This is a genomic window from Sphingomonas qomolangmaensis (genome assembly GCF_024496245.1).
Lineage (GTDB): Bacteria > Pseudomonadota > Alphaproteobacteria > Sphingomonadales > Sphingomonadaceae > Sphingomonas > Sphingomonas qomolangmaensis.
In genome coordinates this window covers 57,672-111,644 of sequence record NZ_CP101740.1, presented here as the reverse complement: position 1 = coordinate 111,644, position 53,973 = coordinate 57,672, and the positions used below count along the sequence as shown (strand labels likewise).

The window sequence follows — 53,973 nt, the reverse complement described above, 5'->3', positions numbered from 1 at the left end:
TTGATCCCCGACGACAGCCCCAGGCACAGCCCCTCTTCGGCGAGCAGCCGGCGCATCCATTCGAGGCCCTCTTCGTCCGACACGCGGAACTGGGTGTCGATCGGCGCGCCCTCCAGGTTGGCGGTGATCCGCCCCTGCCCGATCCCCTCGGCAACCGACGAACCTTCGGACTTCAATTCGCCATTGGCGTAATATTCGTAGAGCGCGGCGCCGTGCGGATCGGTGAGCGCGATCGTCACCTTGGGATCGCGCTCCTTGAGCCCCAGCCCGACCCCGGCGATCGTGCCGCCGGTGCCCGCGGCGCAGGTGAAGCCGTCGATCCGGCCTTCCATCTGCCCCCAGATCTCGCTCGAGGTGCCGACGATATGCGCGCGGCGGTTGGCGATATTGTCGAACTGGTTGGCCCAAACCGCGCCGGGCGTCTCCTCGGCGATCCGGCGCGAGGTGTGGACGAAATGGCCGGGGTTCGAATAGGGCGCGGCGGGCACCAGCACCAGCTCGGCGCCGAGCGCGCGCAGCGTGTCCATCTTCTCGCGGCTCTGCGTCTCGGGCATCACGATGATCGTGCGATAGCCCTTGGCATTGGCAACCAGCGCCAGCCCGATCCCGGTATTGCCCGCAGTCCCCTCGACGATCGTGCCGCCAGGCTGGAGCAATCCGCGTGCCTCGGCATCCTGGACGATGAACAATGCCGCGCGGTCCTTCACGCTGGCGCCCGGATTGGTGAATTCGCACTTTGCGAAGATCTCGGCCCCGGCAGCCTCGCTCGGCCCCTTGAGGCGGACCAGCGGGGTGTTTCCGATCAAGGCGAGCGTATCGTTGGTTGTCTGCATGGACCAGAGATAGGGATTTGCGGGTGCGCGCGGCAAGCAACACCTGCTGTCAGCCGGTCAACGCCCGGTTGCCACCCCAGCGCGCTCGAGATGCGGCGCCAGCCTGCCGCCCACCGCCAGGAAGAACATGCGAAAGTCGCTGAGCAGCGACCACCAGGGATGGGTAAAGGTCGCCGGCCGGTTCCGCTCGACGCGGAAATGGGCGTACCAGGCAAAGCCATAGCCCGCGACCGGCACCGCCGCCCACCACCACCCGCCCGCGCCGATCGCGACGACAAGCAACGCCAGCGTGAGCGCGGTGCCGATATAATGCAGCCGCCGCGTCTCGGGCCTGGCGTGCTCGCGCAGATAATGCGGCCAGAACAGCGCATAGGTGGCGATGCGGATCATGGGCGCGAGGCTATGCGAGGTCGGGGTGGTTGGGAATGGGCGGTTTTGGCGATTCGGAGCCTCGGAAAGCTACAAAAGCTACACTACGTCCCCCCCGGATTCGCCCTTTCCGCGTCGCGAAACGCGAAGCGGGTGGGGATGAGCGAAACGTGTTCATGTGGCATGGGTACCAAAGCTCGCGCTTGTAGGACAGCGCGGTTCGGTTGGCGGCGGCGTGACCGTGCCAATCTAGCTGGCGGAATTGCTGAAGTGGGTGGAAAGTGGACGGCGTCTCACCGCTTTGGACGATAGCGAAACGCCTCCAATCTCGCCCGCGCTTCCCGATGCAGTCGCTCGGCATTCCTTGCGTGGCGGACATTAAAACGAAGCTGCCAGCGCGCTCGGCGGTGAACGAAACTCATACCGCAAGAATGGGCGAAGCCCGCCTTTATGCTCTGTCGGTTGCATATGACCCTTCCCGCTGATGTCGTTCGAACCAGGTAATCCTCAGGCTTCCTGTCTTCGAAAGTGACCATCCTCAGATGTGGAAGACCTACCCTGTTCAGCGCGCTTTGGTTGTTCCCATCGTAGATGATGGAAAAGGAATCGGGGTCCCGATAACGATTGCTGGAGCGATAACTGACATACCCTTTTCCATAGTAGCGCGGATGCTCAGGCGGCGAGACCGTGGTGCCGTCGGGCCATTCGTAAACAACTCCCCCGATCGGGAAACTGACCGGCTTAGGACTCGTATATGTCGCGACCTGTATCAGGGCTGCGATGGGCAGCCCAAGCCCGAGAAAAATAACTGCCCAAAACCACCGAAATCTCTTTTCCACGACAAAGTCGACGTGTTTCCCCGCATCGGCAGGGTCCCGCCTGGTTGAGCCTTTCCGGCCCAGCCAGATAAAGGCGAGGCCAGCAACAGCACCGTTCAGGACCCCAACTAAGCCAAAAAGCGGCATTACGAGCGAAAGAGCCGCTCTCGGCGAGCCAAGCAAAAGAGTCGCGACTAATACCGCGACCACTGTGCCCGTCAACGAGCCGGCCGCGGCCCCGAGCAGGATGCCATTCGCTACCGTGTCTCGACCTTCGGCGGCAAGCTTACGTGCTGCCGGCCTGCCAGCGACGGCAAGTACGACAAACCCAATCATGAAAAAAAGCAAGGCGAGGGATATACCTCCGCCCCACGGCCCCGACGAGAGCACGCTGAGCAACAGTCTGTTCGCGACGGCTCCGGCGATAGCCGCCAATGTACAGTCCCTCAGGTCGTACGACGGGGTTACACGCTCCGGACGGATCACCATGGGCCGCTTATAGTGCAAAGTCGTTAGCAGTTCATGCTGCGCGAATGTCCGCAACTGGGCGTTAGCGGCCCTAGGCGATAGAGGCATACGATCGCTGAAATAGTAGCGCTATCGAACCGCCTGTCCTACCTTTCCACCCATGATCTACATCCTGCAAAACCTTGTCCCGATCCTGGTCGCCACGCTTGCCGGGCTCGCGATCGGCGCGGTGTGGTATCGCGACCAGCCTCGGCGGGGCGGGAGCGTGGGGTTGTTGGTCGCTGCGTTCGTGGCCGAGTTCTGGCTTTGCGCGATCCTGGCGGGGGCGTTGATTTTGGCACCGGCGCAGGCCGATCGGTGGACGATGTCGCTGGGGAGCGCGGTGGTGATCTGGATCGGGTTCGTCGTGCCGGCGTTGGTGGTGACGCTGCGGCTGCGCGGGGTGCGCGCGGGCGGGATCGCGGGAGATTGCGGGCATTGGCTGGTGGTGATGCTGGTGCAGGCGGCGATCCTGCAGGGGATCGGGTTGGTGGCGCCGGTGGGGTGATGCTGCGGGCTATTCGCTGACGGTTTCTCGACTTCGCTCGAAACGAACGGGTGGGAATGGGATTTGGGTGATCGTCCCCTCAAACCGTTCGTGCTGAGCTTGTCGAAGCACTGTTCTTTCTTTTCGAACCGTTCGCAGAAGAAGGACGGTGCTTCGACAAGCTCAGCACGAACGGGTTAGGTCCGTTTCAATCCCCACAGGCGGGGTGTCGGGATCGCGCTACCCACCCCTTAAGCCGCGACCCCCTCGATCGCTTCGCTTGCCGCCATCCAGCGCGTTTCGGCCTCGGCCAGCTTGGCCTCCACGTCGCTGCGGCGTTTCATCAGGTCGCTCATCGCCAGTTTCGCCAGGTCCGCCCGCGCATCCGCCGGTGCGAACATCGCGTGGTCGAGCGCGCTTTTCTCCGCGGTCAGCTTGGCGATCTCGCTTTCGGCGGTCTTGGCGTCCTTGCGCAGTTCGGCTTCCTTCTCGCGCGCGGCGGCGGCGGCCTTGCGGTCGGCCTTCTTGTCCTTCTTCGAGCCCTTTTCGCCCGACGAACCCAGCACCAGCGCGATATAGTCGTCGAGGCTGCCGTCATATTCGCGCGCGGTGCCGTTATCGACCAGCACCAGCCGGTCGGCGGTGGTTTCGAGCATGTGGCGGTCATGGCTGACCACCACCACCGCGCCCTGATAGGCATTCAATGCCTGGATCAGCGCCTCGCGCGCGTCGACGTCGAGATGGTTGGTCGGCTCGTCGAGGATCAGCATGTGCGGCGCGTCGCGGGTGATCAGCGCCAGCGCCAGCCGCGCCTTTTCGCCGCCCGACAGCTTGCCGACGAGCGTCGTCGCCTTGTCGCCCGAAAAGCCGAACCGGCCGAGCTGGCCGCGCACCGCGCCGGGGGTCGCGCCCTTCATCAGCGCCGCCATATGCTCGATCGGGGTGTCGCGCGGATCGAGTTCCTCGACCTGATATTGGGTGAAATAGCCGACGCGCATCTTGCCCGACGAGGTGATCTCGCCCTCCATCGGGGTCAATTGCGCCGCGAGCAGCCGCGCGAGCGTGGTCTTGCCGTTGCCGTTGCGCCCCAGCAGCGCGATCCGGTCATCGGGGTCAAGCCGCAGGTTCAATTTGCGCAGGATCGGCGTGTCGCCATAGCCGACGCTCGCCATGTCGAGCGTCACCAATGGCGGTCGCAATTCGGTGGGATCGGGAAAATCGAAGCTGAGCGTTGGATCGTCGACCATCGAGGCGATCGGGGCCATGCGTGCGAGCGCTTTTTGCCGCGACTGTGCCTGCTTGGCGGTCGAGGCGCGGGCTGAGTTTCGCGCGACATAATCCTGCAGCTTGGCGCGCTGTGCCTCCTGGCTGGCGCGCGCGGCGGCGAGCTGCGCCATCCGTTCGGCGCGCTGCTTTTCGAACGCGTCATAGCCGCCGGGATACAGCGTCACCTTGCCGCCCTGCAGGTGGAGGATGTGATCGACGACGTTGTTGAGGAAATCGCGCTCGTGGCTGACGACGACGATCGTCGCCTTGTAGCCCTTGAGGAAATCCTCGAGCCACATGACGGCTTCGAGATCGAGATGGTTCGATGGCTCGTCGAGCAGCAGCAGATCGGGCTGGCTGAACAGCAGGGCAGCGAGCGCGACTCGCATCTTCCAGCCGCCCGAGAAGCTGTCGAGCGGGCGCTGCTGCATTTCCTCGTCGAAGCCGAGGCCGACCAGGATCCGCGCGGCGCGCGCGGGGGCGGCGTGGGCGTCGATCGCGATCAGCCGCTCGTGGATTTCGACCACGCGGTCCATGTCCTCGAGCTCTTCGACCTCTTCGAGCAACGCCGCGCGCTCGACATCGGCGGCAAGAACGGTCTCGAACGGCGTCGCGGTGCCCGAGGGGGCTTCCTGCGCGATATAGCCGAGCCGCGCGGCCTTGGGCATTTCGGCGGCGCCGCCATCGGGCTCGAGCAGACCGGCGATCACCCGCACCAGCGTCGACTTGCCCGCGCCATTTCGGCCGATCAGGCCGACGCGGCTTCCGGGGGGCAAGGCGGCGGTGGCGTTATCGAGGATAAGGCGCCCGCCAAGGCGCACCGTGATCGCGTTCAGGTTCAGCATGCGCGCCCGATAGCAGGCAATCGCCGCAAACGCGACCGGCTTGCGAAACGCTGGCAAGCACCGCGCAATTACGATATATCGCGCCCAGTCAAATCTTCGTCGCGTCGGAGTTCGAACGGCATGCAGCGTCGTCCCTATGGTCTGGTCCTGATCGCGGTGCTGGTACTGCTGCTGGCGGTGCGCCATCCGACCACCGACATTCGAATCAATCTGCACGACACCAGCGATCGCGACCCGCGCCAGATCGCCGCGGCGATCGACACCGGATTGATGGCGGTATCGGTGCTGGTGACCTGGACGCAGCGGATCGCCCGCTAGCTTGCACCGCCCGAAAACGCTGCTTACACCTGTGTAAATGAACGATCCCGAGACCGCCTGGCGGACCGCCTATCACCACCCCGGCGCGTGGGATCGCGCGTTCCCGCCGCAGACGATGATCGCGCTGTTCGAACAATCGGCGCGCGAGCGCGGCGACGCGCCGTTGATCGAATTTCTGGGCCGGCGCTACAGCTATGCCGAGACGCTCGACGGCGCGAGCCGCGTCGCGTGCGGGCTGGCGGCGCTGGGCTATGGCAAGGGCGACCGGATCGGCTTGTACCTGCCCAACGTCCCGCATTACGTCGCGGCCTATTACGGCATCCTCAAGCTCGGCGCGACGGTGGTGAATTTTTCGCCGCTCTATACCGCCGACGAGCTCGCGCATCAGGTCGAGGATTCGGGGACGCGGCTGCTGTTCACGATCTCGGCGAGCGCATTGTTGCCGACCGCGGTGAAGGTGCTCGACCAGAGTTCGCTCGAGCGGCTGGTGGTGGGGTCGGTCGCTGGCGCGTTGCCCGCCGCGAAGTCGGTCTTCTACCGCATGCTCAAGCGCAAGGAGATCGCGCCGCGCCCCGACGATTCGCGGATCACCGCTTTCTCGGCGCTGATCGCCAACCCGGGCGCGTGCGAGACGCCGCCGCTCGACCCGATGACCGATCTGGCGCTGATCCAATATACCGGCGGCACCACCGGCAGCCCCAAGGGCGCGATGCTGAGCCACCAGAATCTGTCGGCCAATGCGCGGCAGGTGGCCGAGGTCGATCCGCAGCGCGGGATCGGGGTCGATCGCATCCTGGGCGCGCTGCCGATGTTCCATGTGTTCGCCAACACCTGTGTGCTCAACCGCACCGTGGTGGCGGGGGGCGAGATGGTGCTGCTGCCCCGCTTCGAGGCAGGGGCGGCGCTGGCGGCGATCGCGCGCACCGGCGCGACCGCGCTGCCCGGCGTGCCGACGATGTATCGCGCGCTGCTCGAGCATCCGAGCCTTACCAAGACCGACCTCAGCTCGCTGCGGATCTGCATTTCGGGCGGCGCGCCGCTGCCCGCCGAGCTCAAGGCGCGGTTCGAGGAAGTGTCGGGGGCGAAGCTGGTCGAGGGCTATGGCCTGTCGGAAAGCTCGGGCGTGGTGTCGACCAATCCCTATGAGGGGCTGAACAAGTCGGGGACGATCGGCCTGCCGTTGCCCGCGACGCGGGTGCGGCTGGTCGACAAGGCCGATCCCTCGCGCCCCGCCCCCGATGGCGAGCCGGGCGAGATCGTCGTTGCGGGGCCGCAGATCATGCTCGGCTATTGGAACAGGCCCGATGCCGATGGCGAGGCGTTCTGCCACGCCGCCGATGGCAGTCGCTGGCTGCGCACCGGCGATGTGGGGACGATCGACGAAGACGGCTATATCCGCATCGTCGACCGGCTGAAGGACATGATCGCGGTCGGCGGTTTCAAGGTGTTCCCCAGCCAGATCGAAGCGATCCTGTACCACCACCCCGCGGTGCGCGAGGCGCTGGTGATCGGCATGCCCGACACCTACCGCGGCGAAGTGCCGCGCGCCTATGTCACATTGGTCGAGGACAGTGGCGTTACCGGCGCGGCGATCGCGGCGTGGATCAACCCGCAGCTCGGCAAGCACGAGCGGCTCGACGCGGTGGTGGTGCGCGAGGCGCTCCCCAAGACGATGATCGGCAAGCTCAGCCGCAAGGATCTGGTCGCTGAGCTCGCGGCGGAGGCTTGAACGGCACGCCCAAGCGCTGGAATATCGGGCTTGCGACCGCACTTGCGCGCAACCCGGTTGCAAGCCGACCCGAACCTGCCGCATAGCATCGCACATGGCAGAGGAACCCGGCATCGCCGAGCTTTCGTTCGAGGAAGCATTGAAGGAACTCGAGCGGATCGTGAGCCGCCTCGAAAGCGGCGACGCGTCGCTGCAGGAGGCGATCGACCTGTACGAGCGCGGCGACCGGCTGAAGAAGCAGTGCGCCGCGCGGCTCGATTCGGCGCAGGCACGGATCGAGGCGATCCGGCTCGATGGCAGCGGCCAGCCGGTGGGCACCACCGCGTTCGCGGGCGCCTGACGTTGAGCGGGATGCGCCACGCCTCGATCCCATTGCAGAACGCGATGCGCGACATTGCCGCCGAGATCGATCGCCAGTTCGACCAGCTGCTGCCGATCCCCGCCGATCCGCGTGCGGGGCTGTACCAGGCGATGCGCCACGCCGCGATCGGCGGCGGCAAAAGGCTGCGCCCCCTGCTGGTGTTCGCCACCGCCAAATTGTTCGGCGTCGATCGCGAATGCATCGCGCGCGTCGCGACCGCGATCGAATGCATCCACGTCTACAGCCTGGTGCATGACGATCTGCCCGCGATGGACGACGACGACATGCGCCGCGGCAAGCCGACGGTGCACAAGGCGTTCGACGAGGCGACCGCGATCCTGGCGGGCGATTGCCTCCACGCGCTGGCGTTCGAGCTGCTCGCCGACGAGCGCACGCATGGCGATCCGTTCGTCCGCGTCGAATTGGTCCAGTGCATCGCGAACGCCGCCGGCCCCGCAGGGATGGGCGGCGGGCAGATGATGGACCTCGAGGCCGAGAAGACCAGCTTCGACCTGCCTACCGTCACCCGGTTGCAGGCGATGAAGACCGGCGCGCTGATCGCCTGCTCGGTCGAGGCGGGCGCGATCCTGGGCCGGCTGCCGATCGAGGGGCGGACCGGGCTTCGCGGCTATGCACGCGACGTAGGGCTCGCCTTCCAGATCGCCGACGACCTGCTCGATGTCGAGGGCGACGAAGAAGCGGTCGGCAAGGCGCTGCGCAAGGACGGGTCGGCGGGCAAGGATACCTTCGTCTCGCTGCTCGGGGTCGAGCGCGCGCGCGAACAGGCACGCATCCTGGTCGAACAGGCGATCGACCATCTCCACGCCTATGGCAACGAAGCCGACCTGCTGCGCGACATCGCGCGCTTCACGCTGGAACGCGATCGGTGACCGACGAAGGGACTTCATGACGATTCGCACCGCCGTCTATCCCGGCACCTTCGATCCGGTGACGCTCGGCCACATGGACATCATCGGCCGCGCCGCCCGGATCGTCGACCGGCTGGTGATCGGCGTGACGACCAACCCGTCGAAATCGCCGATGTTCACGATCGAGGAGCGGCTGGCGATGGTCCGCCGCGAGGTCGAGGGGATGGAGACCGAGGTCCACGTCGTCGCGTTCGATTCGCTGTTGATGGACTTTGCCGAGCGCGAGGGCGCCGACATGATCGTGCGCGGGCTGCGCGCGGTCGCCGATTTCGAATATGAATATCAGATGGCGGGGATGAACCAGCAGCTGAACGACCGGATCGAGACGGTCTTCCTGATGGCCGATGTCTCGCTCCAGCCGATCGCCAGCCGCCTGGTGAAGGAAATCGCGATGTATGGCGGCGACATCGGCAAGTTCGTCTCGGGTCCGGTGCGCGCCGATGTCGCCGCGCGCGTCGAGGTGATCGGCCGCAAGGGCAGCTGACGCCCCCCGCCCCGCCGCCAAGCGGGGCGCTCTTTTCGCCACCGGGCTTTTGTTCTAGGGCCACCACCACATCAGGTTGACGGGGTTTCCCATGCGTTTCGTTCTTGCCATGCTTGCGGTCCTCGGGCTCGGGGCGGCGCTGCCCGCCAGCGCCCAGATCGTCGAATCCAACGCCACCGGGCGCGCGACGCCGCCGGCGACCACCGATGCCGAGAATCTCTGGCTGCTCGACCTGTCGACCGGCGGCCGCGTCACGATCTGGCTGCGTCCCGATGTCGCGCCCAAGATGGTCGAGCGGATCAAGGGCCTCACCCGCCAGAAATTCTACGACGGGCTGCTGTTCCACCGCGTGATCGATGGCTTCATGGCGCAGACCGGCGATCCCAAGGGCGACGGCACCGGCGGATCGCCGCTTCCCGATGTCGAGGCCGAGTTCAACTATCTGCCGCACGTCCGCGGCGCGGTATCGGCAGCGCGCCAGGGTTCGGCGCCCGGCGCCACCGCCGAAGTGCGCACCGCGGCGGAGAACAGCGCGAACAGCCAGTTCTTCATCGTCTTCTCGCCGCGGCTGTCGCTCGACAAGGACTATACCGTGTTCGGCCGCGTCCTTTCGGGGATGGAGCATGTCGATGCGATCCCGCGCGGCGAGCCGCCCGCGAACCCCGCACGCATCCTCCGCGCCTATATCGCCGCCGACAATCCCCCGCCCTTCACCCCGCAAGCGGCGACCGCCCCCGCGCTGCCCGCTGGCGAGAAGGAAGTCGTGCTGCCCGGGACTGCCCCGAGCAACTGAGATATTGCGACCAGCCAACTACCGTTCGGACGGAGCTTATCGACGTCCGGCCCGAACGATCGGCGAGCACCGCGCCCGGGTTAGGGCGGGGCGCCCTTCGACAGGCTCAGGGCGAACGGGTGCAAGGACTGCATTGAAGCAATGAACGTCGACCTGTTCGATTTCGAACTGCCGCCCGAGCGGATCGCGCTGCGCCCCGCCGCGCCGCGCGATTCGGCGCGGATGCTGGTGGTGAAGGGTGGTGCGACCACCGACGCGGTCGTCACCGACCTGCCCGGCCAATTGCGCGCCGGCGATTGCCTGGTGTTCAACGACACCCGCGTCATTCCCGCGCAGCTCGAGGGCAAGCGCGGCGAGGCGAGCATCGGCGCGACCTTGCACAAGCGCGAGGGGCCGCGCCGCTGGCGCGCCTTCATCCGCAACGCCAAGCGGCTGCGCGACGGCGACACCGTCGATTTCGGCCATGGCGTCACCGCAACCGCAGGCGACCGCGGTGACGATGGCAGCTTCGCGCTCGATTTCGCGGGCGACGAACCGGTTGAGCTGCTGCTCGAGCGTGCGGGCCGGATGCCGCTGCCACCCTATATCGCGGCGCGGCGCGGCACCGATGCGCGCGATGCCGACGACTATCAGACGATGTTCGCCGCCGAACCCGGCGCGGTCGCGGCACCCACTGCAGCGCTGCACTTCACCCCGGCATTGCTCGCCTCGCTCGCCGCAGCGGGGATCGGGCACGAGACGCTGACGCTGCATGTCGGCGCGGGCACCTTCCTGCCGATGAAGGCCGCCGATACCGACGACCACCAGATGCATTCGGAATGGGGCCGGATCGACGCCGCCACCGCCGAGCGGCTGAACGCCGTGCGTGCGCGCGGCGGGCGGGTGATCGCGGTCGGCACCACCAGCCTACGGCTGATCGAAAGCGCCGCGCAGGATGCCGGCCAGATCGCGGCGTTCGAGGGCGACACCGCGATCTTCATCACCCCGGGCTATCGCTTCAAGGGGATCGACGGCTTGATGACCAATTTCCACCTGCCGCGATCGACGCTGTTCATGCTGGTATCGGCGCTGATGGGGCGCGAGGCGATGCAGGCGACCTATGCACATGCGATCGCGGCCGAATACCGCTTCTACAGCTATGGCGATGCCAGCCTGTTGATCCCCTGACACGAGTTTGTCACACAGGGCGATGACCGTCCCCGATGCAGATGCCGGCGCGCCGATCCGGCTGGTGATCTTCGATTTCGACGGCACCTTGTCCGACAGCGGCGGCTGGTTCCTGGGAATCGTCGACCATCTGGCGGAAAAATACCGCTTTCGCGCGGTCGACCCCGACGAGGTCGAAGGGATGCGCGACAAGACCACGCGCGAGGTGATCCGGCACCTGGGTATCCCGGCGTGGAAGCTGCCCTTCATCGCGCGCTATGTCCGCAGCCTGCTGGCGCTGCACACCCATGAGATCGCGCTGTTCGAGGGGATCGCCGAGCTGCTTGCGGCGCTGAAGGCCGCGGGGATCCGCGTGGCGGTGGTCACTTCGAACTCCGAGCTCAACGCGCGCTGCATCCTCGGCCCCGACAATGCAGCGCTGGTCGATGTGTGGGAGTGCGCGTCGTCGCTGTACGGCAAGGCGCCCAAATATCGCCGCGCGCTCAAGCGCGCCGGGGTCGGCGCGAGCGAGGCGATCTCGATCGGCGACGAAACCCGCGACATCGAAGCCGCGCGCCGGGCGGGGATGCGCGCAGGGGCGGTGTTGTGGGGATATGCCAGCGAATCGGCGCTGCGGGCGCAGTCGCCCGACCTGGTGTTCGCCGCGCCGAACGACATCGCGCGCATGCTCATCGCGGGTGATAGGTCGCCTCGACCGACACCGGGAAATTCACCGATCGCGCGATGAAGCAATAGCGGTCGACCTCGTGGTGCAGCCGATCGGCGAGCGCGAGATCGGCACCCGCCGCCAGCTCGATCGCCGGCCGCAGCGTCGCGCGAAGGAAGCGCCCCTCGCCGCCGGCCAGCGTCTCGCCCACCCCCAACGGGTCGTCGACATAGCCATGGACGACGATCCCCGCCTGGCTCGCCAGATGCAGATACCAGAGCATGTGGCAGGCCGAGAGCGACGCCAGCAGCAGGTCTTCGGGATTGGGCAGCGCCGGATCGCCGCCGAGCAGCGGGTCGTTCGAGCAATGGATCACCGGCTTGCCCGGCGTCGTCACGTCCCAGGTCCGGGCATAGCCGCGATAGCTTGCCGTCCCCTGCCCGCGATTGCCGGTCCAGGCGATCCGTGCGGCATAGTCGTGTTCGGCCATCGGCTTGCCCTTTCCATTCGGCGCGCGGGACGGCAAAGCATCGCGGATGCGTCCCCGTTTCGATTTCACCATCCACGCGACCGGGGGCAAGGCCCGCACCGGCACCATCGCGATGCGCCGCGGCGATATCCGCACCCCCGCCTTCATGCCGGTCGGCACCGCCGCGACGGTGAAGGCGGTCAAGCCCGCCGATGTACGCGCAGGCGGCGCCGATATCCTGCTGGGCAACACCTATCATTTGATGCTTCGCCCCGGTGCCGAGCGGGTCGCGCGGCTGGGCGGGTTGCACCGCTTCATGGGCTGGGACCGGCCGATCCTGACCGACAGCGGCGGCTATCAGGTGATGAGCCTGTCGGACCTGACGACGCGTAGCGAGGATGGCGTTGCGTTCCGGTCGCATATCGACGGGTCGCGCCACATGCTGTCGCCCGAGCGGTCGATGGAAATCCAGCGGTTGCTGGGCAGCGACATCGTGATGGCGTTCGACGAGCTGGTGCCCACCACCGCGACGCGCGAGGTGCAGGCGGCGGCGATGGAGCGGTCGATGCGCTGGGCGCGGCGATCGCGCGAGGGTTTCGATGCGGGCGGCGCGCATGCCGAGGGTGCGGCGTTGTTCGGGATCCAGCAGGGGGCGCTCGATGAGGGGCTGCGCAAGGCGAGCGCCGATGCGCTGCTCGATATCGGCTTCGATGGCTATGCGGTCGGGGGGCTCGCGGTGGGCGAAGGACAGGAGGCAATGTTCGGGGTGCTCGATTACGCGCCGGGCCAGCTCGATGCCGCGCGGCCGCGCTATCTGATGGGGGTCGGCAAGCCCGACGACATCGTCGGCGCAGTCGAGCGCGGGATCGACATGTTCGATTGCGTGCTGCCGACGCGCAGCGGGCGCAACGGCCAGGCCTTCACCCGCAACGGCCCGCTCAACATCCGCAACGCGCGCTTTGGCGAGGACCAGGGTCCGGTCGACCCGAGCTGCGGCTGTCCGACCTGCGCGGGGTGGAGCCGCGCCTATCTGCACCATCTGGTGCGCACCGGCGAGATATTGGGCGCGATCCTGATGACCGAGCATAATCTGTGGTTCTATCAGGCGCTGATGGCCGATCTTCGGAGCGCGATCGAACGCGGTGGCTTGAGCGCGTTTGCTGACGAATTTCGGGCGCGCTATGCTGAACGCGACCACGGCTGAAGCAGCATACCAAAAACGGAGAGCGAGATGTCGGACCAAGACGAGCTGCCGAGCAACGAGATCGTCGTTGCGGCCAAGGATGCGCAGGCGCGCCGCACCGCGGCACAGGCCAAGCCCCCCGCCGAGGATCGCAGCCGGCACTGGCCGATGACCGCGATCGGCGTCGGCGTCGGGTCGGCGGCGCTGGCGGCCGCCCTGCTGTACGCCAACCGCGGCAACAAGAAGCGCTAAGCGCTGCGAATGGTGGCGATCATCGGGCCGGCATCGCAACCATCGGCACGCCTTGCGGGTTGATGCAGCGACGCCTGCTGTTCCCCCGGCCTGGCGTCCACTCTTACGATGGAGGCCATCATGGGCTTGTTCACCAAAGACATCGCCACGTTCGACGACCTGTTCCTGCACCAGCTCCAGGACGTCTATTATGCCGAGAACCAGATCACCAAGGCGCTGCCCAAGATGGTCGCCAAGGCGACCGACGCCGGGCTGAAGGCCGGGTTCGAACAGCATCTGACCGAAACCGAAGGCCAGATTGCCCGCCTCGAGCAGGTGTTCGAGCTGCTGGGCGAGAAGGCCAAGGCGGTGACCTGCCCCGCGATCGACGGCATCATCAAGGAAGCCAACGAAACCGCGGGCGAGATCGCCGACAAGGCGGTGCTCGACGCTGCACTGATCGCCGCCGCACAAGCGGTCGAGCATTACGAGATCACGCGCTACGGCACGCTGGTCACCTGGGCCGAGCAGCTCGGCCATACCGAGATCGCGGGCATCCTCCAGCAGACGCTCGACGAGGAATATGCGACCGACGACAAGCTGACCGCGATGGCGAAAGCCAAGATCAATCCGCGCGCCGACGCGGTAACCGAACCCGCCTGAACCCCCTGCTTGCGCCGGCCCGATCGGGTCGGCGCAGGTACCGACGATAGCCCCGCGAGTCGCGCCGTACCGATGGTTCGGAAGGCTACAAAAGCTACACTACACCCCCCCATATTTCCCTCCCCGCCGAATCGAAAGACGATGGCGGCCGAGCGCGGGAAGTGCGTGGTCATGGGCTCGACCTATCAAAACCAGTGCTTGTAGGACAGCGCCGCGCGATCGCGGCTGCGGCGATTGACACGCGCGGGGACTGCGGCACAACGGCGCCTCCACCGGAGACCGCCATGACCAAGTTCGCCGCCGCACTGCTGTTCGCCACCATGCTGACGCCGGTCGCGACGCACGCGCAGACGCCGCCCCCGGCGGCGACCGCGCCGGTCGGCGTCGAACCGATCGTCTATACCGAACGCACGCTCGCAAACGGCCTGCGCGTCTATGCGATCCGCGACACCACGACGTCGACGGTGTCGGTGCAGGTCTGGTACGATGTCGGATCGAAGGACGATCCCGCGGGCAAGTCGGGCTTCGCGCACATGTTCGAGCATCTGATGTTCAAGGGCACGCGCAACCTGGTCGACGAGCAGGTCGACCGGCTGACCGAGGATGTCGGCGGCTACAACAACGCATCGACCGGCGACGACTACACCAATTATTTCGAGGCGGTGCCCGCCAACCATTTGCAGCGGCTGTTGTTCGCCGAGGCCGACCGGATGGCGACGCTGGTGGTCGATCCCAAGGTGTTCGCCTCCGAGCGCGAAGTCGTGAAGGAGGAATTGCGCAGCCGCGTCCTCGCCGCGCCCTTCGGCAAGCTGTTCTACCTCTATCGCCCGATGATCGGCTATACGACGCACCCCTATGCGCGCCCCGGCATCGGCAGCATCGAGGATCTCGACGCCGCGACGATCGACGACATCCGCGCCTTCCATGCGACCTATTACCGCCCCGACAATGCGGTGCTGGTGGTGGCGGGCAATTTCGATCCCGCGCAGCTCGACCAGTGGGTCGACCAGTATTTCGCAGGCATCAAGCAGCCCGCACGGCCGATCCCGCGCGTCACCGCGACCGAACCCGAACCGACCAAGGCGCGTGCCTATACGGTGTACGAGCCCAACACCCCGCTGCCCGCGGTGCTGATCAACTATCCGCTGCCGCCGTCGAACCACCCCGATGCCGCGGCGCTGACGGTGCTCAACACGATCATGGCGGGCGGCGACAATTCGCGGCTGTACCAGTCGCTGGTCTATCGCGACCAATTGGCGGCGCAGGCGGCGAGCTTCTACGACGCCAAGCAATCGACCGGGCAGTTCAGCGTCTATGCGATCCTGGCCGGCGGCAAGACCGCAGTGGATGGCGAGGCGGCGCTGCGGCGCGAGATCGCTCGGCTGCGCGACGAGCCCGTCACCGCCGCCGAGCTCGCCGAAGCCAAGAACGAATTGCTGACCGAGAATATCGAGGGGCGCGAGACCGCCGAGGGCAAGGCCTTCACGCTCGCCAACGCGATCATCGTCGATCGCGATCCCAAGGCCGCCGACAAGCGGCTGGCCGAGCTTGCGACGGTCACCGCCGCCGATGTCCAGCGCGTCGCACGCCGCTACCTGACCGACGCGCGCTCGTCGTCGATCCGCTACAACCCGGCCGAGAGCGCCCCCGCCGGCACCAAGGGCGACACCATCGCGCTGGCACCAACGGTGAAGGTTGCCGAGTTGAAGGCACCCGCCGACATCGTCATCCACACCGCCGCGGCGGCGGGCGAGCGCGTCGCGCCCCCCGAACCCGGCGCGCCGGTGAAGCCCGCGCTGCCGCAGCCGACCGAGACCCGCCTCGCCAACGGGATGCGGGTGATCGTCGTCGAAAAGCGCGGGTTGCCGCTGGTGAGCGCGGCGCTGGTGATCGAGGGCGGCGGCGCGCTCGATCCGGCGGGGCGCGCGGGGCTTGCGAGCATGACCGCGTCGCTGCTGACCAAGGGCACGACGACGCGCAGCGCGACGCAGATCGCACAGGCGGTCGAATCGCTCGGCGGGTCGATCGCGAGCGACGCGCAATGGGACGGCGCTGGCGTTACGCTGACGGTGAAGTCCGACCAGCTCACGCCGGCGCTCGGCATCCTTGCCGACGTCGCGCGCAATCCGGCCTTTGCCGCCGAGGAACTCGATCGCGCACGGACGCAGGCGATCGACGGGGTAACGGTGCAGCTCAAGGACCCCGGTGCGCTGTCGCGGATCGTCGCGACTCGCGCGGTGTTCGGCGATGCGGCCTATGGCAACCGGCTGGGGGGCACGCCCGCGTCGCTCAAGGCGATCACCCGCGACGAAGTGATGGCGGCGTATCGCGCGAGCTGGCGGCCCGAGCGCGCGGCGTTGGTGCTGGTGGGTGATATCAATGCGGCGGGCGGGCAGAAACTGGCCGAGCAGTTGTTCGGCGACTGGCGCGGCCAGGGCCAGGCCGCCGTGCGCGCTGCGGCGGCGCCCGCGGTGCCGCAACCGCGGGTAATCGTCGTCGACCTCCCCGATGCGGGCCAGGCGGGGGTCGTCGTCGCACGCCCGGGGATCGCGCGCAGTGATCCGCGTTTCTATGCCGCCAATGTCGCCAATGCGACCTTGGGGGTCGGCTTCTCGTCGCGCCTCAACCAGGAAATCCGCATCAAGCGCGGGCTGGCCTATGGCGCGGGGAGCCAGCTCGATGCGCGGCGCGGGGTCGGTCCGGTCGCGGCGGCGACGCAGACCAAGAACCCAACCGCACCCGACGTAGTGGCGATCATCGCCGCCGAAATGCGCCGGCTGGGCACCGAGCCCGCCCCCGCCGCCGAGCTCGCGACGCGCAAGGCGGTGCTAATCGGCAGCTTCGGCCGCGCGACCGAAACGCGATCGGGGATTGCCGGGCTGGTCGGCGACTATGTCGTCGAAGCGGTGCCGCTCGCCGAACTGCAGCGCTATGGCAGCGCGACCGAGGCGGTCGACCCGCGCGCGGTGCAGGCGGCTGCGGCGGCGTTGCTCGATCCGGCGGCGGCGAGCATCGTCGTCGTGGGCGATGCCAAGCAGTTCATCGAACCGCTGCGCAAGGCGTATCCGAAGGTCGAGGTGATCGCCGCGGCGGCGCTGAATTTGGATCGTGCGGCGTTGAAGTAGATACGTCGTGGTCCCCCTCCCCCTTGCGGGGGAGGATAGTTTTGGGTCGCACGGCGGCTGGGTGCCGGCTCTTCCTCCCCCGCCAGGGGGAGGGGGACCGCGCAAGCGGTGGTGGGGGCGGACACGCGCGGGCCGTTGGGAATTCCTCCCCCTCCACCATCCTGCGCATGTCCCCCTCCCCCTGGCGGGGGAGGATAGTTTTGGGTCGGACGGGCGACTCGGCGCCAGGTTCTTCCTCCCCCGCCAGGGGGAGGGGGACCGCGCAAGCGGTGGTGGGGGCGGACACGCGCGGGCCGTTGGGAATCCTCCCCCTCCACCATGCTGCGCATGGTCCCCCTCCCCCTGGCGGGGGAGGATTTCGGGTCGATTCCGCTGTGCCTCGCTAGCCCTTGATCTGCTTCGCGATCGAGCGGCGGGTCGCGGCGCCGTAGGGGGGCTTCAGCCCTGCGAGCCTAGCCACGTCGATCTTCGGCTGGCGATAGATCGACCGCGCGTGACTGAAGGTGCGGAAGCCTGCCTCGCCGTGATAGGCGCCCATTCCCGAGGGCCCGATGCCGCCGAAGGGCAGTTCCTCCTGGCTGACATGGAACACTACGTCGTCGAGCGTCACCCCGCCCGAGATCGTCCGGTCGAGCAAGCGGCGGCGTTCGGCTTCGTCGGTGCCGAAATGATACAGCGCCAGCGGGCGATCGCGGCGGTTCACCTCGGCGATCGCGTCGTCGATCGTGTCGTAGCTGCGGATCGGCAGGATCGGGCCGAAGATTTCCTCCTGCATCACCGTCATCGCGTCGGTCGCGCCGCGGATGATGTGCAGCGGCAGCTTGCGGCTGTTCGATCCGGCGAAATCCTCGTTCGCAGGGTTCACGACGATGACCTCGGCGCCCTTCGCGCGTGCGTCTTCGATCCAGCCGGTCAGCCGCTCGTGGTGTCGGTCATTGATGATCGCGGTGTAATCGGTATTGGCGAGCAACGTCGGATATTGCGCGCTAGCTGCCGCCTGCAGCCCCGCGACCACCGCTTCCTCGCGATCGGCGGGGACCAGCAGATAATCGGGGGCGAGGCAGATCTGCCCGGCGTTGAGCATCTTGCCGATCACCACCCGCTCGGTCGCGCGCGCGATATCGGCCGATCGCCCCAGGATCACCGGCGATTTGCCGCCAAGCTCGAGCGTCACCGGCGTTAGATTGTCGGCGGCGGCATGCAGGATATGCCGCCCGATGCCGGTCGCGCCGGTGAACAACAGGTGATCGAAGGGCAACGCGGCAAACGCCTTGCCGACCTCGGCCCCGCCCGAGACGAAGGCGACTTCGCTGGCGTCGAAATAGCGCGCGCCCAGTTCCTCGAACAATGCGGCGACGCGCGGGGTGAATTCGCTGGTCTTCATCATCGCGCGGTTGCCCGCCGCCAACACCCCCGCGAGCGGGCTCATCACCAGATTGACCGGAAAATTCCACGGCGCGATGATCCCGACCACCCCCTTGGGCTGATATTCGACCCAGGCGCGCCCGCCGAGCAGCCCCAGCGGAAACAGCACCGGCTTCTTTTCGGGTCGCGACCAGCGATCGAGCTGCTTGAGCGCATGGCGCAGCGGCGCGATCGACGCGGCGATGTCGGTCAGCAGCGACTGTTCCTGGCTGCGATGGCCGAAATCGTCGCAGAGCGCGTCGCAGAAGCGCTGCTGGTTGCCCATCAGCATGGCGATCGCGCGCCGCAGCCGGTCGCGCCGCGCAGCGACCGTCACCGGAAGTTCGGCCATGAAAGCAGCGCGTTGCGCGTCGAGGATCGATTGCATGCGGTCGCTCCGATGGATTTACAGCAGTTTAGGGGCTGCGCCCGTCGCGACAAGCCACCAGCCATAGGCGCCGATCGCGAGCAACGTCCCCAGCGGCAGCCGGTCGCTCGCGCGGGTGCGGCGCAGCAGTAGCGCGGCGGCGATGCCGAGCACGCACGCCGCGAGCAGCACCGCGGGCAGCGCCTGCCACCCCAGCCATAGCCCGATCGCGCCGAACAATTTGGGATCGCCCCCGCCCAAGCCCATCCGCCCGCGCACCCGGCGATAGACGAAGGCGACCAGCCACAGCACGCCGAACCCCGCGATCCCGCCGATCGCGCGATCGGACAGCGGCGGCGCCAGCCCCGCCCCGCCGCTCGCCAGCCCGCCGATCGCCAGCGCGAGCACCAGCGGGTTGGGCAACCAGAAGGCGGCAAGGTCGATCGCCGCCAGCGCCAGCAACAGCCAGCCCAAGAGCGCCCCGGCAGCCCCCTCGATCCCCGGCGCGACCAGCCCCGCGCTTACCCCGATCACCAGCCCGGCGACTTCGGTGACCGGATGGCCGAGCGCGATCCGCGCGCCGCACGCGCGGCATCGCCCGCGTTGCACGACAAAACTGACGATCGGCACCAGTTCGGCGGCGCGCAGCGACTTGCCGCAGCCGTCGCATGCCGAACGCCCCTGCAATGCCGAGCGCCCCTGCGGCCAGCGGATCGCGACGGTGGCGATGAAGCTGCCGAACACCGCCCCCAATATGCCAAGCAGGATCGGCCAGATCATAAGTCACCCCTCCCGTCGCCGCGATCCCGCCCGCCTAGCCGTCCCGCCGGCCGATGCCCAGCGCCCCGGCTTTGCAAAGCCGCCCGCTGCCCCCTAGATCGACGCAAACCAGAACCGAGAGGAACCGCCCTTGTCATCCACCACCGCCGATCCGGTCGTCATCGCCAGCTATGCCCGCACCCCGATGGGCAGCTTCATGGGGTGCCTGACCGACGCCACCGCGACCCAGCTGGGGGCCGCCGCAGTGGGGGCCGCGGTCGAGCGCGCGGGGCTCAAGGGCGAGGCGATCGAGCGCATCTACATGGGCTGCGTCCTCCCCGCCGGCCTCGGCCAGGCCCCTGCGCGCCAGGCGGCGCTCGGCGCGGGGCTGCCCGAGCATGTCGAGGCGACGACGCTCAACAAGATGTGCGGATCGGGCATGCAGGCAGCGATCATGGCCGCCGAAGCGCTGGCGGCGGGGTCGGCCGATTTCATCGTCGCGGGCGGCATGGAGAGCATGACCAACGCCCCCTATCTGTCGCTGCGCCACCGCTCGGGCGCGCGGATCGGCCATGATGCGATGAAGGATCATATGTATCTCGACGGGCTCGAGGATGCCTATGAGCCCGGCCGGCTGATGGGCAGCTTCGCCGAGGATACCGCCGCCGAATATCAGTTCACCCGCGCCGCGCAGGACGATTTCGCGATCGCCAGCCTCGAGCGCGCGCAGCAGGCGCAGACGTCGGGCGCGTTCGATCGCGAGATCGTGGCGGTCGAGGTCAAGGGCCGCAAGGGCGTCACCACCGTCCGGCTCGACGAGCAGCCCGCGCGCGGCGACATCGCCAAGATCCCGACGCTCAAGCCCGCCTTCTCGAAGGACGGCACGATCACCGCCGCCAACGCCTCGTCGATCTCCGACGGCGCGGCGGCGCTGGTGATGACGCGGATGTCGATCGCCGAGAAGTTCGGCCTCACCCCGGTCGCGCGCGTCGTCGCGCATGCCGGGCACGCCCACGCATCGGCGCGCTTCACCACCGCCCCGGTATTCGCGATGCGCAAGGCGTTGGAGAAGGCCGGGTGGAGCACCGGCGATGTCGACTTGTTCGAGGTGAACGAAGCGTTCGCCTGCGTCGCGATGATCGCGATGCGCGACCTGGGGTTGTCGCACGACGTGGTCAACGTCCATGGCGGCGCGTGCGCGCTCGGCCATCCGATCGGTGCGAGCGGCGCGCGTATCCTCGCGACCTTGCTGTCGGCGCTCGAAACCAAGGGCGCGCGGCGCGGGCTAGCGTCGCTGTGCATCGGCGGCGGCGAAGCTACCGCGATGGCGGTCGAACTGGTCGGGTGAATTCCCTCCTCCCTGGAAGGGAGGGGAGCCTAATCCACGTCCTCGTCGGGCGCGACGCCCCACAACCTTGCCTGCTCGATATAGCCGCCGCGCCCCTTGATATCGATCCGGCACCAGCCGCGCGCACAGCCGATGATCCGTCCCACCACCCCGGGCGCGACTCGCCACGCGACGCGCGCGCCGGCATCGGCCGATTCGCGAAGCTCGGTGATGCCGCCCTGCACGATCCCGGTGCGGCGATCGCTCAGCAGCCCCACCTGCATCCATCCGCTGGTGCCGTCGGCGCTCTCCACCTTGCGCCAGTCGCGATAGATGTCGATCACCCGGATCGGCAGGTCGGCGCGGACATAGACCCAGTTCACCGGGTAATTGCGCCCCGGCCCGGTCCGCATCCGCGCCTCGCTCGCCGCGATCGACGCATAATAAGGCGGCTTGCGCTGCTGCGCCGATACCGGCGCCGCGATCAACGCCAGGGTGATCGCCGTCGCGGCCAGGCCGCCTTTGCTCATGATGTTGTTCCGCCTGCTCATCGCCGACCCGTAGCGCGGCGATCGGGCGACGTTCAAGGCGTTGACTGGCGGCGGCGGCAGGGCCAATCGAATGCGATGCCCGATCAGCGATCCGCCCGCCCCAAGGTAATCGTCACCCGAGCGCTGCCCGACGGCGCTTCGGACCGCATGATCGAATTGTTCGATACCGTCCTCAACCGCGACGACGTGCCGATGCCGCGCGCGGCGCTGGCGGCGGCGATGGCCGATTGCGACGTGCTGGTGCCGACGGTCACCGATTCGATCGACGGCGCGTTGATCGCGGGTGCGGGGCCGCGGCTCAAGCTGATCGCCAATTACGGCGCCGGGGTGAACCATATCGACCTCAAGGCCGCACGCGCGCGCGGCATCCTGGTCACCAACACGCCCGGCGTGCTCACCGAAGACACCGCCGACATGACCATGGCGCTGATCGTCGGCGTCCCCCGCCGGCTGGCCGAGGGCGAGAAGCTGGTGCGGTCGGGCGCCTGGACCGGCTGGAGCCCCACCGCGATGCTGGGGCACCGGATCGGCGGCAAGACGCTCGGCATCGTCGGCATGGGGCGGATCGGCCAGGCGGTGGCGGCACGCGCGCGCGCCTTCGGGCTGACGATCCATTATCACAACCGCCACCGCCTGCCCGGCGTGCTCGAAGCGCAGCTCGGCGCGACCTGGCACGCCGAGCTCGACGAGATGCTGGAGGCGATCGACATTCTGACGATCCACACCCCGCGCAACGCCGACAGCGAAAACCTGATCGATGCGCGCCGGATCGGGCTGCTGCGCCCGCACGTCTATGTCATCAACGCCTCGCGCGGCGGCATCCTCGACGAAGAGGCACTGGTCGACGCGCTCGAGGCCGGGCGGCTGGCGGGCGCCGGGCTCGACGTGTGGAAGCACGAGCCTGCGATCGATCCGCGGCTACTGGCGCTCCCCAATGTGGTGATGACCCCGCATATGGGATCGGCGACCTTCGAGGGCCGCGCGGCGACGGGGGCGAAGGTGATCGCCAACATCCGCGTCTGGGCCGATGGCCACCGCCCGCCCGACCAGGTGCTCGACGGCTGGGTTTAGGCACCCGCCCCCGCCCCCTCCCCGTTAGCGAACCGAGTCCCCCTTACTCCAGCGGCCCCGCATATTGCGGACCGGCATAGTCGCTGAACCGCGTGATCTCGGGCTCGAACTTCAGGATGACCTTGCCCGTCGCGCCGTGGCGCTGCTTGGCGATGATTAGCTCGGCGAGGCCATAGACCCGCTCCATCTCCATATGCCATTTCTGATGGTCTTCGAACACGCGCGGATCGTCGCCCTCGACCGGGCGCTTGGGCTCGCGCGCGGCGACGTAATAATCCTCGCGATAGACGAAGAACACGATGTCGGCGTCCTGCTCGATCGACCCCGACTCGCGAAGGTCCGACAGCATCGGGCGCTTGTCCTCGCGCTGCTCGACCGCGCGGCTGAGCTGCGACAGCGCCATCACCGGCACGTCGAGATCCTTGGCGAGCGTCTTCAAGCCGCGGCTGATCTCCGAGATTTCCTGCACGCGATTGTCGCCCGCGCGATTGTTTGATCCCGACAGAAGCTGGAGGTAATCGACGACGATGAACTTCAGATCGTCCTTCAATTGGCGCTTCAAGCGGCGAACGCGCGTGTGCAGCGCGCTGATCGAAAGGCCTGCGGTATCGTCGATGAACAAGGGCAGGTTCTGCAGGTCGGTCGCGGCATCGGCCAATTGGCGGAACTCGGCCTTGCTGATCTTGCCCATGCGCAAAGCTTCCGAACTGATTCGCGATTGTTCGGCGAGGATACGCGTCGCCAGCTGGTCGGCGGACATTTCGAGGCTGAAGAAGGCGACCTTGGCGCCCACCGAATCCTTGGGCGCGATCCCGAGCGCCATATCGTCGATCCAGCGCCGCGACGCGTTGAAGGCGATGTTGGTGGCGAGCGAGGTCTTGCCCATGCCCGGACGCCCGGCAAGGATCATCAAATCCGAATGATGCAGGCCACCGATCCGCGCGTTGATGCTGTCGAACCCGGTGGTGACGCCCGACAGGCCACCGCCGGTGTTGAGCGCCTTGGCCGCCATGTCGACCGCGGCGGTAGTCGCCTGCGCGAAGGTCTTGATCGTCTTGGTGGTGTCGCGCCCCGCCGCGACCGCGAACAGCGCCTCTTCGGCGGCCTCGACCTGCGCCGCCGGATTGATCGCCTCCGACGTGTCCATCGCCTTTTCGACCAGGTCGCGCCCGACCTCGACCAGCGTGCGCAGCATCGCCAGGTCGTAGATCTGCTTGGCGAACTGCTTGGCGCCGATCAGCCCCGCGCCCGATCCGGTCAGCTGCGCCAGATAGGCTGGGCCGCCCAGCTCCTTCATACCCTCGTCGCCCGCGAACATCGGCCGCAGCGTCAGCGGGTTGGCGAGCATGTCCTCGCCGCGCAGCTTGCCGATCGCGCCGAAGATTCGGCCATGCACCGGCTCGAAGAAATGGTCGGGGGTCAGCATGTCCGACACATCGTCGGCCAGCCGGTTGTCGATCATCATCGCGCCGAGCAATGCCGCTTCGGCCTCGACATTCTGCGGGAGCCGCAGCCCCTCGCCGGGGGCGGTATGAATCACGGGGAGCGTTGCCATGCGTCCTAATCCGGCAATGCGGCGCGGCGCGCAAGGCACCCGGCCTGTGGATAACGCGTAGAACTCGCTCCCCCGTTGATCTTGCGCGCCAAAGGCTTATCGCGGGCTGACCATGGCCGACCCCAGGATCATCGCCGTCACGCTGGACGAACGCACGATCCTGTGGCGCAACGCCGATATCGAACAGGAGCGGCGGATCGCGATCTTCGATCTGCTCGAAGGCAATTATTTCAAGCCGTTGCGCGAGCATCCCGATGGCTATGCCGGCCCCTACAAGCTGACGATCAGCGTCGAGGAGGGGCGGCTGGCGCTGGCGATGGCGCGCGAGGACGGATCGCCGCTCGAAACGCTGGTGCTGGCGATGGGGCGCTTCCAGCGGCCGATCAAAAGCTATTTCGCGATTTGCGACAGCTATTATCAGGCGATCCGCAGCGCCACCGCCGAGCATATCGAGACCGTCGATATGGCGCGCCGCGCGGTCCACAACGAGGCCGCCGAGCTGCTGAAGGAACGGCTCGAGCGCAACATCGAGGTCGATTTCGATACCGCGCGGCGGCTGTTCACGTTGATCTGCGTGCTGCACATTAAATCATAAAGGGGCGAACGGAGTGCAATTTTGGGGGCTGGGGCGGCTGCTGATCGCAGTCGGCGCGGCGGGGGCGATTGCGGGCGGCGGCTGGATCTATGCCGGCCAGTGGCAACCGCCGATCGAGCAATATGCGGTGCAGGGGGTCGATGTCAGCGCGGCGACGGGCGCGATCGACTGGTATGTCGCGCGCGGCGACGGCGTCGATTTTGCCTATGTCGTCGCGACGCAGGGCGACGTGTCGCGCGACGCCGCGTTCGAGCGGCATTGGCGGGCGCTGCCCGTGGCCGGCGTTCGGCGCGGCGCGTTGCACCTCTACGCGCCGTGCCGCCCGGGCACCGAACAGGCCGATCATTTCAACGCCACCGTCCCGCGCACCGCCGACGCGCTCCCCGCCGCGGTCGCGTTCGAGCTCGACCCGGCCTGCATCCCCGCCCCCACCCGCGGCGCGATGCTCGGCGAAGTGAAGGCGTTCCTCGCGCGCGTCGAACGCCATACCGGCAAGCCCGCCTTGCTGCGCGCGTCGCCCGCCTTCGAGGCGCAATACCGACTGAGCGAGGGCATCGACCGCACCTTCTGGGCGCTGCGCGCGTTTCGCGAGCCCACCTATCTGGCGCGCGGCTGGCGCATGTGGCAGGCGAACCCGATCCGCCGCGTCGATGGTATCGAACGGCCCGCCCATTGGAACGTGGTAGCAACTTGACCCAGACCGACCCGACCGCGATCGACCCGCAACCGCTGATCGCCGCCGCGCGCGACGCCGCGCGCAACGCCCACGCGCCCTATTCGCGCTTCTCGGTCGGCGCCGCGGTGCTGCTGACCGACGGCAGCGTGGTCACCGGCGCAAATTTCGAGAATGCCAGCTACGGCCTGTCGCTGTGCGCCGAGACCGTCGCGATCGCGACGCTCAGCGCGGCGGGGCGGCTGCGCGATGTCGTCGCGATCGGGGTGATCGGCGGGATGCAGGTCGACGGCGTCGCCACCGGCACCGATCCGGTGCGGCCGTGCGGGCGCTGCCGCCAGGTGCTCAACGAGGCCGCAGGCATGGGCGCGCGCGACATCGCGGTGTTCTGCGCGGGCGCGCAGGGCGAGCGGATCGAAACCCACCGGCTGCGCGACCTGTTGCCGCACGCCTTCGGCCCCGGCGACCTCGGCTTGTGACCGCAGCGGTGCTCAGTGCGCCGCCGCCGCCCCCGCCTTCTTGGGCAACAAGTGCAGGATCGCGACGATCGCGCCGCCCACCACCAGCCCGACGATCCCAGCGCCGAACGCGGTGACGATCCATTCGACCACGCCGCGCGCGCCCGCCAGCGCACCACCCGCTGCCACCGCGACGTCGTGGATGCCATGCTCGATCCCCGCCAGCCCGAAGCCGGCCAAACCGTGGACGATGATCCCGCCGCCGACCCAGATCATCGCCGCGGTGCCGACGATCGACAGGAATTTCAGCAGCACGGGCATCGCCTTGACCAGCCCCCGCCCGAAGCCGGCGCCTGCACCCCCGCCCTTGGCCAGATGCAGCCCGACATCGTCCATCTTCACGATGATCGCGACGAAGCCATAGACGCCGACGGTGATCGCCAGCCCGACCAGCGCGAGTACCAGCGCCTGCTGCCAGATCGACCCGGTGTCGAGATCGGCGAGCGCGATCGCCATGATCTCGGCCGACAGGATGAAGTCGGTGCGGATCGCCCCCGATACCTGGCGATCCTCGAGCTCCTGCGGGTCGGTGATCGCCGCGACCTCCTGGCCATGGTCCTTGCCCGCTAGCGCTTCATAGACCTTCTCGGTCCCTTCGAAGCAGAGATAGGCGCCGCCGATCATCAGCAGCGGCGTCAGCGCCCAGGGAAGCCATGCGCTGATCGCGAGCGCCGCGGGCAGCAGGAACAGCAACTTGTTCTTGAGCGACCCCAGCGCGATCTTGCCGATGATCGGCAGCTCGCGTTGCGGCGGCAGGCCGACCACATAGCGCGGCGTGACCGCGGCATCGTCGATCACCACCCCCGCCGACTTCGCCCCCGCGCGCGCCGCCGCGGCGCCGACATCGTCGATCGACGCTGCCGCCAGCTTCGTCAGCGCCGCCACGTCGTCGAGCAGCGCAACCAATCCTCCGGCCATATTTCCTCCTGATCTCGTGTCGCTGCCTATCGCGCGCGGGCGCACAACGCACGCCCAATCGAAAACGCTTCATGACGCTCGCGTAGCAAGCCAGCCTATGACACGCTGGCTGCCAGTGGGAGACCGTTGCCATGTCGATTCTAATTCTGTCGCTGCTGCTGCCGCTCCAATCGATCACGCCGCAAGCCTTGCTGGCGAGCACCGCCGGCAAATGGCGCGGCGAGCTCGCCTATCGCGACTATCAGACCGACCAATGGCAAGGCCTGCCGGTCGAGGTGACGATAATTGCCCAGCCCGACGGCGTCACGACGGTGCGCACCGCGGCGTATGACGACGGCCCCAAGACCGGCACCGTCTGGATCACCACCACGGCGATGGTCGAGGGCGACTCGCTGCGCTCGGCGACGTTCCGCGAAGGCCGCCCGCTCGAAACCGCCACGGTGCGGTTGACCGTTTCCGCCGCGCCCGACCCGACGCACTGGACGATGATCGCGCAGGACCGGCGGATCGACGGCGACGGCATGGCTCAGATCCGCGAAACGACGGTCCGCGACGGCGCGACGATGACCACGCTGAAGGAGGTCGATCCCGAAGGCGACGGCAAGGACGTGTGGCTGCCGCGCAACCGCACGGTGCTGACGCGCGTCGACTAAGCAGCTTGCCCAGCCGCGTGCGACCCGCGAAAAGGCAGCGTACGCAAGGGGAAGCCATTCATGATCCTGTCCGACCGCTGGATTCGCGAGGCCGCCACGACGCGGCGGATGATCGAGCCCTTCACCGAATCGCAGCGCCGCGAAGGCTGCATCAGCTACGGGCTGTCATCCTATGGCTATGACGCGCGCGTCGCCGACGAATTCAAGATCTTCACCAATGTCGACAGCGCGATCGTCGACCCCAAGAATTTCGATTCGAACAGCTTCGTCGATCGCAAGACCGATTGCTGCATCATCCCGCCCAACAGCTTCGCGCTGGCGCGGACGGTGGAATATTTCCGGGTGCCGCGCGACGTGCTGGTGATCTGCCTCGGCAAATCGACCTATGCGCGCTGCGGGATCATCGTGAACGTCACCCCGCTCGAACCCGAATGGGAGGGGCATGTGACGCTCGAATTCTCGAACACGACGCCGCTACCCGCCAAGATCTATGCCAATGAGGGCGCGTGCCAGTTCCTGTTCCTTCAAGGGAACGAGATCTGCGAGACCAGCTACGCCGACCGTGCGGGCAAATATATGGGGCAGCGCGGGGTAACGCTGCCCAAGCTGTGAGGCAGCGTCGGGACCGCGGCAGGAACGGGTCCGGACCGCGGGTACGGTCCGGATCAGTCATCGGTTCAACGGCCCGCGGTGCGCTGCACGTCGAGCTTGCGTAGCCCGCGCTGCGCGATCGCGTGCGCGCCCAGCGCATAATCGGGGCGTAGCAGCAGCGACACGTCCTCGCCCGCCATGACGCGCGCGTATAGCGCCTCGGCCTGTTCGAGCCGGTTGGTGCGCGCGTAGATCGCGGCGAGGTTCAGCAGCAATTCGGGCTTCGCTGGTTCGACCAGCAACTGCGCACGCAGCGATGCCTCGGCCTCGCTGAATTGGCCGCGCTCGATCGCGTTATGCGCATAGGGATCGGTCCGGTTCTGCGCCCCGGCCGACGCCGCCGGTACACCCAGCATCGCCGCGACAATGATCAACTTGGTAGCACGCATCTCGCTCTCCAAAAGCCAAGGTTACATTCACGTGACTTTTATATGTCACTTTTGTGTCATGCGCTTTCGAAGGGTGGCGTGCAAACCAAATCGTCGCTGCAATTGCGAGCGTCCCGGCGCGGGGCACAAAAAAGGGGCGGTCCGAAGACCACCCCTTTTTCTCTATCCGTCGATGCCGAAGCGATCAGAACTCGCGATATTGCTCGTTGCCGATGAAGCCCAGCTTGGTGACGTTCGCACGCTTCACGATCGCCAGGATCTGGTCGACCCGCTCGTAGCGCGCGGTCGGCTCGGGCTGGAAGTGCAGCTCGGGCTCGGGATCGAGCGCGACCGACTGGTCGAGATACTGCGAAAGCGTCACGTCGTTGACGGGTGCGCCGTTCCAGCTGACCGTGCCCGCAGCATCGATCACGATCTTGTTCTTCACAGGATCGACCTGGTTGCGATTATCGTCCGGGTTGGGCTGGGGAAGATCGACCTTCACCGCGTGCGTCTGGATCGGGATGGTGATGATGAACATGATGAGGAGCACGAGCAGGACGTCGATCAACGGCGTCATGTTCAGGTCCATCATCGGCTCGCCGTCGTCTTTGCCGCCGCTCATTGCCATGTCATTTACTCCTGGTACGCAGCGTCAGACCCGGCCACGGGCAGTGCCCGCCGGCGGTTCCGAAATGAAGCCGACTTTCACGAAGCCAGCCTGCTGCATCGTGTAGATCGCGCCGCCGATGCAGCGATACGGCGTGTTCACGTCACCGCGAATATGCACCTCGGGAATATCGTCGGGCTTCAGGTTGTCGCCGAATCGCGTCACCACTGCCTGAAGATTTTCCGCCCCGCGCCGCAGCAATTCGCCGCTGTCGACCTGGGTAAGGTTCCAATACACCTTGCAACCGGCTTCGGAGCCGCTGACCGAAAGGTTGATATTCTCGGGCTTGGTGGTCGTCGGCTCGTACGCCACCTTGGGCAATTCGAGATCGACCGCCTGGATTGCGACCGGAACCGCGATCAGGAAGATGATCAGGAGCACCAGCATGACATCCACCAGAGGAGTCGTGTTGATGTCCGAAAGTGGTTTATCGGTGGAGTCGCCACCAACGCTCATCGCCATTTGCGCGCTATCCTATGTTTATACTCGGTTCGATCGAACGAACCGGGGGATGGCGACGCCGGGGCTGGATGCCCGCGGCGTCGCCGTCCAATCAGGCGCGGGTCTGCACGCCGCCGGTCTGGCCGGCAGTGGTCGTGGCAGGCTTCGCAACCGGGGCAACCGGCTTGCTTGCAGCAACCGAGGCGTTCGTCGGGCGAACCGCGCCGTTCGATGCGAGGAAGCCCAGAACGTCGTTCGAGAACGCGCTCAGATCTTCCGAGATCGCCTTATTGCGACGCTGCAGCCAGTTGTACGCCAGCACCGCAGGCACCGCAACGAGCAGGCCGAGTGCGGTCATGATCAGCGCTTCACCGACGGGGCCGGCAACCGCGTCGATCGACGCCTGGCCCGACGAACCGATCTTCACCAGGGCGCGGTAGATACCGATAACGGTACCGAACAGGCCGATGAACGGTGCGGTCGCACCCACGGTTGCCAGGAAGGCGAGACCGCCGCCGAGCTTCGAGTTGATCGACGCCTCCGAACGCGCGAGCGAACCGTGCAGCCAGTCATGCGCCTCGACCGGATCGGTCAGCTTGCCATGCTGCTCCTGCGCGGCCAGGCCGTCGTCGACGATCTGGCGATAGGCCGAATTCTTGTCGAGCTTGGCGGCGCCTTCCTTCAGGCTGTTCGACTTCCAGAAGTCGGCGCGCATGCGCTTGGCCTGGTTCATGATCTTCTGCTGCTCGAACAGCTTGGTGAACATGATGTAGAACGACACGATCGACATGATGACGAGGATGCCGAAGGTGCCCTGAGCGATCAGGCCGCCTTCTTTCAGCGCGGCTGCCAGACCGTAGGGGTTTTCGCCGGCCGGAGCCGCCGCAGCGAGGATGGTGGTGAGCATATCTGAGATCTTCCTCTGACGAATAGAGCGTTATTCAAGGCGCCGGCGCAAGGGACATGGCCACTCGCGCCGGCAGAAACGGGTCAGTCTTCGAGCTGCCAGCGGATGCCCGGCAGGCTGTACGTCGCCTGGATCGGATTGCCCGCATCGTCGAGTGCCGGTGAGAAGCGTCCGCGACGTTCGGCAAGACGGCACGTCGTGTTGTCGAGATCGCTGTTACCGCTCGACGAGGTCACGCGGCAGGCGGTGACGCGGCCATTGGTGCCAACGGTTACCGAAACCGACACACGACCCTCGGCCTCTGCGCGACGCGCAGCGGGGGGATAGTCGTCGTTCGAGAACCACGAACCCGGATTGCCCTTGGGCCCAGCCTTCTTCGACACCTTGGGCGGCGCCGGAACCGGCGGCGCGACGGGCGCTGCAGGGACTGGCGGCGCCGCGATCATCGTCGTGACGATCGAAGGCGGCGGCGTGTTGACCGACTGGATCACCACCGGCGGCGGCGTGTTGGTCCGCACGAGCGGCGGCGGGGTCACCACGGGGGGTGGCTGCACCTGCGGCGTGTCAGGCGGTGGGGGCGGCGGCTCTTCTTCTGGCGGCGGCGGCGGCGGTTCCTGGACGTCGAAGGTGTTTAACTCTTCGCTCACCTGCTTCACGTATTGATACGCGAGGCCGGAGACCAGGAAATAACCGAGCACGGCATGCACCGCGGCAACGATGATGATCGCCACGATACGGCCAGAGCCCGCTTTTTGGTCAGCATAGGCCATTCAGCAACGAAACTCCCTCAAATCGCGCGTGCTGGAGCACAACGCTGGGCAATACGCCCGAAAAAAGGCGAAGCGCCAACCCGACTGAACCGTAACGGCCAAGCGTTCCGGTCGGAGTGGTTGTCTATCGCCGCGTCGGACGTGACGCAAACGCTTTGTCGGACGCAACAAACGTATAGTCGCCGCGCCCCGGATTAATTTCTGTATCAAAAGCGGCCGATCGGGTACCCATCGCGGCATGTTCCAGCTTGCCCCCAGCATCGTCCTTGCGGCGCTCGCCCTCACCCCATCCTTTGAAAATACGGCGCAAAACGGCCAAATCGTGGCAGTTCCGGGGCAAGGCTTGCCTACCCGGAGCTATGCCGAGCTCGCGCCGCTGGTGCTCCAGGCGCCGATCATCGCCGATGCGACGATCCGAAGCGCCGTCAGGATAAAAGGTGCCGAGGCAGCCGGGGTCGCCGACGGATTTGTCCGATTTTATGTCAACGCCGACGTTGCTGCACTGATTCGCGGGCCCGGTGCCGTAGCGGCGCAGGTCGGCTATCTCATCGATATGCCGCTCGATGCGCGCGGCCGTACACCCCGACCAAAGGGCATGCGCGTCATCATCTTCGCGCGGCCGGTGCCCGGCCGGCCCGACCAGGTACAGCTGATCGAGCCCGGCGCGCAGCTGCCCTGGACCCCCGCCAACGACGCGCTGGTCCGTCAGATCGCGCGCGCGGCGATCGAACCCGATGCGCCGCCGACGATCATCGGGATCGGCAACGCCTTCCACGTCCCCGGATCGCTGCCCGGCGAGGGCGAGACGCAGATCTTCCTGCGCACCCAGTCGGGCGACCCGGTATCGCTGTCGATCCTGCGCCGCCCTGGCCAGCAGCGCCGCTGGGCGGTCGCACTGGGCGAGATCGTCGACGACGTCGCCGGCCCGCCGCAACGCGACACCTTATTATGGTATCGATTGGCGTGCGGGCTGCCCCCGGCACTCCCCGAGGAGAGCACCGCCAACGAAGCGCCCGATCGTGCCGAAATCGCGCGCGACGATTATGCCTTCGTCATGCAGGCGCTGGGGCCATGCGCGCGCTGATCGCTCAATCGCGCCCCAGATGGACGAAATCGCGCGCGAAACACGCCTGCGCCGCGCCGCCATCGACATATAGGGTCTGCCCGGTGCTCGCCCCAGCGCCCACCAGGAAGCATACGGCCTCGGCGATCGCCTGCGGCGTCGGCAGCTGGCCAAGCGGCATCATCGCCGCCAGCGCGTCGATCTGCGCAGGTGCGTAATCGGCGGTCGGCAGAGTCAGCCCCGGTGCCACCGCATTGACGCGCACCGGCGCCAGTACCGCCGCCAGCGTCCGCGTCGCCTCGGCCAGCGCCTGCTTCGACAGCGTGTAGGCGAGTTGGTCGCGATGGGGCCGGGCGATCCGCTGGTCGAGGATATTGACGATCGCGCAGCCCCCCTGCCCCGCGACAGCAGTCGAGAGCGCGATCGGCGCGGCGACGTTGACGCGGTAATGCGCGACCAGCGCCGCTGCATCGGGAAGCGCGCCGTCGCCCGCGTCGAACATCGATGCGTTGTTGACCAGCACGTCGACCCGCCGCCAGAAGCGCGCCGCGACCGCGGGCACCAGCGCCTCGACCGCGGCGAAATCGTCGAGGTCGCAGGCAAAGGCGTGCCAGGCGGCGCCGGCCGCCTCGATCGCCTCGACCAGCCAGGGCTCGGGCGCCGGATCGCGGGTGGCGTGGAGCGCGACGTCATACCCCGCCGCCGCCAGCGCCGCGGCGATATGCGCGCCGAGCCGACGGCAGCTGCCGGTGACCAGCGCCAGCCCCGCCGCGCTCACCGCCGGTGCCGTACCATCGTGATCCCGATCGATTCGCCCGCCTCGGCGATCGCCAGCTTCACGATCTCGATCTCGACGCGCAGCACGCGCGGATCGGCGACGAACAGCGTCTCGGCGATATGGTCGGCCACCCCCTCGATCAGCGTGAAATGCACGCCTTCGGGCAATTGCGTGGCGGCTTCCTTGAGCTCGAGATAGCTTTTCGACGCCGACAGCGGGGTGTCGGGATGGAAATGCTCGGCGCAGGCGATGTCGACCGTCATCGAAATCCGCAGCGGCTGCGGCAAATGGGTCTCTTCGGAATAGACACCGGTAAGCACGTTGACCTCGAGGTCGCGGACCTGAAGCTTCAGCGAATCGTGCAAGAGGATATGGCCTTGTTCGGGAGGATGGGGAGCGGCGGGCTTAGCGCCGCCGACCGCGCGCGTCGATCAGGCGGCGGCGCTGGGGCGCGCGGTGGCGGCGGCGTGCCAGCGCAGGATATGCTTGGCGCGCTCGGGCACCGACAATTTGGCCGCCGACTTGGCGAAGTCGATCGTCACCAGCGCGGTGATGTCGGCAAAGCTGTAGCCGCCGCCGGCGATCCAGGTGCGATCGGCGAGCCGCTCGTCGAGCGCCGACACGAAGCCGTCCCACATCACCATCCCGCGCGCCGCGAGTTCGGGGATCTGCGCGACCGGCGGCCAATTGCCCGGAAGCCCGCGATCGACAAAGGCGGGCGAGCGATTGCGGAAGGCATAGACCGCGGCGGCATAGCCATCGCCCTCGATCCGCCGGGTCCATGATTCGATCCGGCCGATCGCGAGCGGATCGGCACCGAACAGCGAGGGCTCTGGATACAGCGCCTCGATATAGCGACAGATCGCCGCCGATTCGCACAGCACCTCGCCATCGTCGAGTTCGAGCGCGGGGACCGCGCCGCGCGGATTGATCCGCAGATAGGCGTCGCGCAGATGCTCGCCATCGCGCAGGTCGACATGCTCGCGATCGATGACCACGCCCTTTTCGGCCAGGAAGATGCGCACGCGGCGGGGGCTCGGCGCCCAGGGTGCATCATAGAGTTTCATGGGCATCGTCCTTATGGCTTGCGCGCGGCGCGGCACGCGGTAAGTCGCGCCGCCTCGGCTATGTCGGAATCCCTGATATGCCGGGGTAGCGGGAAGATAAAGCGTGGCCGACCTGATCCCGATCGCCGAAGCCGACCAGCAGGCGATCGAAGCGCTGCTCGATACCGTGTTCGGCACCGATCGGCACCAGCGCACCGCCTATCGGCTGCGCGACGGCGTCGCCGCGATCCCCGACCTGAGCTTCGCCGCGGTCGAGGATGGCCGGCTGGTGGGCAGCATCCAGTGCTGGCCGGTCGCGCTCGCCGCCGATTCGGGCGATCGGGTACCGATGATCCTGGTCGGGCCGATCGCGGTGTCGCCGCTGCGCCAGGATGTCGGCATCGGCCGCGCGCTCACCCGCCGCGCGATCGCGGTGGCGCAGCGCTCGGACATCCCCGGCGGCGACTCGCTGATGCTGATCGGCGACCCCGATTATTATGGCCGCTTCTTCGGTTTCGGTGCCGAGCGGACGGGACAATGGCGGCTGCCCGGGCCATTCGAACCGCACCGATTGCTGGCGCTCGGCAGCGGCATACCGATGCAGCCAGGACACGTCGGTCCCAGGATCGGTGCTACCGCCCAAAGGCGGCTTGCCGGTGACGCGCGCGGGTCCTAACGGATGAAGGCTATGCCCATGCCAACCCAGCCCGATCTGTCCAGCCTATCGCTCGCCGACATCGCTCGCCTTGCCGAAGAGCATAAGCTGCCGCCGGTCGACAAATGGAATCCCGAGCATTGCGGCGACAGCGGCATGCGGATCGCCAGCGACGGGACGTGGCACCACGAAGGATCGCCGATCACGCGTACCGAAATGGTACGGCTGTTCTCGACGATCCTGCGCCGCGAGGAGGATGGCAGCTATGTGCTGGTCACCCCGGTCGAGAAGCTCGACATCGCGGTCGAGGACGCGCCCTTCGTCGCGGTCGAGATGAAGGCCGAGGGCGCCGGCGAGGCGATGAAGCTGGCGTTCCGGCTCAACACCGGCGACCTGCTGACCGCCGGCCCCGACCACGCGTTGCGCTTCGCCGCGGGCGAGGATGGCCCGCGCCCCTATCTGCACGTGCGCGGTGGGCTCGAGGCGCTGGTGGGCCGGTCGGTCTATTACGAACTCGCCGAGATCGCGCTCGCCAATGGCGGCACCCCCGCCGGGGTGTGGAGCAACGGCGCCTTCTTCGCGCTCGAGCCCGCCGCATGACGCTTGCCGAAAGGCTTCGTCACGCACTCGAACGGCCCGCCCATCCCGATACCGTGCTGCTGCCGGGCGACCTGCCCGCGGACGAGATCGAGCAATCGGGGATCGACGCCCCCGCCGCGGTGCTGGTGGCGATCACCGATCGCGCGCAGCCCGGCGTCATCCTCACCAAGCGCACCGAAACGCTCGCGCGCCATCCGGGGCAGGTCGCCTTCCCCGGCGGGCGGATCGATGCCGGCGACGCCGATGCGATCGCCGCCGCGCTGCGCGAAGCCGAAGAGGAAATCGCGATGCCGCGCCATGCGGTCGACATCATCGGCACCGTCGATCGCTATCGCACCGTCACCGGCTTTTCGGTGACCCCGGTGCTGGGGGTGGTGCCTGCCGACCTGGCGCTGACGCCGCAGCCGAGCGAGGTCCAGACGATCTTCGAAGTCCCGCTCGCCTTCCTGCTCGATCCCGCCAACCATGTCCGCGCCAGCGCCGAGTATCGCGGCACCACGCGGCATTTCCACGAGATGTTCTGGGACGGCCACCGCATCTGGGGCGCGACCGCCGCGATGATCGTCAACCTGTCGCAGCGCCTGCGGTGGTCGCTGTGATGCTTCCCGATGCGCCGTGGCGGCTGCGCGAAGGGCTGGCCCAGCTCAACGCCGCGCTCGGCGCCGACAACGCGCGCTATGTCGGCGGCGCAGTGCGCGACACGCTGCTCGGGCTCGACGTCACCGACATCGATATCGCCACCCGGCACGCGCCCGAGGATGTCGTCGAGATCGTCCGCCGCGCGGGCTTCAAGCCGGTGCCGACCGGGATCGAGCATGGCACGATCACCGTGGTCCTGCCCTCGGGCCCGGTCGAGGTCACCACTTTGCGCCGCGATGTCTCGACCGACGGGCGCCGCGCCACCGTCGCCTTCACCGACGATTGGCGCGAAGACGCCAGCCGGCGCGATTTCACGATGAACGCGCTCTATGCCGATCCGCTGACCGGCGAGGTGATCGATTATTTCGGCGGGCTCGACGATCTGGCAGCGCGGCGGGTGCGCTTTATCGGCGACCCGCTGCGGCGCATCGCCGAGGATCATCTGCGGATACTTCGCTTCTTCCGCTTCCTCGCGCGGTTCGGCGATGCGCCCGATACCGCGGGGCTTGCCGCGTGCACCGAGCGCGCGCGCGACCTGATGGCGCTGTCGCGCGAACGCATCGCCGACGAGTTGCTCAAGCTGGTGGTGGCGCGCGATGCGGTGCGCGTGCTGACGATGATGATCGATCGCGGCATCCTGCTGCCGGTGATCCCCGAGATCGATGCCGCCGGCGTCGCGCGCGTCGAAGCGCTTGCCGCCCGCGAAGCCGCGCAAGGCATCGCCGCCGACCCGATCCGCCGCCTCGCTGCGCTGCTGCCCGCCGATCCGGCGATCAACGAGGCCGTCGGCGCGCGGCTGAAGCTGTCGAACGCGCGGCGCAAGCGGCTCGCCAGCGCGATCCAGCCGGTGGGGAGCGAAGGCGCGCGCGCGCTCGGCTATCGCATCGGCATCGAAGGAGCGGTCGACCGGCTGCTGCTCGCCGATGGCGACGCGCGCGCGATCACCGATTGGCAGCCGCCCGCGCTACCGATCGGCGGAGGCGCGCTGGTCCAGCGCGGCGTCGCGCGCGGTCCCGATGTCGCGCGGCTGCTTCGCCGGGTCGAGGACCGCTGGATCGCCGAGGGCTTTCCCGACGCGGCGCGGATCGATGCGATCGCCGACGCCGCGGTCGCTCAGTTCTTGGAGAGCGAAAGCAACCGGAACGCCTGATCGGCGGGCAGCGGCCGCGCGTAGAGATATCCCTGCCCGTAAGTGCAACCAAGCGCGGTCAGCGTCTGCGCCAGTTCGTTGGTCTCGATCCCCTCGGCGGTGGTCTTCATGCCGAGCGCCTGCGCCAGGCTGAGGATCGCGCGGACGATCGCCACCTTGTCGCGATCGGCGAGCATCCCCGACACGAAGCTGCGATCGATCTTGAGCACGTCGATCGGCAGCTTCTGCAGATAGGCGAGGTTCGAATAGCCGGTGCCGAAATCGTCCATCGCCAGGGTGGTGCCGAGTTCCTTGAGCGCGCGGATGGTGTGCGCGGTGCGATCGGGATCGGCGACGATCGCGCTTTCGGTGAGTTCGATCGTCAGCCGGCGGCCTTCGACGCCGTGGCTTTCGAGGATGTCGCCCACCATCGTCGCCACGCGATCGCGCTGGAGCTGGATCGCCGACAGGTTCACCGCGACGCTGACGCCGCAATCGCCCCCCGTACGCCGGTCCCATTCGGCGACCGTTTCGATCGCCTGCGCCATCGCCCAGCGGCCCAAGGGGACGATCAGCCCCGATTCCTCGGCGACCGGGATGAAGTCGCTCGGCGACAGTTCGACGCCCTGTTCGGTGCGCCAGCGCGACAGCGCCTCGAACGCGACGATCCTGCCGGTCGCGAGGTCGCAGATCGGCTGGAACGCCAGCCGCAGCGCGCCATTGTCGATCGCGCGGCGCAGTTCGGTCTCGATCCCGAACTCCTGGCGTGCCAGGTCGAACGCGCGCGTCTGATAGACTTCGGTGCGGCCGGTCTTCTTCGACCGTTTCACCGCGAATTGCGCATGGCGGACCAATTCCTCGGCATCACCTTCCTGGTCAGCGCCCAGGGCAATGCCGATCGAGCACGAGACGCGGATTTCGAAATCGGACAGCCGGAACGGCGCTATCAGCGAATCCTCGATCCGCCTGGCGACATGCAGCGCGTCGGAGGGACCGTCATCGACCGCCATCAGGATCGTGAATTCATCGCCGCCGGTCCGCGCGATCACGTCGCCGACGCGCAGCGCCCCCTTCATCCGCCGCGCGACGGAGATCAGCAGCTCGTCGCCCGAGAGCCCGCCCATGCAAGCATTGACGCGGCTGAAGCGATCGAGATTGATCGACAGCACCGCGAATGCCGCGCGCGAACGCTGCGCGATCGCGGTTTCGAGCTGTTCGGTGAAGCCCGCGCGGTTAGGCAGCCCGGTAAGGCTGTCGGTCATCATTTCGCGGCGCAGGCTGTTTTCGGTACGCGTTTCGGAGGTGTTGTCGATCAGCGTCACCAAAGCGCGCTTGTGGACGTGATCGACCGTGCGCCGACCGATCTTGACCCGGAAATAGCGGCAATCGACGGCATCGCCGAACGCCCAGTCGAATTCGATCGACCGTTCGTCGCTGCCGAAGAAGCTGGCGATCCGCTCGCCCAGCAAGCCGATGACCGGCGACGACTGCGCGGCGACGCCCAGCCCCGCGCGCCGGAACGCCTGATTGATTCCCTCGAAGCCGAATCCGGTGGCGGTGAGCACCACGATCGCCGCCGGGATCGGCAGCATGTCGAGAAACTTGGCACTCTTCTGCGGCCCGAACAGCTTGGTCGAAGCCTCTGGTGTCAGCATGGGCGGGTCTAGCGACTGCGCTTTCCAGGCATCGGGTGGTTCCATGTGGCCAGCGCTAGGTGGAAATGGTTAAGACCGCTTGAAGAACCATGGGATCAAGGCCCGCGCCGAAGCCGTTCAACCGAAACGATTATCGCGCGGGAAGCCGTTGGGCGGCATCCGCCCTGCCGCGCCGCGCGCGGCACGCCAGGCCGACATATCGGCCTCGGTCCGCGTCCGCGCGCTTTCGCCGCCCATCGTCCAGCTCAAGCCCTCGGCGAAACGGAAGGTGCGCGCATCGGATAGCCCGCCGTCGCGATAGCGCTGCAATTGCACCCCCTGCCCGCGCGACAATTCGGCCATTTCGGTCAGGGGGAACACCACCAATTTGCGGTTGTCGCCGATCGCCGCGACATAATCGTCGGCGGGATCGATGACGCGCACCAGCTTGAGCTTCCCCCCGGCGCGCGGCGTCACCACCTGCTTGCCCTTGCGCGTCTCGGCGATCAGGTCGGCCATCCGCACCACGAAGCCGCGCCCGTCGGTCGCCGCGACGAGCAGCCGCATGTCGGCGGCGCCGGCGCGCACGAACGCGACGATGTCGCCATCGCCGTCGAGGTCGACCATCGCGCGCACCGGCTCGCCAAAGCCGCGCCCGCCCGGCAGCTTGTCGGCCCCCAGCGTGTAGAAGCGCCCGCTTTCGGAGGCGAGCACCAGCTTTTCGGTGGTCTGCGCGTGGAAGGCGAAGCGCGGGCCGTCACCCTCACGAAACTTCATCGGCTCGGTCGAGGCGAGGTCGGCATGCCCCTTCATCGCCCGTATCCAGCCGCGCTGCGACAGGATGACGGTGATCGGCTCGCGCTCGATCATCGCCTCGAGCGGGATTTCGCGAGCCGGTCCGGCTTCCTCGATCAGCGTGCGGCGTTTGCCGAGCAAGGTCTCGGGACCATAGCGCTCGCGCACCTTGGCCAGGTCGCGCTTCAGCCGCGTGCGCTGCTTGCCGGGCGACGCCAGCAGCGCTTCGAGCTCGGCCTTTTCCTTGTCGAGCTTGTCGCGTTCGCGGCGGAGTTCCATTTCCTCGAGCTTGCGCAAGCTGCGCAGCCGCATGTTGAGGATCGCCTCGGCCTGGCGGTCGGTCAGCGCGAACTCGGCAATCAGCACGGGCTTGGGCTCGTCCTCGGCGCGGATGATCGCGATCACCCGGTCGAGGTTGAGATAGGCGATGATATAGCCGTCGAGCAGCTCGATCCGATCGGCGATCTTGTCGAGCCGGTGCTGCGATCGGCGCTGGAGCACGACGAACTGATGCTCGACCCACGCCGCCAGCGCCTCGCGCAGCGACATCACCCGCGGCGTGCGGTCCTTGTCGAGCACATTGAGGTTGAGCGGCACGCGGACTTCAAGGTCGCTCAGCCGGAACAGCCCGTCCATCAGCGTCTGGGCATCGACGGTGCGGCTGCGCGGTTCGAGGACGATGCGGATTTCGGCGTCCGATTCGTCGCGAATGTCGGCCAGAATCGGAAATTTGCGGTCGTTGATCAGCGCCGCGATCGCCTCGATCAGCTTGCCCTTCTGCACGCCATACGGGATTTCATGGACCACCGCGGTCCAGCCGCCGCCCTTTTCGCGCTCGATCTGCCACTTGGCGCGCACGCGGAAACCCCCGCGCCCGGTAGCGTAGCTCTCGGCGATCGCCGCGGGCGAATCGACGACGATGCCGCCGGTCGGGAAATCGGGGCCGGTGACATGCGCCAGGATCGCGGCGTCGTCGGCCTGCGGCTGGTCGATCAGCAGGATCGCGGCGTCGAGCAATTCGGCGGCATTGTGCGGCGGAATCGACGTCGCCATCCCCACCGCGATGCCCGCGGCACCATTGGCGAGCAGGTTGGGGAAGGCGCCGGGAAACAGCTCGGGCTCGTGATCCTCGCCATTATAGGTCGGGCGATAATCGACCGCATCCTCGTCGAGCCCCGCCATCAGGTCGATCGCGACCTGGGTCAGCCGCGCCTCGGTATAGCGGTAGGCGGCGGCGTTATCGCCGTCGATATTGCCGAAATTCCCCTGCCCGTCGACCAGCGGATATCGCAGCGCAAAGGTCTGTGCGAGCCGCACCATGGCGTCGTAAACCGACTGATCGCCATGCGGATGATATTTGCCGATGACGTCGCCGACGACGCGCGCGCATTTCTTGTAGCCGCTGGCGGGATCGAGCTTGAGCAGCCGCATCGCCCACAACAGCCGCCGATGCACCGGCTTGAGCCCATCGCGCACGTCGGGCAGCGAGCGCGCGGTGATCGTCGACATCGCATAGACCAGGTACCGCTCGGACAGCGCGCTGTCGAACGGGGCATCCACGATCAGGTCGAAGGGGTCGGGTGGATCGGTCAGGTCGGTTGCCATTGGCACGAGCGATAGCAAGCCAGCGCCCCGCTGGCGAGATGGGCAGCGATTGACGCCCGATGCCCGCCATGATCTGATCTCTATGGGTTCGATAGGAGATGCTATGCGCTGTTTGCCGCTCGCCCTTTTGCTGCTTGCCGCCTGTAGCCAGAACCAGCCTTCGGGCACCGTCGCCGAGGAAGCGAGCAGCGCGCAGCCAGCCGCTCCGAACGCCGGCAATTCGGCAGTCACCGTCGCGGTTCCCCGAATCGCCTATATCTATCGCCTTGGTTTCGCCGTCGGCGCCGACGGCATCGCTGCGGCGCAAAAGGCGCATTTGGCGTTGTGCGATCAACTCGGGCCGGCGCGCTGCCAATTGATCGCACTCAACCGCTCGGGCGGCGACGGGAGCTATGCCGGCGGCACGATGACGCTGAAAGTGGCGAGCAGCATCGCCCGGCCGTTCACCGAAAGGCTGACCCAGGCGATCGCCGGGAGCGGCGGGCGCGCGGTGAGCAGCGCGGTCGAAGCCGAGGACGTATCGAAGGCGATGGTCGATACCGAAGCGCGCATCCGGCAGCGATCGATCCTGGTCGAGCGGCTGACCGCGATCCTGCGCAATCGCGACGGGAAGGTCGCCGACCTGGTCGAGGCCGAACGCAGCGTCGCGACCGCGCAGGAGGAACTCGATCAGGCGCGCGGATGGTTGCGCGAATTGCAGACGCGCGTCGCGCTCTCGACGATCGAAATCGACTATGCCGCCACCGCCCCCGCTGCCGACGGCTTTTTCGGACCGGTGGGTGAGACGATACGCGAATCGGGGTCGTTGTTCGCCTTGTCGGTGCGCGGCTTGCTGACGTTGCTGATCATCGCCGCGCCGTGGATCGCGATCGGCGGCTTGGGATTTTGGGGCTGGCGGCGCTGGCGGCGGCGGGCCGAGCCGACCGCCTGAGAATACTCCCCTCCCTTCCAGGGAGGGGAGGGCATCCTTCTAAAGATCGTCGGAAGGTCGTAACGACCAGCAATGTTTCGTCCCGCCCTCTTCGCTGCCCTGCTGCTTGCCGGCTGCGCCACCACCCCGCCGCCGGCCGCTAACGGCGGCTTCACCCCGATGCGCTGGCCCGCGCTCACCGAGCGCGCCAAGCCCGCGCCCGATGCGACGATCGCCTATGGCGCCGATGCGATGCACAAGGTCGATGTCTGGCTGCCCGCGGGCACCGGCCCGCACCCCACCGTCGTCATGGTCCATGGCGGTTGCTGGACCAGCAGCATCGCCGATCGCAGCCTGATGAACTGGATTTCGGACGATCTGCGCCGCGACGGGATCGCGGTGTGGAACGTCGAATATCGCGGGATCGATCTGCCCGGCGGCGGCTATCCGGGGACGTTCCACGACGTCGCGGCCGCGACCGACGCGCTGCGGACGCATGCCGCGAAATACCGGCTCGATACCCGGCGAATCGTCGCGGTCGGGCATTCGGCCGGCGGCCATCTGGCATTGTGGCTTGCGGCGCGCCCGAAGCTCCCCGCCGGCAGCGCGCTTCGCACCGACGATCCGCTGCCGATCGCGCATGTCGTCAGCCTGGGCGGCCTGCCCGATCTCGAAGCCACCGCCGCCGCGACCGACAATGGCTGCGGCGTCGAGGTGGTGGGCAAGCTGGTCGGCCCCTCGCCCACCGAACGCGGCGACGTCTATGCCGACACCTCGGTCACACGGCTGCTGCCGATCGGCGTGCCACACACCCAGATCGTCGGGCGCGAGGACCGGATCATTCCGATCCGCCTGCCGCAAGGCTTCGACGCTGCGGCGCGCGCCGCGGGCGACGATGCGACGCTGACGATCGTGCCCGGCACCGGCCATGTCGAACTGATCGCCCCCGAAACCGCTGCTTGGGGCCAGGCCAAGCGCGCGATCCGCAAGGCGCTCCAGCCATGATGACGCTCGACGAAGCCCGCGCCCGCGACGCCGCCGATCCGCTGCGCGGTCTGCGCGAACGGTTCGTGCTGCCCGAAGGCGTGATCTATCTCGACGGCAATTCGCTGGGGCCGCTGCCGCGCGCGACGGTCGCCGCGCAGACCGACCTGATCGAGCGCCAATGGGGCGCGCGGCTGATTCGCAGCTGGGGCGAGGGCTGGATGGACAGCCCCTCGCGGATCGGGGGCAAGCTCGCGCGCTGGATCGGGGCCGGGGCGGACGAAGTGATCGTCGCCGATTCGACCTCGACCAATCTCTTCAAGCTGATCGTCGCCGCGCTTCGTCACGATCCGACGCGGACGGTGGTCGTCAGCGAGGCGGGCAATTTCCCCTCCGACCTGCACATCGCCGAGGGGGCGGTCGCCTGCGTCCCCGGCGCGACGCTGCGCGCAGTGCCGCGCGAGGCGCTGGCCGAAGCGATCGACGATCGCACCGCGGTCGTGCTGCTGACGCATGTACATTACAAAACCTCGCAGCGCTTCGACATGCCCGCCTGGACCAAGCGCGCGCACGAAGCCGGCGCGCTGATCTGCTGGGATCTGAGCCACAGTACGGGCGCGGTGCCGGTCGACCTCACCCAAGCCAACGCCGATTGCGCGGTCGGCTGCGGCTATAAATTCCTCAACGGCGGCCCCGGTGCGCCAGCCTTCCTCTATGTCGCCAAGCGGCATCAGGCGGGGTTCGACAATCCGATCTCGGGCTGGATGGGCCATGCCGACCCGTTCGGTTTCGCCGATCCGTACGAAGCTGGCCCCGGCATGGAACGCTGGCGCACCGGCACCCCCGCGATGCTGGCGATGGGCGCGCTCGAGGCCGGGCTCGATTCGATCGCCGACATCTCGATCGAGGTGCTCGCCGCCAAGAGCGCGGCCCTGTTCGACGTCTTCGCCGGCATTGGCGATGCGCTCGGCCTCGAATGCGTCTCGCCGCGCGACGCCGGCCAGCGCGGCAGCCATATCAGCTTTCGCCACGCCGATGCCCGCGCAATCATGGGCCGGCTGATCGACGCCGGGGTGATCGGCGATTTCCGCGATCCCGACATCCTGCGCTTCGGCCTGACCCCGCTCTATATCGGCTATGCCGACATCGTCCGCGCGGGCGAAGTGCTCGCCCAAGTCCTTCGGCACGATTGATTGCGCCGCCGCATTCGTTTCGATATATGCGCGGTCAACATGCCCCGGCACGCGCGGCGAAAGCCGAGCGCCGCCGGGGTCTCTCATTTTCAGGGGTTCCGCCCATGGCACGCCGCCGCCAAATCTATGAGGGCAAGGCCAAGATCCTTTACGAGGGTCCCGAGCCTGGCACGCTGATCCAGTATTTCAAGGACGATGCCACTGCGTTCAACGCGCAGAAAAAGGGCACGATCAGCGGCAAGGGCGTGCTCAACAACCGAATTTCGGAGCATGTCTTCACATTGCTCGGCAATATCGGGGTGCCGACGCATTTCCTGCGCCGCCTCAACATGCGCGAGCAGTTGATCCGCCAGGTCGAGATCGTGCCGATCGAAGTCGTCGTGCGCAACGTCGCCGCCGGATCGATGTCGAAGCGCTTGGGGATCGAGGAAGGCACCCAGTTGCCGCGCACGATCATCGAATATTGCCTCAAGGACGATGCGCTGGGCGACCCGCTGGTCACCGAAGAGCATATCCTGTGCTTCGGCTGGGCGGCGCAGGAGGAACTGCACGACATCGCCGACCTGGCGATCCGCGTGAACGACTTCCTGTCGGGGCTGTTCGCCGGGATCGGCATCCGGCTGGTCGACTTCAAGCTCGAATTCGGCCGCATCTGGGACAATGATTACAGCCGGATCATCCTGGCCGACGAGATCAGCCCCGATAATTGCCGCTTGTGGGACATGACCACCGGCGAAAAGCTCGACAAGGATCGCTTCCGCCGCGATCTCGGCGGCGAAGTCGAGGCCTATCAGGAAGTCGCGCGCCGGCTGGGCCTGCTCCCCGAGGACGCCGACTCGGCGGTGCTCGACCTCGAAACCCACCGCAAGCGCCGGGGCAAATAAGACTGCACTAGCGGGCCAATACCCCCGTTCGTTTCGAGCGAAGTCGAGAAACCGCTGCCGGATAAGCCCCGCGCTTGCCCGGCAGCGCACGAAACGAACGGGGTGCTTGCTTGCAGCCCCGGCCCCATCGCGGCATAGCGACCGCGACATTCCGCATCACCCGAAGGCGCACCCCATGAAGCTTCGCATCATCGTCACGCTCAAATCGGGCGTCCTCGATCCGCAGGGCAAGGCGATCCAGCACGCGCTGGGGTCGCTCGGCTTCGCCGGCGTCGCCGATGTCCGCGCGGGCAAGTTGTTCGAGCTCGACGTCGCCGACGACACCAGCGACCAGGCGATCGACGATATGTGCCGCAAGCTGCTCGCCAACACGGTGATCGAGAATTATCGAGTCGAGAAGCTGGCATGAAGACCGCGGTCATCGTCTTCCCCGGATCGAATTGCGACCGCGACATCGCGACGGCGCTGCACGACGTGACCGGGGTGGCGCCGACGATGGTGTGGCACGGCGACACCGAATTGCCAGCCGACATCGGCCTGGTCGCGGTGCCCGGCGGCTTTTCCTATGGCGATTATCTGCGCTGCGGCGCGATCGCCGCGCGATCGCCGATCGTCGCTGCGGTGCATGCAGCGGCCGAAAAGGGCCTGCCGGTGCTCGGCATTTGCAACGGCTTCCAGATCCTCACCGAAACCGGGTTGCTGCCCGGCGCGCTGATGCGCAATGCCGGCCTCGATTTCGTCTGCCGCGACGCGCGGCTGAGCGTTGCCAACGACCAGTCGATCTTCACCCGCGGCTATGACGCGGACGAAGCGATCACCGTCCCCGTCGCGCACCACGACGGCAACTATTTCGCCGATGCCGGGACGCTCGACCGGCTCGAAGGCGAAGGCCGGGTCGCCTTCCGCTATGCCGAGGACGTCAACGGCTCGGCGCGCGGCATTGCCGGCGTGCTCAACGAACGCGGCAATGTGCTGGGGATGATGCCGCATCCCGAACGCCGGATCGAAGCCGCGCACGGCGGCACCGACGGCCGCCGCCTGTTCGAAGGGCTGCTCGCCGCGATTGCCTGACGCGGGCTAGCGGCGGCGCCGGCGACCACCACCGCTGGCGCGGAAGATGCCGGTCCAGCGCGCGAGCATCGTCAGCACCGCTGGCCAGAAGATCGTGTTCCACACATCGTGCCAATGCCCCATGGGGGTGATTGCGATCCCGCCGCGAATGCGGTCGGTCGCGTCCCAGATCTCGCCGGCGATCGCGACGGCAGCGACGATCGCCAGCGGCAACGCGCTGCCGACCCCGCGCCGCAGCAGCGCCGCCGCCGCGAACAAAACCAGCAGCCCGACATAGACATGGAGCGCGTCCTTCCCCAGGCCGGCAACGCCCATCGCCCATTGCTTGGCGGTATCCAGTGCGCCCATGTTCAAACCCGCGTGCGGAACGGGGTGAAGTCGGTGCCCTGGTCGAACACATCGACCCCCTCACGGCGCTTGAGCCAGCCGACGACGGCATAGGTGACCGGGGTCAGCAGCGCCTCCCACAGCACCTTCAGCCCCCAATTGGTGACCAGCACGGTGAAGACCTGCGCGGTGTCCCACACCCCCAAAAACGCCAGCGGATAGAAGATCAGGCTGTCCACCCCCTGCCCCACCAATGTCGATCCGATCGTGCGCGACCATAGATGCTTGCCCTGGGTCAGCAGCTTCATCCGCGCCAGCACATAGGAATTGACGAACTCGCCTGCCCAGAACGCCGCGATCGACGCCAGCACGATCCGCGGCACCGCGCCGAACACCGCCTCATAGGCCGCCTGCCCCTCCCAGCCGGGCGCGGGCGGCATCGCCACCACCACCGCCGACATCACCGCCAGGAAGATCATCGCACCGAACCCCGCCCAGATGCACCGGCGCGCGCGGGCATAGCCATAGACTTCGGTCAGCACGTCGCCGATCACATAGCTGACCGGAAAGAACAGGATCCCCGCGCCGAACACGAAGCCGTCTATCGCCGACACCTTGCCCGCGCCGATGACGTTCGACAGCAGCAGGATAGTGACGAACGCCGCCATCACGAAATCGAAATAGCGAAAGCCGCCGCCGCCGATCCTGTCGGCGGGGATCGCCGCCGGCCCCTTCATGCTGTCCTGCTCGTGCATCGCCCACCCCTTCGATCGAGCTTCATCCGCGATCCGCCGGGCAACGGCAAGCCGCTTCAACGTCCATCGCGACGCCCGGTTCGCGTGCGGCCGCGGCGTTTCCTCGCCACGCGAAATCGGCTAGGGGAAGGCGGTGCGCGCCCGTAGCTCAGTTGGATAGAGCAAGGAGCTTCTACCTCCTCGGTCGGGGGTTCGACTCCCTCCGGGCGCGCCAATCCTATCGCAGTGATTGCGCAGCATTTGGCACCCATCCGCGCGAGCCGGCGGCCGCGAGCGCGTTCTCGGCTAGTGCGGTGGTCGAGATGTGTCGCCTGCGCGTCGAACCGAGGCTCGGTTGCGGCAAGGCTGCCGGTGTGCGAAGGCGCCCCGCAATACGCTAGCAAAGGTATGACGTGCGCCAAGCGCATGCGGAGATGCAATGACCAGTACCGCCGAAACGCTCAAGCCGCTGTTGTGGGAACCGAAGAACCTGGTGAGGGCGATCGAAGCAGCGGGGGTCACGCTCTGGTCTTGGAACGTCGATACCGATGCGCTGGCGATGGACGATCATGCCTATGATCTCTGGGGAATCCCCCGCGCCACCGATGTGAGTTTCGAGGATTTATCGGCGCACATCCACCCCGCCGATCGCGACCGGGTCCGCGCGGCGTTCAATGCGACGCGCGCGATCATCGGCCCCTATGAGATCGATTTTCGGATCATGATCGGCGACGAGCTCAAATGGATATCGGCGCGCGGCAAGGGCGACGATGCCGGCATGGTAAGCCGGATAATGTTCGGCATCTTCATCGACGTGACCGGCCGGAAACAGGCAGAGGAAGGCCGCGAACTGCTGGCTGGGGAGATGAGTCATCGGGTGCAGAACCTGCTCGCAATCGCCTCGGGGCTTGCCGCGATATCGTCGCGGTTGACCTCGACTACGACCGAAATGGCCGAGGAACTGACGCTTCGGCTTACCGCGCTGGGGCGCGCGCATGATCTGGTTCGCCCGGTCCCGGGGCAGACGAAGGCCGCGTCGGCGTTGCTGGGCGATTTGTTGACCGTCTTGCTTGCGCCGTATGACGATCTGGGCGCGTTCAGCGGGCGTATCCGCGTATCGGTGCCCCGAATGAGCGTAGGCGATTCGGCGACAACGATCTTGGCGCTGGTGATTCACGAGTTGGCCACCAACTCGCTCAAATACGGCGCACTGTCGGTCGACGACGGTACGCTAGACGTTTCGTGTTCGGCGCAGGACGAAGCCGTCACGATCGTATGGACCGAAAGCGGCGGCCCCAGGGTGGAACCGCCATCGGGAAAGGGCGGCTACGGCAGCAAGCTGGTCGAGCGGAGCGTAACCGGACACTTGCGCGGCGCGATCGATTACGACTGGGCCGAGAGCGGGCTTGTCGTGACACTGAAAGTGGCACCCGGACGCCTCGCCGCCTGAAGGCGCGCTTCCGCGCTTTCGGCGGATCGCAAATGGTCTTCGGCGCGGTCTCGCGTTGGGCCGCTGCATCGGTTCGAAAGGGTTACAGCAACGGTCGCTCGCCATGTTCGAGCAACGCGGGGATGACGATTTCCTCCTCGTCGGCCAGATGTCGCAGCATCAGCGCGAGAAAGCGGTCGGCGCCCTGGGCATAGGCATCGGCCGCGCGCAGGCCGGCGTCGCCGGGGAGCGCGAGCGCAGCGAGCAGCGCGCGTGCATCGTCGACGGTATTGAGCAGGAGTTCGTGGATCAGCGCGTGATCGGCCTCGAGCAGGTCGAAGCCGGCGACCATCCGCGGATCGATCGTCTTGAACTTGGGGAAATAGGCCGCGTCCTCGATCTGGTGATGCTGTTCGAGATGGCCGAGAAAGCCGTTGAGCCGTGGGACGAAGGCGCGCTCGAAGGCATGAGGATCGAGCTGGCGGTCGCGAAACCGATCGACGACGCGCGCTACCTCGGCGCCCTCGCCGCGCAGCGATCCGTGGACGTGCAGCCAGAAATCGGCGAGCTGCCCGAAATTGGCATGCGCGCGCCATCCGGCCTGCGGATGCGCCGCGAGCAAATAGGCGATCGAATCGTCGATGCTTGAACGCGCAGCTAGCCCCAAATGGGCATTGTCCTCAGCGATGCCGCAATCCTCCCAGCTACTGCCGCGGAAATCCGCCGTCATGCGCTGAAACAGCTTTCGTCTTATTTCAAGCGGCTTGCAGCATCCGAATCAATCGAGGGAGCCGTTGCCCCGCCGGGATGGTTTGGCGCCTTGCCAAAAAAACGTGACAAGGCGCCTCCCACATAGGCAACCGGTGATCACCGGCGCCCCGCGTTATGACTCAGTTGCTATCGGGAACGTCGTCGTCGTTCTCCTTATCGATGACGAGGTACGCCACGCCAGCTACCATGCCGGCAAGGATGACCAGCGGGATCGTGCTCATGCCAGCGACCCCGTTTGATTTCGAAGTGCTCGTTCCTGCGCGTACCGACTTGGAAACCGAAAGGCTCGATGCAGGGTTGGCGGGCGCGGCGGTTACAGCGACCGGCGCTGCAACGAGGGCGAGGCCGGCTGACGCCATCACTAAAGATTTGAAGCCCATAAATTTCTCCTTTGAACGCAACACAAACGTCGCGACGAATTAACGGCCAACGCACAGCCTTGTTCAAAACAACATCCAAGACTGCCCTTTTTGGACGCTCGCTATCCTTAGGCCGAGTCGTAGAAGCGGTGCTGCTTGGCGCGGAACAGCGCGGCTAACGCGGGCGGCCGATTGCTTCGTCCGCCCCGCCCACCTCGACACCGCCTTGGCATGATCGCGAACGACCGCTCCGCGTGTCCTCGACGAACTCGGATCTTTGATTCCGACGGCGGGCGCTTTCACATGGTGGGGTTATCGCGAACCTTTGACCCATGTGCAGCGGGCGATAAAAAGCCCCGGAAATCCGCAGATAACCGAGGCTTTTTATGGTGGGCGCGGCAAGGATTGAACTTGCGACCCCTGCGATGTCAACACAGTGCTCTACCACTGAGCTACGCGCCCCCAGTGGGAGCGACGCCATTAGCGAGGGTCGCCGCCGGGCGCAAGCGGGTAAACGCCTGCGCGGCCCCTGCGGCGCATCAATTATGGGTGGGAACGGTTTCGCTCTCGAACAACCGGTCGATCTCTAGCACCAGGTCGCGCAGGTGGAACGGCTTCGACAGCACGCGTGCATGCGGCACCGCCTTGCCCGCCTTCAGCGTCACCGCGGCGAAGCCGGTGATGAACATCACCCGCATGTCGGGTGCCATCTCGCCCGCGCGCTGCGCGAGTTCGATCCCGTCCATCTCGGGCATCACGATGTCGGTGAGCAGCAGGTCGAACGATTCGGTCTCGAGCAACGGGATCGCCGCGGTCCCGCGATCGACCGCGCTGACCGCATAGCCCGACCGTTCGAGCGCGCGCGTCAGATATTCGCGCATGACGTTGTCGTCTTCGGCCAGCAAAATCCTGTACATCACGTCCCCGTCTCTCGCCGGCCCCGGCGCCTTGCCCATCCTATGCGACAAGCCCTTAATATATTCCAGCCGGTGCCGCGTTGATCCCGGCGCGAATGCGGCCCCGATACTGCATTGTCGGCGCCATTGGCAGCGTTTAGCAACGAAGCGGTGACCAGCAGCACAGCATCGCCGAGTTTCGATCGGTTCGGCCCTGCCGAGCCCGCATCGCCGGTGGTCCTGTCGGTGCCGCATGCCGGGCGCGAATATCCCGCGGCGATGCTGGCGGCGATCCGGCTGCCGCTGGCGGCATTGCTCCCCCTCGAAGACCGCCATGTCGATTCGATCGCGCATGCCGCACGCCGCAACGAGACGATGCTGGTCGCGCGCCGCGCCCGCGCCTGGATCGACCTTAACCGCAGTGAGGACGAGCGCGATCGGCGGATCGACGAGGGTGTCTCGGCCAGCATGATGCCGTTCGAATCGGCCAAGCTCAAGGGCGGACTGGGGCTCGTCCCGCGGCGCGCGGGGGTCTCGGGCGACGTGTGGCGGCGGCGGCTGCGCGGCGACGAGGTGATGGCGCGGATCGTCGCGGATCACCGGCCCTATCACGCAGCGCTCGCAGCCGCGCTGGCGGCGGCGCGGCGGCGCTTCGGCGTCGCGGTGCTGCTCGACATCCATTCGATGCCCACGCTGGCGGGCGAAGCGCCGGCGCGGATCGTGCTGGGCGACCGCTTCGGCCAGAGCGCCGCAGCGCCGTACCTTGCGCGGATCGAGGGCGCCGCCGCCGTCAGCGGGCTGCGGATCGCGACCAATGCACCCTATGCCGGCGGGCATATCCTCGACGCGCACGGCGCCCCCGCTGCGGGCATCCATGCGGTGCAGATCGAATTCGATCGCACGCTGTATCTCGATCCTATGACCCTGACCCCCAACGCGGGCGCGCAGCGGCTGGGACATATCCTGCGGACGATGATCGACGCGCTGCTCGACGAGATCACCCCGGTCGCTGCCGCCGCCGAATGACCGCGACCGCCGCATAAAAAAACCACCCCGTACGAAAACGTACGAGGTGGCCAAGGTTCAGGGAGGAGACACGCCTGAAAGGCGCGTCGCACGATCCCGCGAAAGGGGGGACACGAGATCGCGTAAGACCGATATAGGCGATGGGTTTTGGCGCTTCAAGGCTTTCGGGCGACATTCGCCCAAGCGTTGCAAATCAAAGACAAATCGGCGCCGCGACCGTCGTTATCGACGGCCGCGACGGATGTGCATCAGTTGAGCGGCTGGGCGTTCAACGGCGGCGCCTGCTGCGGCATCTTGCCCTGCTGCATCTGCTTCGAGAACAGGTCGCGCATCAGGCTGAGCGAGAACAGGTGCGCATAGACGAGCGGCAGTATGCCGTTCTGCGTCAGCTTGCGCAGCTGGTCGCCGCGCAGATCGTTCAGCTTCTTCTCGTCGACCATCTGGAAACCGCGATAGACGAAGGGCTGCGCGCCCTCGGGCTGGATCGAGATTTCGCCGTCCATCAGGATGCCCAATTCCTTGAGCTCGCGCATGAACTGGCCGGTGCGCTGGCCTGCCTGCTCGAACTGCTCGGCGAAGTTGAGGATGCCCTTGGTCAGCTCGGTCGGCTCACCGTTCTCGAACAGGCGCTCGCCATCCTCGAACGCGCCGATCGTGTCCGACGTCGGATCGAAGCACAGCGACAATTCGTCGGTGTCGGGGCGCAGCTTGGCGAGCAGATAGGGATAGCGGCGGATATAGGCGGGGACATAAACCTCGTTGTCTACCAGCGCGCCGGCATCGTCGATGAAGGTGTTCACGCCTTCGTTGAGCCCCATCAGCGCCAGCGGCACCGGATCGTCGCCGATCGAGAACACGATCGGCATCCGGCGCTGGACCAGCGGGAATTCCTCGACGGTCAGTGGAACCGCGTGATGCTTGGCGAGGAACGGCGCCACATTGGCCGGGCGCACGCGGAAATCGGCGTGGGTCTGGCTCGAAAGCGGCTCGAGGTTGTTGTAGAAAAGGGGCAGCGATTGCGACTGCGGCACGGTGGCCATCTTACTCTCCCGGACGAATAAAGTTCGCCGCGCTCTAGGTGGCGGGCAGGTCGCGCGCAAGGGACACGAGTTTGCCTGGGTTGAAAAGCCCCTGCGGGTCGAACGCGGTCTTGATCGCGCGCAATGCCGCCAGCCGCGAAGGCGGCCCCAGCCGCGCCAGTTCGTCGCGCTTCATCTGCCCGATGCCGTGTTCGGCCGAGATCGACCCACCCGCCGCGACGACCAGGTCGTGGACGAAGCGCGTCGCGACCGGCGCGTCGTGCGCATACCAGCGCGCGGGATCGGCACCCGCGGGCGCGCGGACGTGGAAATGGACATTGCCGTCGCCGAGATGGCCGAACGCGGTGGCATGGGTACCCGGGAACCGCGCCTCGACCGCCGCCGCCGCCTCGATCATGAAGCGCGGCATCGCGGGCACCGGGACCGAGATGTCGTGCTGCGCCGCCGGTCCGGTCGCGCGTTCGGCCGCCGACAGCGAGTCGCGCAGCGTCCAGAACGCCGCGGCCTGGGCTTCGCTCGCGGCAATCGTCGCATCGGCGACCAGCCCGTCGGCGATCGCATTGGCGAGCAGCGTTTCGAGCGTCGCGGCGGGATCGGCCTGCGGATCGCCGCTCGCCGCCTCGATCAGCACGTGCCAGCGATGCGTGCCCACGACGGGCGAGCGGCCGCCGGGGACATGCGCGATCGCCAGCGCCAGCGTGTCGCCGGGAATGATCTCGAAGCTTTCGACCAGCTCGGTGCGCGCCTCGATCCGGCGCAGCAGCGCCAGCGCGTCCTCGGGCGAGCGAAGCCCCGCCCAGGCGACCGCGCGCACCGCGATTCCGGGCACCAAGGTCAGCGCGGCGGCGGTGACGATCCCCAGCGTCCCCTCGGCGCCGATCAGCAGCTGGTCGAGGTCGTAGCCGCGATTGTCCTTTTTCAGCGACGACAGCCCGTCGTGCACCGATCCATCGGGCAGCACCGCCTCGATCCCCGTCACCAGCC

Annotated in this window: 61 protein-coding genes and 2 tRNA genes (2 of these 63 running past the window's edge); 34 read left to right on the top strand and 29 right to left on the bottom strand. The window is 67.2% G+C overall.

The features are described from left to right. The 3 genes from NMP03_RS00620 to NMP03_RS00610 all read right to left on the bottom strand — a co-directional run. Positions 1 to 833, bottom strand: partial view of a cysteine synthase A gene (locus NMP03_RS00620; RefSeq protein WP_256506638.1) — the 5' portion only. It extends 160 nt beyond the left edge of the window; 833 of the gene's 993 nt are visible here — the first part of the coding sequence; the start codon lies at positions 831 to 833; its stop codon lies beyond the left edge, outside the window. Positions 834 to 890: 57 nt separating this feature from the next. Next, entirely contained in the window at positions 891 to 1,223 is a 333-nt protein-coding gene (locus tag NMP03_RS00615; RefSeq protein ID WP_256506637.1) for a DUF962 domain-containing protein, read from the bottom strand. A 272-nt stretch (positions 1,224 to 1,495) separates the two neighbouring features. Beyond that, on the bottom strand, positions 1,496 to 2,368 hold the full coding sequence (locus NMP03_RS00610; protein ID WP_256506636.1) for a phage holin family protein: 873 nt from the start codon (positions 2,366 to 2,368) through the stop codon (positions 1,496 to 1,498). A gap of 280 nt (positions 2,369 to 2,648) precedes the next feature. Between NMP03_RS00610 and NMP03_RS00605 the strand changes: the two genes are divergently transcribed. Next, positions 2,649 to 3,035, top strand: a complete 387-nt coding sequence (locus NMP03_RS00605) for a DUF1761 domain-containing protein (RefSeq protein ID WP_256506634.1) — start codon at positions 2,649 to 2,651, stop codon at positions 3,033 to 3,035. A gap of 230 nt (positions 3,036 to 3,265) precedes the next feature. Here the strand turns inward: NMP03_RS00605 and NMP03_RS00600 are convergent, their stop codons facing one another. Continuing rightward, complete coding sequence (locus tag NMP03_RS00600) at positions 3,266 to 5,125, bottom strand: ABC-F family ATP-binding cassette domain-containing protein (protein WP_256506633.1); 1,860 nt, start codon at positions 5,123 to 5,125, stop codon at positions 3,266 to 3,268. A gap of 120 nt (positions 5,126 to 5,245) precedes the next feature. Here NMP03_RS00600 and NMP03_RS00595 point away from each other — a divergent pair, with 120 nt between their 5' ends. From NMP03_RS00595 to NMP03_RS00560, 8 genes are all read left to right on the top strand, one after another. Continuing rightward, on the top strand, positions 5,246 to 5,443 hold the full coding sequence (locus NMP03_RS00595) for a hypothetical protein (RefSeq protein ID WP_256506632.1): 198 nt from the start codon (positions 5,246 to 5,248) through the stop codon (positions 5,441 to 5,443). 37 nt (positions 5,444 to 5,480) lie between these two features. Further along, positions 5,481 to 7,172: a long-chain-fatty-acid--CoA ligase gene (locus tag NMP03_RS00590; RefSeq protein WP_256506631.1), complete on the top strand. Its 1,692-nt coding sequence runs from the start codon at positions 5,481 to 5,483 to the stop codon at positions 7,170 to 7,172. A 94-nt stretch (positions 7,173 to 7,266) separates the two neighbouring features. Continuing rightward, a complete protein-coding gene (locus NMP03_RS00585; protein ID WP_256506630.1) occupies positions 7,267 to 7,512 on the top strand; it encodes an exodeoxyribonuclease VII small subunit in 246 nt (81 codons plus the stop codon). Between the two features lie 11 nt (positions 7,513 to 7,523). Further along, complete coding sequence (locus NMP03_RS00580; RefSeq protein WP_256506629.1) at positions 7,524 to 8,423, top strand: polyprenyl synthetase family protein; 900 nt, start codon at positions 7,524 to 7,526, stop codon at positions 8,421 to 8,423. A gap of 16 nt (positions 8,424 to 8,439) precedes the next feature. After that, positions 8,440 to 8,946 carry a pantetheine-phosphate adenylyltransferase gene (gene coaD / locus NMP03_RS00575; protein WP_256506628.1) on the top strand — a complete coding sequence of 169 codons (507 nt, stop codon included), beginning with the start codon at positions 8,440 to 8,442 and terminating at the stop codon, positions 8,944 to 8,946. A gap of 91 nt (positions 8,947 to 9,037) precedes the next feature. Beyond that, entirely contained in the window at positions 9,038 to 9,739 is a 702-nt protein-coding gene (locus NMP03_RS00570) for a peptidylprolyl isomerase (RefSeq protein ID WP_256506627.1), read from the top strand. Between the two features lie 141 nt (positions 9,740 to 9,880). Further along, on the top strand, positions 9,881 to 10,906 hold the full coding sequence (queA, locus tag NMP03_RS00565) for a tRNA preQ1(34) S-adenosylmethionine ribosyltransferase-isomerase QueA (protein ID WP_256506626.1): 1,026 nt from the start codon (positions 9,881 to 9,883) through the stop codon (positions 10,904 to 10,906). A 22-nt stretch (positions 10,907 to 10,928) separates the two neighbouring features. After that, the gene (locus tag NMP03_RS00560) at positions 10,929 to 11,633 is read left to right on the top strand and encodes an HAD hydrolase-like protein (protein ID WP_256506625.1); all 705 of its coding nucleotides are present in this window, start codon (positions 10,929 to 10,931) and stop codon (positions 11,631 to 11,633) included. Here the strand turns inward: NMP03_RS00560 and NMP03_RS00555 are convergent. After that, positions 11,575 to 12,042, bottom strand: a complete 468-nt coding sequence (locus NMP03_RS00555) for an OsmC family protein (protein ID WP_256506624.1) — start codon at positions 12,040 to 12,042, stop codon at positions 11,575 to 11,577. The two genes, NMP03_RS00560 and NMP03_RS00555, sit on opposite strands and share 59 nt — an antisense overlap. A 46-nt stretch (positions 12,043 to 12,088) precedes the next feature. Here NMP03_RS00555 and tgt point away from each other — a divergent pair, with 46 nt between their 5' ends. From tgt to NMP03_RS00535, 4 genes are all read left to right on the top strand, one after another. After that, a complete protein-coding gene (gene tgt, locus NMP03_RS00550; RefSeq protein WP_256506622.1) occupies positions 12,089 to 13,225 on the top strand; it encodes a tRNA guanosine(34) transglycosylase Tgt in 1,137 nt (378 codons plus the stop codon). A 27-nt stretch (positions 13,226 to 13,252) separates the two neighbouring features. Then, complete coding sequence (locus NMP03_RS00545) at positions 13,253 to 13,456, top strand: hypothetical protein (RefSeq protein ID WP_256506621.1); 204 nt, start codon at positions 13,253 to 13,255, stop codon at positions 13,454 to 13,456. 120 nt (positions 13,457 to 13,576) lie between these two features. Further along, positions 13,577 to 14,098: a YciE/YciF ferroxidase family protein gene (locus tag NMP03_RS00540; protein ID WP_256506620.1), complete on the top strand. Its 522-nt coding sequence runs from the start codon at positions 13,577 to 13,579 to the stop codon at positions 14,096 to 14,098. A 284-nt stretch (positions 14,099 to 14,382) separates the two neighbouring features. Then, positions 14,383 to 17,223, top strand: coding sequence for a M16 family metallopeptidase (locus tag NMP03_RS00535; RefSeq protein ID WP_256506619.1), 2,841 nt, complete (start codon positions 14,383 to 14,385; stop codon positions 17,221 to 17,223). Between the two features lie 382 nt (positions 17,224 to 17,605). On the opposite strand, the gene NMP03_RS00530 is transcribed toward NMP03_RS00535, so the two are convergent. Both NMP03_RS00530 and NMP03_RS00525 read right to left on the bottom strand, forming a co-directional pair. Beyond that, positions 17,606 to 19,015, bottom strand: coding sequence for a coniferyl aldehyde dehydrogenase (locus tag NMP03_RS00530; RefSeq protein ID WP_256506618.1), 1,410 nt, complete (start codon positions 19,013 to 19,015; stop codon positions 17,606 to 17,608). Positions 19,016 to 19,033: 18 nt separating this feature from the next. Then, entirely contained in the window at positions 19,034 to 19,774 is a 741-nt protein-coding gene (locus tag NMP03_RS00525) for a prepilin peptidase (RefSeq protein ID WP_256506617.1), read from the bottom strand. 184 nt (positions 19,775 to 19,958) lie between these two features. Here NMP03_RS00525 and NMP03_RS00520 point away from each other — a divergent pair, with 184 nt between their 5' ends. Beyond that, positions 19,959 to 21,101 carry an acetyl-CoA C-acyltransferase gene (locus tag NMP03_RS00520; protein WP_256508164.1) on the top strand — a complete coding sequence of 381 codons (1,143 nt, stop codon included), beginning with the start codon at positions 19,959 to 19,961 and terminating at the stop codon, positions 21,099 to 21,101. 29 nt (positions 21,102 to 21,130) lie between these two features. Here NMP03_RS00520 and NMP03_RS00515 read toward each other — a convergent pair whose 3' ends face one another. Then, positions 21,131 to 21,610, bottom strand: coding sequence for an SH3 domain-containing protein (locus tag NMP03_RS00515; protein WP_256506616.1), 480 nt, complete (start codon positions 21,608 to 21,610; stop codon positions 21,131 to 21,133). A gap of 96 nt (positions 21,611 to 21,706) precedes the next feature. Between NMP03_RS00515 and NMP03_RS00510 the strand changes: the two genes are divergently transcribed. Beyond that, positions 21,707 to 22,702: a 2-hydroxyacid dehydrogenase gene (locus tag NMP03_RS00510; RefSeq protein ID WP_256506615.1), complete on the top strand. Its 996-nt coding sequence runs from the start codon at positions 21,707 to 21,709 to the stop codon at positions 22,700 to 22,702. Positions 22,703 to 22,745: 43 nt separating this feature from the next. Here the strand turns inward: NMP03_RS00510 and NMP03_RS00505 are convergent, their stop codons facing one another. Beyond that, entirely contained in the window at positions 22,746 to 24,257 is a 1,512-nt protein-coding gene (locus NMP03_RS00505) for a replicative DNA helicase (protein ID WP_256506614.1), read from the bottom strand. Between the two features lie 112 nt (positions 24,258 to 24,369). On the opposite strand from NMP03_RS00505, the gene NMP03_RS00500 reads away from it, so the two are divergent. The 3 genes from NMP03_RS00500 to NMP03_RS00490 are packed head-to-tail and all read left to right on the top strand — an operon-like array spanning position 24,370 to position 26,004. After that, positions 24,370 to 24,852: a UPF0262 family protein gene (locus NMP03_RS00500; RefSeq protein ID WP_256506613.1), complete on the top strand. Its 483-nt coding sequence runs from the start codon at positions 24,370 to 24,372 to the stop codon at positions 24,850 to 24,852. A gap of 13 nt (positions 24,853 to 24,865) precedes the next feature. Further along, entirely contained in the window at positions 24,866 to 25,546 is a 681-nt protein-coding gene (locus NMP03_RS00495) for a GH25 family lysozyme (RefSeq protein WP_256506612.1), read from the top strand. Next, a complete protein-coding gene (locus NMP03_RS00490) occupies positions 25,543 to 26,004 on the top strand; it encodes a cytidine deaminase (protein ID WP_256506611.1) in 462 nt (153 codons plus the stop codon). Before NMP03_RS00495 ends, NMP03_RS00490 begins: the two co-directional genes overlap by 4 nt. 12 nt (positions 26,005 to 26,016) lie before the next feature. On the opposite strand, the gene NMP03_RS00485 is transcribed toward NMP03_RS00490, so the two are convergent. Continuing rightward, a complete protein-coding gene (locus tag NMP03_RS00485; RefSeq protein ID WP_256506610.1) occupies positions 26,017 to 26,961 on the bottom strand; it encodes a DUF808 domain-containing protein in 945 nt (314 codons plus the stop codon). A 131-nt stretch (positions 26,962 to 27,092) separates the two neighbouring features. Between NMP03_RS00485 and NMP03_RS00480 the strand changes: the two genes are divergently transcribed. Beyond that, on the top strand, positions 27,093 to 27,614 hold the full coding sequence (locus NMP03_RS00480) for a hypothetical protein (RefSeq protein WP_256506609.1): 522 nt from the start codon (positions 27,093 to 27,095) through the stop codon (positions 27,612 to 27,614). A 60-nt stretch (positions 27,615 to 27,674) separates the two neighbouring features. After that, the gene (gene dcd / locus NMP03_RS00475; protein ID WP_256506608.1) at positions 27,675 to 28,226 is read left to right on the top strand and encodes a dCTP deaminase; all 552 of its coding nucleotides are present in this window, start codon (positions 27,675 to 27,677) and stop codon (positions 28,224 to 28,226) included. 65 nt (positions 28,227 to 28,291) lie between these two features. Here dcd and NMP03_RS00470 read toward each other — a convergent pair whose 3' ends face one another. The 6 genes from NMP03_RS00470 to NMP03_RS00445 form a co-directional block, all read right to left on the bottom strand. Continuing rightward, positions 28,292 to 28,654 (bottom strand): tetratricopeptide repeat protein, encoded by a 363-nt coding sequence (locus tag NMP03_RS00470; RefSeq protein ID WP_256506607.1) that lies wholly within the window; start codon positions 28,652 to 28,654, stop codon positions 28,292 to 28,294. Positions 28,655 to 28,838: 184 nt separating this feature from the next. Beyond that, the gene (locus NMP03_RS00465) at positions 28,839 to 29,264 is read right to left on the bottom strand and encodes an ExbD/TolR family protein (protein WP_256506606.1); all 426 of its coding nucleotides are present in this window, start codon (positions 29,262 to 29,264) and stop codon (positions 28,839 to 28,841) included. Between the two features lie 24 nt (positions 29,265 to 29,288). Beyond that, positions 29,289 to 29,765, bottom strand: coding sequence for an ExbD/TolR family protein (locus NMP03_RS00460; RefSeq protein ID WP_256506605.1), 477 nt, complete (start codon positions 29,763 to 29,765; stop codon positions 29,289 to 29,291). Between the two features lie 91 nt (positions 29,766 to 29,856). After that, on the bottom strand, positions 29,857 to 30,651 hold the full coding sequence (locus NMP03_RS00455) for a MotA/TolQ/ExbB proton channel family protein (protein WP_256506604.1): 795 nt from the start codon (positions 30,649 to 30,651) through the stop codon (positions 29,857 to 29,859). A gap of 83 nt (positions 30,652 to 30,734) precedes the next feature. After that, positions 30,735 to 31,421, bottom strand: coding sequence for an energy transducer TonB (locus NMP03_RS00450; RefSeq protein ID WP_256506603.1), 687 nt, complete (start codon positions 31,419 to 31,421; stop codon positions 30,735 to 30,737). 124 nt (positions 31,422 to 31,545) lie between these two features. Further along, positions 31,546 to 31,731 carry a hypothetical protein gene (locus tag NMP03_RS00445; protein ID WP_256506602.1) on the bottom strand — a complete coding sequence of 62 codons (186 nt, stop codon included), beginning with the start codon at positions 31,729 to 31,731 and terminating at the stop codon, positions 31,546 to 31,548. A gap of 33 nt (positions 31,732 to 31,764) precedes the next feature. Here NMP03_RS00445 and NMP03_RS00440 point away from each other — a divergent pair, with 33 nt between their 5' ends. After that, entirely contained in the window at positions 31,765 to 32,505 is a 741-nt protein-coding gene (locus tag NMP03_RS00440; RefSeq protein WP_256506601.1) for a hypothetical protein, read from the top strand. Between the two features lie 4 nt (positions 32,506 to 32,509). Here the strand turns inward: NMP03_RS00440 and NMP03_RS00435 are convergent, their stop codons facing one another. The 3 genes from NMP03_RS00435 to NMP03_RS00425 all read right to left on the bottom strand — a co-directional run bounded on the left by NMP03_RS00435 (position 32,510) and on the right by NMP03_RS00425 (position 34,329). Continuing rightward, a complete protein-coding gene (locus NMP03_RS00435; protein ID WP_256506600.1) occupies positions 32,510 to 33,262 on the bottom strand; it encodes an SDR family oxidoreductase in 753 nt (250 codons plus the stop codon). Beyond that, positions 33,259 to 33,627: a dihydroneopterin aldolase gene (locus NMP03_RS00430; RefSeq protein ID WP_256506598.1), complete on the bottom strand. Its 369-nt coding sequence runs from the start codon at positions 33,625 to 33,627 to the stop codon at positions 33,259 to 33,261. Before NMP03_RS00430 ends, NMP03_RS00435 begins: the two co-directional genes overlap by 4 nt. A 66-nt stretch (positions 33,628 to 33,693) precedes the next feature. Continuing rightward, on the bottom strand, positions 33,694 to 34,329 hold the full coding sequence (locus NMP03_RS00425) for a glutathione S-transferase family protein (protein WP_256506597.1): 636 nt from the start codon (positions 34,327 to 34,329) through the stop codon (positions 33,694 to 33,696). Positions 34,330 to 34,432: 103 nt separating this feature from the next. Between NMP03_RS00425 and NMP03_RS00420 the strand changes: the two genes are divergently transcribed. From NMP03_RS00420 to NMP03_RS00405, 4 genes are read left to right on the top strand one after another with little or no spacing between them, the layout of a single operon-like run. Further along, positions 34,433 to 34,984 (top strand): GNAT family N-acetyltransferase, encoded by a 552-nt coding sequence (locus tag NMP03_RS00420; RefSeq protein WP_256506596.1) that lies wholly within the window; start codon positions 34,433 to 34,435, stop codon positions 34,982 to 34,984. 12 nt (positions 34,985 to 34,996) lie between these two features. Then, complete coding sequence (locus tag NMP03_RS00415; RefSeq protein ID WP_256506595.1) at positions 34,997 to 35,563, top strand: DUF1285 domain-containing protein; 567 nt, start codon at positions 34,997 to 34,999, stop codon at positions 35,561 to 35,563. Then, positions 35,560 to 36,162: a CoA pyrophosphatase gene (locus tag NMP03_RS00410; RefSeq protein ID WP_256506594.1), complete on the top strand. Its 603-nt coding sequence runs from the start codon at positions 35,560 to 35,562 to the stop codon at positions 36,160 to 36,162. Before NMP03_RS00415 ends, NMP03_RS00410 begins: the two co-directional genes overlap by 4 nt. Further along, positions 36,162 to 37,352: a CCA tRNA nucleotidyltransferase gene (locus NMP03_RS00405; RefSeq protein WP_406698481.1), complete on the top strand. Its 1,191-nt coding sequence runs from the start codon at positions 36,162 to 36,164 to the stop codon at positions 37,350 to 37,352. Before NMP03_RS00410 ends, NMP03_RS00405 begins: the two co-directional genes overlap by 1 nt. Here NMP03_RS00405 and NMP03_RS00400 read toward each other — a convergent pair. Further along, positions 37,316 to 38,986, bottom strand: a complete 1,671-nt coding sequence (locus NMP03_RS00400; RefSeq protein WP_256508163.1) for a putative bifunctional diguanylate cyclase/phosphodiesterase — start codon at positions 38,984 to 38,986, stop codon at positions 37,316 to 37,318. The two genes, NMP03_RS00405 and NMP03_RS00400, sit on opposite strands and share 37 nt — an antisense overlap. A gap of 117 nt (positions 38,987 to 39,103) precedes the next feature. Then, positions 39,104 to 41,365, bottom strand: a complete 2,262-nt coding sequence (parC, locus tag NMP03_RS00395) for a DNA topoisomerase IV subunit A (protein WP_256506592.1) — start codon at positions 41,363 to 41,365, stop codon at positions 39,104 to 39,106. A gap of 103 nt (positions 41,366 to 41,468) precedes the next feature. Between parC and NMP03_RS00390 the strand changes: the two genes are divergently transcribed. From NMP03_RS00390 to purQ, 6 genes are all read left to right on the top strand, one after another. Further along, positions 41,469 to 42,296 (top strand): DUF4349 domain-containing protein, encoded by an 828-nt coding sequence (locus NMP03_RS00390; protein WP_256506591.1) that lies wholly within the window; start codon positions 41,469 to 41,471, stop codon positions 42,294 to 42,296. A gap of 72 nt (positions 42,297 to 42,368) precedes the next feature. Beyond that, entirely contained in the window at positions 42,369 to 43,280 is a 912-nt protein-coding gene (locus tag NMP03_RS00385; RefSeq protein ID WP_256506590.1) for an alpha/beta hydrolase, read from the top strand. Next, complete coding sequence (gene kynU / locus NMP03_RS00380) at positions 43,280 to 44,452, top strand: kynureninase (RefSeq protein ID WP_256508162.1); 1,173 nt, start codon at positions 43,280 to 43,282, stop codon at positions 44,450 to 44,452. Before NMP03_RS00385 ends, kynU begins: the two co-directional genes overlap by 1 nt. A gap of 104 nt (positions 44,453 to 44,556) precedes the next feature. Next, positions 44,557 to 45,336 (top strand): phosphoribosylaminoimidazolesuccinocarboxamide synthase, encoded by a 780-nt coding sequence (gene purC / locus NMP03_RS00375; protein WP_256506589.1) that lies wholly within the window; start codon positions 44,557 to 44,559, stop codon positions 45,334 to 45,336. Between the two features lie 175 nt (positions 45,337 to 45,511). Continuing rightward, the gene (gene purS, locus NMP03_RS00370) at positions 45,512 to 45,745 is read left to right on the top strand and encodes a phosphoribosylformylglycinamidine synthase subunit PurS (protein ID WP_256506588.1); all 234 of its coding nucleotides are present in this window, start codon (positions 45,512 to 45,514) and stop codon (positions 45,743 to 45,745) included. Further along, complete coding sequence (gene purQ, locus NMP03_RS00365; RefSeq protein WP_256506587.1) at positions 45,742 to 46,407, top strand: phosphoribosylformylglycinamidine synthase subunit PurQ; 666 nt, start codon at positions 45,742 to 45,744, stop codon at positions 46,405 to 46,407. The genes purS and purQ overlap by 4 nt, the downstream gene beginning before the upstream one ends. A 6-nt stretch (positions 46,408 to 46,413) precedes the next feature. On the opposite strand, the gene NMP03_RS00360 is transcribed toward purQ, so the two are convergent. Then, positions 46,414 to 46,755 (bottom strand): hypothetical protein, encoded by a 342-nt coding sequence (locus NMP03_RS00360; protein ID WP_256506586.1) that lies wholly within the window; start codon positions 46,753 to 46,755, stop codon positions 46,414 to 46,416. A gap of 2 nt (positions 46,756 to 46,757) precedes the next feature. Further along, positions 46,758 to 47,471 (bottom strand): queuosine precursor transporter, encoded by a 714-nt coding sequence (locus tag NMP03_RS00355; RefSeq protein WP_256508161.1) that lies wholly within the window; start codon positions 47,469 to 47,471, stop codon positions 46,758 to 46,760. 155 nt (positions 47,472 to 47,626) lie between these two features. Between NMP03_RS00355 and NMP03_RS00350 the strand changes: the two genes are divergently transcribed. Beyond that, a tRNA-Arg gene (locus NMP03_RS00350) sits at positions 47,627 to 47,703 on the top strand. 204 nt (positions 47,704 to 47,907) lie between these two features. Continuing rightward, positions 47,908 to 48,918: a sensor histidine kinase gene (locus NMP03_RS00345; protein ID WP_256506585.1), complete on the top strand. Its 1,011-nt coding sequence runs from the start codon at positions 47,908 to 47,910 to the stop codon at positions 48,916 to 48,918. An 82-nt stretch (positions 48,919 to 49,000) separates the two neighbouring features. Here the strand turns inward: NMP03_RS00345 and NMP03_RS00340 are convergent, their stop codons facing one another. The 4 genes from NMP03_RS00340 to cpdR form a co-directional block, all read right to left on the bottom strand. Then, positions 49,001 to 49,627 carry a hemerythrin domain-containing protein gene (locus tag NMP03_RS00340; protein WP_256506584.1) on the bottom strand — a complete coding sequence of 209 codons (627 nt, stop codon included), beginning with the start codon at positions 49,625 to 49,627 and terminating at the stop codon, positions 49,001 to 49,003. Positions 49,628 to 49,787: 160 nt separating this feature from the next. Beyond that, the gene (locus NMP03_RS00335; protein WP_256506582.1) at positions 49,788 to 50,048 is read right to left on the bottom strand and encodes a hypothetical protein; all 261 of its coding nucleotides are present in this window, start codon (positions 50,046 to 50,048) and stop codon (positions 49,788 to 49,790) included. Positions 50,049 to 50,414: 366 nt separating this feature from the next. Then, positions 50,415 to 50,489: transfer RNA gene (locus tag NMP03_RS00330), tRNA-Val, on the bottom strand. A gap of 77 nt (positions 50,490 to 50,566) precedes the next feature. Continuing rightward, positions 50,567 to 50,944: a cell cycle two-component system response regulator CpdR gene (gene cpdR, locus NMP03_RS00325; protein WP_256508160.1), complete on the bottom strand. Its 378-nt coding sequence runs from the start codon at positions 50,942 to 50,944 to the stop codon at positions 50,567 to 50,569. A 150-nt stretch (positions 50,945 to 51,094) separates the two neighbouring features. Between cpdR and NMP03_RS00320 the strand changes: the two genes are divergently transcribed. Next, positions 51,095 to 51,949 (top strand): N-formylglutamate amidohydrolase, encoded by an 855-nt coding sequence (locus NMP03_RS00320; protein WP_256506581.1) that lies wholly within the window; start codon positions 51,095 to 51,097, stop codon positions 51,947 to 51,949. Positions 51,950 to 52,197: 248 nt separating this feature from the next. Here NMP03_RS00320 and NMP03_RS00315 read toward each other — a convergent pair whose 3' ends face one another. Together NMP03_RS00315 and NMP03_RS00310 are read right to left on the bottom strand one after the other, a co-directional pair. Next, the gene (locus NMP03_RS00315; RefSeq protein WP_256506580.1) at positions 52,198 to 52,989 is read right to left on the bottom strand and encodes a SapC family protein; all 792 of its coding nucleotides are present in this window, start codon (positions 52,987 to 52,989) and stop codon (positions 52,198 to 52,200) included. Positions 52,990 to 53,023: 34 nt separating this feature from the next. Then, a protein-coding gene (locus NMP03_RS00310; protein ID WP_256506579.1) for an FAD-binding oxidoreductase crosses the window boundary here: on the bottom strand, positions 53,024 to 53,973 show its 3' portion. The gene runs 496 nt beyond the window's last position; 950 of the gene's 1,446 nt are visible here — the last part of the coding sequence; its start codon lies off the right edge, out of view; the stop codon is at positions 53,024 to 53,026.

Excerpts from the sequence above, each read along its gene's own strand:
- NMP03_RS00615 (WP_256506637.1), bottom strand. The coding sequence starts at position 1,223 with ATGATCCGCATCGCCACCTATGCGCTGTTCTGGCCGCATTATCTGCGC.
- NMP03_RS00605 (WP_256506634.1), top strand. The coding sequence starts at position 2,649 with ATGATCTACATCCTGCAAAACCTTGTCCCGATCCTGGTCGCCACGCTT.
- NMP03_RS00600 (WP_256506633.1), bottom strand. The coding sequence starts at position 5,125 with ATGCTGAACCTGAACGCGATCACGGTGCGCCTTGGCGGGCGCCTTATC.
- NMP03_RS00595 (WP_256506632.1), top strand. The coding sequence starts at position 5,246 with ATGCAGCGTCGTCCCTATGGTCTGGTCCTGATCGCGGTGCTGGTACTG.
- NMP03_RS00590 (WP_256506631.1), top strand. The coding sequence starts at position 5,481 with ATGAACGATCCCGAGACCGCCTGGCGGACCGCCTATCACCACCCCGGC.
- NMP03_RS00585 (WP_256506630.1), top strand. The coding sequence starts at position 7,267 with ATGGCAGAGGAACCCGGCATCGCCGAGCTTTCGTTCGAGGAAGCATTG.
- NMP03_RS00580 (WP_256506629.1), top strand. The coding sequence starts at position 7,524 with ATGCGCCACGCCTCGATCCCATTGCAGAACGCGATGCGCGACATTGCC.
- coaD (WP_256506628.1), top strand. The coding sequence starts at position 8,440 with ATGACGATTCGCACCGCCGTCTATCCCGGCACCTTCGATCCGGTGACG.
- NMP03_RS00570 (WP_256506627.1), top strand. The coding sequence starts at position 9,038 with ATGCGTTTCGTTCTTGCCATGCTTGCGGTCCTCGGGCTCGGGGCGGCG.
- queA (WP_256506626.1), top strand. The coding sequence starts at position 9,881 with ATGAACGTCGACCTGTTCGATTTCGAACTGCCGCCCGAGCGGATCGCG.
- NMP03_RS00560 (WP_256506625.1), top strand. The coding sequence starts at position 10,929 with ATGACCGTCCCCGATGCAGATGCCGGCGCGCCGATCCGGCTGGTGATC.
- NMP03_RS00555 (WP_256506624.1), bottom strand. The coding sequence starts at position 12,042 with ATGGCCGAACACGACTATGCCGCACGGATCGCCTGGACCGGCAATCGC.
- tgt (WP_256506622.1), top strand. The coding sequence starts at position 12,089 with ATGCGTCCCCGTTTCGATTTCACCATCCACGCGACCGGGGGCAAGGCC.
- NMP03_RS00545 (WP_256506621.1), top strand. The coding sequence starts at position 13,253 with ATGTCGGACCAAGACGAGCTGCCGAGCAACGAGATCGTCGTTGCGGCC.
- NMP03_RS00540 (WP_256506620.1), top strand. The coding sequence starts at position 13,577 with ATGGGCTTGTTCACCAAAGACATCGCCACGTTCGACGACCTGTTCCTG.
- NMP03_RS00535 (WP_256506619.1), top strand. The coding sequence starts at position 14,383 with ATGACCAAGTTCGCCGCCGCACTGCTGTTCGCCACCATGCTGACGCCG.
- NMP03_RS00530 (WP_256506618.1), bottom strand. The coding sequence starts at position 19,015 with ATGCAATCGATCCTCGACGCGCAACGCGCTGCTTTCATGGCCGAACTT.
- NMP03_RS00525 (WP_256506617.1), bottom strand. The coding sequence starts at position 19,774 with ATGATCTGGCCGATCCTGCTTGGCATATTGGGGGCGGTGTTCGGCAGC.
- NMP03_RS00520 (WP_256508164.1), top strand. The coding sequence starts at position 19,959 with ATGGGCAGCTTCATGGGGTGCCTGACCGACGCCACCGCGACCCAGCTG.
- NMP03_RS00515 (WP_256506616.1), bottom strand. The coding sequence starts at position 21,610 with ATGAGCAAAGGCGGCCTGGCCGCGACGGCGATCACCCTGGCGTTGATC.
- NMP03_RS00510 (WP_256506615.1), top strand. The coding sequence starts at position 21,707 with ATGCCCGATCAGCGATCCGCCCGCCCCAAGGTAATCGTCACCCGAGCG.
- NMP03_RS00505 (WP_256506614.1), bottom strand. The coding sequence starts at position 24,257 with ATGGCAACGCTCCCCGTGATTCATACCGCCCCCGGCGAGGGGCTGCGG.
- NMP03_RS00500 (WP_256506613.1), top strand. The coding sequence starts at position 24,370 with ATGGCCGACCCCAGGATCATCGCCGTCACGCTGGACGAACGCACGATC.
- NMP03_RS00485 (WP_256506610.1), bottom strand. The coding sequence starts at position 26,961 with ATGGCCGGAGGATTGGTTGCGCTGCTCGACGACGTGGCGGCGCTGACG.
- NMP03_RS00480 (WP_256506609.1), top strand. The coding sequence starts at position 27,093 with ATGTCGATTCTAATTCTGTCGCTGCTGCTGCCGCTCCAATCGATCACG.
- dcd (WP_256506608.1), top strand. The coding sequence starts at position 27,675 with ATGATCCTGTCCGACCGCTGGATTCGCGAGGCCGCCACGACGCGGCGG.
- NMP03_RS00470 (WP_256506607.1), bottom strand. The coding sequence starts at position 28,654 with ATGCGTGCTACCAAGTTGATCATTGTCGCGGCGATGCTGGGTGTACCG.
- NMP03_RS00465 (WP_256506606.1), bottom strand. The coding sequence starts at position 29,264 with ATGGCAATGAGCGGCGGCAAAGACGACGGCGAGCCGATGATGGACCTG.
- NMP03_RS00460 (WP_256506605.1), bottom strand. The coding sequence starts at position 29,765 with ATGGCGATGAGCGTTGGTGGCGACTCCACCGATAAACCACTTTCGGAC.
- NMP03_RS00455 (WP_256506604.1), bottom strand. The coding sequence starts at position 30,651 with ATGCTCACCACCATCCTCGCTGCGGCGGCTCCGGCCGGCGAAAACCCC.
- NMP03_RS00450 (WP_256506603.1), bottom strand. The coding sequence starts at position 31,421 with ATGGCCTATGCTGACCAAAAAGCGGGCTCTGGCCGTATCGTGGCGATC.
- NMP03_RS00425 (WP_256506597.1), bottom strand. The coding sequence starts at position 34,329 with ATGAAACTCTATGATGCACCCTGGGCGCCGAGCCCCCGCCGCGTGCGC.
- NMP03_RS00415 (WP_256506595.1), top strand. The coding sequence starts at position 34,997 with ATGCCCATGCCAACCCAGCCCGATCTGTCCAGCCTATCGCTCGCCGAC.
- NMP03_RS00410 (WP_256506594.1), top strand. The coding sequence starts at position 35,560 with ATGACGCTTGCCGAAAGGCTTCGTCACGCACTCGAACGGCCCGCCCAT.
- NMP03_RS00405 (WP_406698481.1), top strand. The coding sequence starts at position 36,162 with ATGCTTCCCGATGCGCCGTGGCGGCTGCGCGAAGGGCTGGCCCAGCTC.
- NMP03_RS00400 (WP_256508163.1), bottom strand. The coding sequence starts at position 38,986 with ATGCTGACACCAGAGGCTTCGACCAAGCTGTTCGGGCCGCAGAAGAGT.
- parC (WP_256506592.1), bottom strand. The coding sequence starts at position 41,365 with ATGGCAACCGACCTGACCGATCCACCCGACCCCTTCGACCTGATCGTG.
- NMP03_RS00390 (WP_256506591.1), top strand. The coding sequence starts at position 41,469 with ATGCGCTGTTTGCCGCTCGCCCTTTTGCTGCTTGCCGCCTGTAGCCAG.
- NMP03_RS00385 (WP_256506590.1), top strand. The coding sequence starts at position 42,369 with ATGTTTCGTCCCGCCCTCTTCGCTGCCCTGCTGCTTGCCGGCTGCGCC.
- kynU (WP_256508162.1), top strand. The coding sequence starts at position 43,280 with ATGACGCTCGACGAAGCCCGCGCCCGCGACGCCGCCGATCCGCTGCGC.
- purC (WP_256506589.1), top strand. The coding sequence starts at position 44,557 with ATGGCACGCCGCCGCCAAATCTATGAGGGCAAGGCCAAGATCCTTTAC.
- purS (WP_256506588.1), top strand. The coding sequence starts at position 45,512 with ATGAAGCTTCGCATCATCGTCACGCTCAAATCGGGCGTCCTCGATCCG.
- purQ (WP_256506587.1), top strand. The coding sequence starts at position 45,742 with ATGAAGACCGCGGTCATCGTCTTCCCCGGATCGAATTGCGACCGCGAC.
- NMP03_RS00360 (WP_256506586.1), bottom strand. The coding sequence starts at position 46,755 with ATGGGCGCACTGGATACCGCCAAGCAATGGGCGATGGGCGTTGCCGGC.
- NMP03_RS00355 (WP_256508161.1), bottom strand. The coding sequence starts at position 47,471 with ATGAAGGGGCCGGCGGCGATCCCCGCCGACAGGATCGGCGGCGGCGGC.
- NMP03_RS00345 (WP_256506585.1), top strand. The coding sequence starts at position 47,908 with ATGACCAGTACCGCCGAAACGCTCAAGCCGCTGTTGTGGGAACCGAAG.
- NMP03_RS00340 (WP_256506584.1), bottom strand. The coding sequence starts at position 49,627 with ATGACGGCGGATTTCCGCGGCAGTAGCTGGGAGGATTGCGGCATCGCT.
- NMP03_RS00335 (WP_256506582.1), bottom strand. The coding sequence starts at position 50,048 with ATGGGCTTCAAATCTTTAGTGATGGCGTCAGCCGGCCTCGCCCTCGTT.
- cpdR (WP_256508160.1), bottom strand. The coding sequence starts at position 50,944 with ATGTACAGGATTTTGCTGGCCGAAGACGACAACGTCATGCGCGAATAT.
- NMP03_RS00315 (WP_256506580.1), bottom strand. The coding sequence starts at position 52,989 with ATGGCCACCGTGCCGCAGTCGCAATCGCTGCCCCTTTTCTACAACAAC.